The 55126-nt window shown below is 63.5% G+C and carries 43 protein-coding genes (1 of these 43 running past the window's edge); 26 read left to right on the top strand and 17 right to left on the bottom strand.

What is annotated here, in order from left to right; all coding sequences use genetic code 11:
* Positions 1-262: 262 nt before the first annotated feature.
* The gene (locus tag NKJ37_RS05320; RefSeq protein ID WP_023811728.1) at positions 263-877 is read left to right on the top strand and encodes a LysE family translocator; all 615 of its coding nucleotides are present in this window, start codon (positions 263-265) and stop codon (positions 875-877) included.
* Between the two features lie 4 nt (positions 878-881).
* Here NKJ37_RS05320 and NKJ37_RS05315 read toward each other — a convergent pair whose 3' ends face one another.
* Positions 882-1205, bottom strand: coding sequence for a YciI family protein (locus NKJ37_RS05315; RefSeq protein WP_352773063.1), 324 nt, complete (start codon positions 1203-1205; stop codon positions 882-884).
* 136 nt (positions 1206-1341) lie between these two features.
* On the bottom strand, positions 1342-1905 hold the full coding sequence (locus NKJ37_RS05310; RefSeq protein ID WP_023811730.1) for a peroxidase-related enzyme: 564 nt from the start codon (positions 1903-1905) through the stop codon (positions 1342-1344).
* Between the two features lie 136 nt (positions 1906-2041).
* On the opposite strand from NKJ37_RS05310, the gene NKJ37_RS05305 reads away from it, so the two are divergent.
* Entirely contained in the window at positions 2042-6832 is a 4791-nt protein-coding gene (locus tag NKJ37_RS05305; protein WP_352773060.1) for an NAD-glutamate dehydrogenase, read from the top strand.
* 83 nt (positions 6833-6915) lie between these two features.
* Here the strand turns inward: NKJ37_RS05305 and NKJ37_RS05300 are convergent, their stop codons facing one another.
* Positions 6916-9060: a TonB-dependent siderophore receptor gene (locus NKJ37_RS05300; RefSeq protein WP_352773057.1), complete on the bottom strand. Its 2145-nt coding sequence runs from the start codon at positions 9058-9060 to the stop codon at positions 6916-6918.
* 354 nt (positions 9061-9414) lie between these two features.
* Here NKJ37_RS05300 and NKJ37_RS05295 point away from each other — a divergent pair, with 354 nt between their 5' ends.
* The gene (locus NKJ37_RS05295) at positions 9415-10791 is read left to right on the top strand and encodes an MFS transporter (RefSeq protein WP_023811732.1); all 1377 of its coding nucleotides are present in this window, start codon (positions 9415-9417) and stop codon (positions 10789-10791) included.
* Positions 10792-11046: 255 nt separating this feature from the next.
* Here NKJ37_RS05295 and purH read toward each other — a convergent pair whose 3' ends face one another.
* The 4 genes from purH to htpX form a co-directional block, all read right to left on the bottom strand.
* Positions 11047-12663, bottom strand: a complete 1617-nt coding sequence (gene purH / locus NKJ37_RS05290; protein ID WP_352773048.1) for a bifunctional phosphoribosylaminoimidazolecarboxamide formyltransferase/IMP cyclohydrolase — start codon at positions 12661-12663, stop codon at positions 11047-11049.
* Between the two features lie 351 nt (positions 12664-13014).
* On the bottom strand, positions 13015-14739 hold the full coding sequence (locus tag NKJ37_RS05285) for a heparinase II/III family protein (protein WP_352611343.1): 1725 nt from the start codon (positions 14737-14739) through the stop codon (positions 13015-13017).
* Positions 14740-14885: 146 nt separating this feature from the next.
* Positions 14886-16274 carry an RsmB/NOP family class I SAM-dependent RNA methyltransferase gene (locus tag NKJ37_RS05280; protein ID WP_352611344.1) on the bottom strand — a complete coding sequence of 463 codons (1389 nt, stop codon included), beginning with the start codon at positions 16272-16274 and terminating at the stop codon, positions 14886-14888.
* Entirely contained in the window at positions 16271-17290 is a 1020-nt protein-coding gene (gene htpX / locus NKJ37_RS05275; protein ID WP_352611345.1) for a zinc metalloprotease HtpX, read from the bottom strand. Before htpX ends, NKJ37_RS05280 begins: the two co-directional genes overlap by 4 nt.
* 137 nt (positions 17291-17427) lie before the next feature.
* Between htpX and NKJ37_RS05270 the strand changes: the two genes are divergently transcribed.
* Entirely contained in the window at positions 17428-17649 is a 222-nt protein-coding gene (locus tag NKJ37_RS05270; protein WP_352555469.1) for a DUF1674 domain-containing protein, read from the top strand.
* A gap of 8 nt (positions 17650-17657) precedes the next feature.
* Here the strand turns inward: NKJ37_RS05270 and NKJ37_RS05265 are convergent, their stop codons facing one another.
* Entirely contained in the window at positions 17658-18323 is a 666-nt protein-coding gene (locus NKJ37_RS05265; RefSeq protein ID WP_352555467.1) for an HAD-IA family hydrolase, read from the bottom strand.
* Positions 18324-18491: 168 nt separating this feature from the next.
* Here NKJ37_RS05265 and NKJ37_RS05260 point away from each other — a divergent pair, with 168 nt between their 5' ends.
* The 3 genes from NKJ37_RS05260 (at position 18492) to NKJ37_RS05250 (ending at position 22838) form a co-directional block, all read left to right on the top strand.
* Complete coding sequence (locus tag NKJ37_RS05260; RefSeq protein WP_023811738.1) at positions 18492-19361, top strand: transglutaminase-like domain-containing protein; 870 nt, start codon at positions 18492-18494, stop codon at positions 19359-19361.
* A 347-nt stretch (positions 19362-19708) separates the two neighbouring features.
* Positions 19709-21184: a TadE/TadG family type IV pilus assembly protein gene (locus tag NKJ37_RS05255; RefSeq protein WP_352773045.1), complete on the top strand. Its 1476-nt coding sequence runs from the start codon at positions 19709-19711 to the stop codon at positions 21182-21184.
* A 385-nt stretch (positions 21185-21569) separates the two neighbouring features.
* Positions 21570-22838, top strand: coding sequence for a class I SAM-dependent methyltransferase (locus tag NKJ37_RS05250; protein ID WP_352441020.1), 1269 nt, complete (start codon positions 21570-21572; stop codon positions 22836-22838).
* 1 nt (position 22839) lies between these two features.
* Here the strand turns inward: NKJ37_RS05250 and NKJ37_RS05245 are convergent, their stop codons facing one another.
* A complete protein-coding gene (locus tag NKJ37_RS05245; protein WP_352555461.1) occupies positions 22840-23583 on the bottom strand; it encodes an MOSC domain-containing protein in 744 nt (247 codons plus the stop codon).
* Positions 23584-23585: 2 nt separating this feature from the next.
* The gene (acs, locus tag NKJ37_RS05240; protein ID WP_352773042.1) at positions 23586-25541 is read right to left on the bottom strand and encodes an acetate--CoA ligase; all 1956 of its coding nucleotides are present in this window, start codon (positions 25539-25541) and stop codon (positions 23586-23588) included.
* 314 nt (positions 25542-25855) lie between these two features.
* Here acs and NKJ37_RS05235 point away from each other — a divergent pair, with 314 nt between their 5' ends.
* Positions 25856-26128, top strand: a complete 273-nt coding sequence (locus tag NKJ37_RS05235; protein ID WP_109664371.1) for an usg protein — start codon at positions 25856-25858, stop codon at positions 26126-26128.
* Positions 26129-26186: 58 nt separating this feature from the next.
* Here the strand turns inward: NKJ37_RS05235 and NKJ37_RS05230 are convergent, their stop codons facing one another.
* Together NKJ37_RS05230 and NKJ37_RS05225 are read right to left on the bottom strand one after the other, a co-directional pair.
* On the bottom strand, positions 26187-27221 hold the full coding sequence (locus tag NKJ37_RS05230) for an aldo/keto reductase (protein ID WP_352773039.1): 1035 nt from the start codon (positions 27219-27221) through the stop codon (positions 26187-26189).
* Positions 27222-27273: 52 nt separating this feature from the next.
* Entirely contained in the window at positions 27274-28455 is a 1182-nt protein-coding gene (locus NKJ37_RS05225; protein WP_352773036.1) for an MFS transporter, read from the bottom strand.
* A gap of 119 nt (positions 28456-28574) precedes the next feature.
* Between NKJ37_RS05225 and NKJ37_RS05220 the strand changes: the two genes are divergently transcribed.
* Positions 28575-29483 (top strand): LysR family transcriptional regulator, encoded by a 909-nt coding sequence (locus NKJ37_RS05220; protein ID WP_352773033.1) that lies wholly within the window; start codon positions 28575-28577, stop codon positions 29481-29483.
* 45 nt (positions 29484-29528) lie between these two features.
* On the opposite strand, the gene NKJ37_RS05215 is transcribed toward NKJ37_RS05220, so the two are convergent.
* The 3 genes from NKJ37_RS05215 to NKJ37_RS05205 all read right to left on the bottom strand — a co-directional run bounded on the left by NKJ37_RS05215 (position 29529) and on the right by NKJ37_RS05205 (position 32107).
* Complete coding sequence (locus NKJ37_RS05215) at positions 29529-30578, bottom strand: aldo/keto reductase (RefSeq protein ID WP_352773030.1); 1050 nt, start codon at positions 30576-30578, stop codon at positions 29529-29531.
* A gap of 177 nt (positions 30579-30755) precedes the next feature.
* Entirely contained in the window at positions 30756-31010 is a 255-nt protein-coding gene (locus NKJ37_RS05210) for a type II toxin-antitoxin system Phd/YefM family antitoxin (protein WP_127380713.1), read from the bottom strand.
* A 434-nt stretch (positions 31011-31444) separates the two neighbouring features.
* A complete protein-coding gene (locus NKJ37_RS05205; protein WP_352773028.1) occupies positions 31445-32107 on the bottom strand; it encodes a YggS family pyridoxal phosphate-dependent enzyme in 663 nt (220 codons plus the stop codon).
* 155 nt (positions 32108-32262) lie between these two features.
* On the opposite strand from NKJ37_RS05205, the gene leuS reads away from it, so the two are divergent.
* The 3 genes from leuS to NKJ37_RS05190 all read left to right on the top strand — a co-directional run bounded on the left by leuS (position 32263) and on the right by NKJ37_RS05190 (position 38417).
* Positions 32263-34887, top strand: coding sequence for a leucine--tRNA ligase (leuS, locus tag NKJ37_RS05200; protein ID WP_352773025.1), 2625 nt, complete (start codon positions 32263-32265; stop codon positions 34885-34887).
* A complete protein-coding gene (gene lptE / locus NKJ37_RS05195; RefSeq protein WP_023811749.1) occupies positions 34874-35452 on the top strand; it encodes an LPS assembly lipoprotein LptE in 579 nt (192 codons plus the stop codon). Before leuS ends, lptE begins: the two co-directional genes overlap by 14 nt.
* A gap of 289 nt (positions 35453-35741) precedes the next feature.
* On the top strand, positions 35742-38417 hold the full coding sequence (locus NKJ37_RS05190; RefSeq protein ID WP_352773022.1) for a DNA translocase FtsK: 2676 nt from the start codon (positions 35742-35744) through the stop codon (positions 38415-38417).
* Between the two features lie 105 nt (positions 38418-38522).
* Here the strand turns inward: NKJ37_RS05190 and fsa are convergent, their stop codons facing one another.
* A complete protein-coding gene (fsa, locus tag NKJ37_RS05185; RefSeq protein WP_352773020.1) occupies positions 38523-39179 on the bottom strand; it encodes a fructose-6-phosphate aldolase in 657 nt (218 codons plus the stop codon).
* Positions 39180-39269: 90 nt separating this feature from the next.
* Here fsa and NKJ37_RS05180 point away from each other — a divergent pair, with 90 nt between their 5' ends.
* The 8 genes from NKJ37_RS05180 to NKJ37_RS05145 all read left to right on the top strand — a co-directional run bounded on the left by NKJ37_RS05180 (position 39270) and on the right by NKJ37_RS05145 (position 48144).
* Positions 39270-41453, top strand: coding sequence for a primosomal protein N' (locus tag NKJ37_RS05180; RefSeq protein WP_352773017.1), 2184 nt, complete (start codon positions 39270-39272; stop codon positions 41451-41453).
* Between the two features lie 53 nt (positions 41454-41506).
* The gene (locus NKJ37_RS05175; protein ID WP_352773016.1) at positions 41507-42202 is read left to right on the top strand and encodes an aspartate/glutamate racemase family protein; all 696 of its coding nucleotides are present in this window, start codon (positions 41507-41509) and stop codon (positions 42200-42202) included.
* 95 nt (positions 42203-42297) lie between these two features.
* A complete protein-coding gene (locus NKJ37_RS05170; protein WP_013529034.1) occupies positions 42298-42693 on the top strand; it encodes an AGROH133_08824 family phage infection protein in 396 nt (131 codons plus the stop codon).
* A 246-nt stretch (positions 42694-42939) separates the two neighbouring features.
* Positions 42940-43500 carry a F0F1 ATP synthase subunit delta gene (locus NKJ37_RS05165; protein WP_023762496.1) on the top strand — a complete coding sequence of 187 codons (561 nt, stop codon included), beginning with the start codon at positions 42940-42942 and terminating at the stop codon, positions 43498-43500.
* Complete coding sequence (atpA, locus tag NKJ37_RS05160) at positions 43500-45029, top strand: F0F1 ATP synthase subunit alpha (protein ID WP_023811756.1); 1530 nt, start codon at positions 43500-43502, stop codon at positions 45027-45029. The genes NKJ37_RS05165 and atpA overlap by 1 nt, the downstream gene beginning before the upstream one ends.
* A 31-nt stretch (positions 45030-45060) precedes the next feature.
* Positions 45061-45945: a F0F1 ATP synthase subunit gamma gene (locus tag NKJ37_RS05155; protein WP_023811757.1), complete on the top strand. Its 885-nt coding sequence runs from the start codon at positions 45061-45063 to the stop codon at positions 45943-45945.
* Positions 45946-46015: 70 nt separating this feature from the next.
* Positions 46016-47623 carry a F0F1 ATP synthase subunit beta gene (gene atpD / locus NKJ37_RS05150; protein ID WP_023811758.1) on the top strand — a complete coding sequence of 536 codons (1608 nt, stop codon included), beginning with the start codon at positions 46016-46018 and terminating at the stop codon, positions 47621-47623.
* Positions 47624-47736: 113 nt separating this feature from the next.
* Positions 47737-48144 (top strand): F0F1 ATP synthase subunit epsilon, encoded by a 408-nt coding sequence (locus tag NKJ37_RS05145; RefSeq protein ID WP_013529039.1) that lies wholly within the window; start codon positions 47737-47739, stop codon positions 48142-48144.
* A 118-nt stretch (positions 48145-48262) separates the two neighbouring features.
* Here NKJ37_RS05145 and NKJ37_RS05140 read toward each other — a convergent pair whose 3' ends face one another.
* Positions 48263-49798 (bottom strand): mannitol dehydrogenase family protein, encoded by a 1536-nt coding sequence (locus NKJ37_RS05140; protein ID WP_352773012.1) that lies wholly within the window; start codon positions 49796-49798, stop codon positions 48263-48265.
* 143 nt (positions 49799-49941) lie between these two features.
* On the opposite strand from NKJ37_RS05140, the gene uxaC reads away from it, so the two are divergent.
* The 6 genes from uxaC to kduI form a co-directional block, all read left to right on the top strand.
* Positions 49942-51354: a glucuronate isomerase gene (gene uxaC / locus NKJ37_RS05135; RefSeq protein WP_352773009.1), complete on the top strand. Its 1413-nt coding sequence runs from the start codon at positions 49942-49944 to the stop codon at positions 51352-51354.
* A gap of 36 nt (positions 51355-51390) precedes the next feature.
* On the top strand, positions 51391-52368 hold the full coding sequence (locus NKJ37_RS05130) for a TRAP transporter substrate-binding protein (protein WP_023811762.1): 978 nt from the start codon (positions 51391-51393) through the stop codon (positions 52366-52368).
* A 101-nt stretch (positions 52369-52469) separates the two neighbouring features.
* Complete coding sequence (locus NKJ37_RS05125) at positions 52470-53000, top strand: TRAP transporter small permease (RefSeq protein WP_031213442.1); 531 nt, start codon at positions 52470-52472, stop codon at positions 52998-53000.
* A 4-nt stretch (positions 53001-53004) separates the two neighbouring features.
* The gene (locus NKJ37_RS05120) at positions 53005-54285 is read left to right on the top strand and encodes a TRAP transporter large permease (RefSeq protein WP_352611358.1); all 1281 of its coding nucleotides are present in this window, start codon (positions 53005-53007) and stop codon (positions 54283-54285) included.
* 7 nt (positions 54286-54292) lie between these two features.
* Entirely contained in the window at positions 54293-55069 is a 777-nt protein-coding gene (locus NKJ37_RS05115) for a FadR/GntR family transcriptional regulator (RefSeq protein ID WP_128304058.1), read from the top strand.
* A gap of 23 nt (positions 55070-55092) precedes the next feature.
* Positions 55093-55126 carry the 5' portion of a 5-dehydro-4-deoxy-D-glucuronate isomerase gene (gene kduI / locus NKJ37_RS05110; RefSeq protein WP_352773006.1) on the top strand. Its footprint extends 818 nt past the window's final position, so only the first 34 of its 852 coding nucleotides appear in the window; it begins with the start codon at positions 55093-55095; its stop codon lies beyond the right edge, outside the window.

The raw sequence follows: 55126 nt of genomic DNA, 5'->3' as shown, positions 1-55126 counted from the left end.
ATCTCTCTCGTGTAGATACAAGGTGGCGCCGCGAAGCCGAGACGGAGAGGGGGCAGGCTCGGCGTTCCAAGCATTCGGAGCAAACTCACCAGCGCCGCAGGCCCCCTCTCCGACCGCTTCGCGGCCACCTCTCCCCCGCTTTGCGGGGGCGAGGAACCCAAGCCTTGGTATGTCAGCGCAAGGCCCGTATCGGGTTGCCTTTGCCAGAGCCGCAGCTGTCGAGTATTTGTGGTTGATCGAGCCCCAACCAGGGACCCTGGCCATGCACCTCACCTCGCTGCTCATCTTCGCCGCCGCTTTGTTCGTTGCCGCCGGCTCGCCCGGGCCATCGATCGCGGCGCTTGTCGCGCGCGTCATCTCGAAGGGCTTTCGCGACGTGTTCCCGTTCCTGCTCGCCATGTGGATCGGCGAGGGCATCTGGCTGTCGCTGGCGGTGTTCGGGCTGGCTGTCGTGGCGCAGACCTTCCATTTCGCCTTCGTCGTGGTGAAGTGGGCCGGCGTTGCCTATCTCGCTTATCTCGCCTGGAAGATGTGGACCGCCCCTGTCGACGCGAAAGAGGGCGAGATGCCGCGCGAGGATTCTCCGGCAAAGCTGTTCTTTGCCGGCATGGCGGTGACGCTCGGCAATCCCAAGATCATGATGTTCTACCTGGCGCTGCTGCCGACCATCATCGACCTCGCTTCGGTCAGCATCGTCGGCTGGGTCGAACTGACGGCGACCATGGCCGTGGTGCTGGTCGCCATCGATCTCGCCTGGGTGCTCGCCGCTTCGCAGGCGCGCAAGCTTTTGAAGAGCAAGCGGGCCATGAAGATCGCCAACCGTGTCAGCGCGACGACGATGGCCGGCGCGGCGGCCGCGATCGCGGCGCGGTCCTAACCCGTCACATCATTTCAAGGATCGGCGCGATTTCGACGCTGAAACCCGGATCCATCAGGATCGGGCAATCCTTGGCCTTGGCGACGGCTTCGTCGATGTCTTTCGCTTCGACGATCGTGTAGCCCGCGGTCGGATTGCTGCCGCCATTGTTCTCGACCTTGCCGCCGGGCAGCACCATCTTCGACATGCCGACCGGATTGCCGCCGTCGACCACGGCCGAGCCGAGCTTGCCGTACCAGCCGTTCCAGGCGTCCATTGCGGCTTTCCGCTCGGCCTCGTCGGTCGGCATCTTGCCCGAGCCATGATAGACGTAGAGATACTTCGCCATGTTCTCCTCCCTTGGTGAGCGGCATCGAACCGGCATGGGGTCATGCCGCCTGCCGATCATCGGACCAAACCGGCAAACAAGCAACGAGAATGCGAAACTGCTAATATAACGCTCGACCTGGCCCAGCTGCCGCGCCTCACCGCGCCATGGCGTGGTATTCGTCGTTCGGCCGCATATCGATTGCCGCAGCCACCCGGTTCGACATGTTGAAGAAGGCTGATGTCGAGGCGATGTCCCAGATGTCACGGTCGGTGAAGCCGGCCTTGCGAAGGGTGGCCCGATCGGCCTCGACGATCTTAGCCGGTTCTTCCGTCAGCTTGACGGCGAATTCGAGCATTGCGGTCTGCTTGGGCGAAAGATCGGCGGCGCGGAAATTCATCACCATCATTTCGCCGAGCGCCGGGTCGCCGGACAGCTGACGTACCGCCGCGCCATGCGCGGTCAGGCAATAGTAGCAATGATTGATCGAGGAGACGACGACCGCGATCATCTCGCGCTCCAGCTTCGAGAGGCCGGAATCACCCAGCATCAAATCGTTGTACATGTCGGTGAAAGCGCGCAGCTTCTTGTCGTCGAAGGCGTAGGCCTTGAGCACGTTGGGGACGAGGCCGAGCTTCTCCTCGCATTTGGCGAAATAGGCTTTTGTCGCGTCGCTCAGCTCTGCCTGGCCAAGGTCAAGCGCGGTGATTTTGCCGGTCATGGGTCATTTCTCCTCGTTGCGCGGCATCTTGTCGCCAAATTCCGATAATTCTTGGCAAGCCGTCAAACCTTTGTCGCCAAACAGCGGTCATCTGCTACCATAGTCGTAAAAGCATTCGACGGGAGGGACGTGCGTCATGGCCAGCGTGAAATCCGCGAGCAAGCCGAAGAAAAAAGCCACGGCAGCGACAAAAGCGGAGGAAAGGCCAGCCAGGCTTGCCGACTATCTGCTCGCCCGCGCGCCGGCTGAAGACATCGCCACCTATGAGGTGGCCGACCTCGAACGCGCTGCCGATCTCGCCGGCCAGGCAGTCGCCACTCACAGGAAAGGCGAGTGCGTCGTCGCCGTCGATGCCGATTCGGGTGTTGTGCGAGACGGCCGCCCGATGACGGTTGTCACAGTCGTCAACGACAACATGCCGTTCCTGTTCGATTCCATCCTCGGCGAGATCACCGAGACATCGGGCGAACCGACCCTGGTCACTCATCCGGTTATCGTCGTGCGCCACGGCAAGGGCGGCGTGGAAGAAATCCTCGGCGACGGCAATTTCGCCAAGGACGATGGCAGCCACGACAGGCTGAGCGTCATCCATGTCCACATCCCACGGCTGACATCCGAGCAGGCGAGCGGATTGAGCGAGCGGCTGCGCAAGATCCTTGGCCAGGTTCATGCCGCCGTTCACGACTGGAGGCCGATGCTGGCCCGCCTCGATCAGGCGATCTCGGAATTCCGCTATACGGCCGTGCCGCTCGACAAGAAGAGCGTTGCCGAGGCCCTCGCCTTCCTGGAATGGCTGCGCGACGACAATTTCACCTTCCTTGGCATGCGCGAGTTCAAATACACCGGCGGCGAGGAAAGCGGCACGCTTGAGCGCGCCGAAAAGCCCGGCCTCGGCATCCTGTCCGACCCCGACGTGCTGGTGCTCAGGCGCGGCACCGAAGCGGTGACGACGACGCCGGAGATCCGCGCCTTCCTGCATGGGCCGGAGCCGCTGATCGTCACCAAGGCCAATGCCAAGTCGTCCGTGCACCGCCGCATCTATCTCGATTACATCGGCATCAAAACCTACACCGCCAAGGGTACGCTCGCGGGCGAGTTGCGCATCGTCGGCCTGTTCACCTCGACCGCCTACACGCGCTCGGTGATGAAGATCCCGTATCTCAGGTCAAAAGCCGAAACCATCATCGCCAAGTCCGGCTTCGACAGGCACGATCACTCCGGCAAGGCGCTGATCAACGTTTTGGAGAGCTATCCGCGCGACGAACTGTTCCAGGTGCCCGTGCCGGTCCTGAGGAAGCATGCCGCTGCCATTCTCGGCCTGGTCGAGCGGCCGCGGGTGCGGGCGCTGGTGCGCGCCGACCAGTTCGACCGCTTCGTTTCGATCCTCGTCTTTGTGCCGCGCGACCGCTACGACAGCGTGGTGCGCGAGAAGATCGGCTTCTATCTGAAGACCATGTTCGAAGGCCGGCTGTCGGCCTATTACCCGGCCTTCCCCGAAGGCGGGCTGGCGCGTGTGCACTTCATCATCGGCCGCTCCGGCGGCAAGACGCCGAAGGTCGAGCAAGCGACGATCGAGGCGGCGATCCGCGACATCGTGCGTACCTGGGAGGACGCCCTTTCCGATGCGGCCGAGGCCAGTGGCGGCGACCAGGCTTTGAAGGCGATTGCCGCGCGGCTGCCGGAAAGCTACCGCGATTCGTTCAGCGCGGCGGTGGCGCTGGCCGATGCCAGGCGTATCGCCAGGATCAGCGCCGGCAATCCGATTGCCATCGACTATTATCGCCACGCCGAGCAGAAGCCGCACCAGGCGGCGCTGAAGATCTATCACCACGGCAGTCCTGTGGCGCTGTCGCGCCGGGTGCCGGTGCTGGAAAACATCGGCTTCCGCGTCATCAGCGAGCGCACTTTCGAGGTTGGCGATGACCAGTCCAGCTTAGTCTTTATTCACGACATGGAGCTTGAGAACAGCTACGGCAAGCCGATCGACCTGACCGATGGCGGCGCGCTGTTCGAGGACGCATTCCTCTCCGTCTGGCGCGGCGACGTCGACAATGACGGCTATAATGGCCTCGCCCAGACCGCCGGCCTGTGGTCTGGCGAGATCACCATCCTGCGCGCCTATGGCCGCTATCTGCAGCAGGTCGGTATTCCGCAAAGCCAGGATTTCATCGCCGCCGCGCTCAATCGCTATCCCGACATCGCGCGTGGCCTGCATGCGCTGTTCATCGCCCGGCTTGGCCCGACAGCCGAGACCGAAGGCGTGGTGGCGGCAAAGCACCTCAAGGCCAAGATCAAGGATGCGCTGGAAGACGTTCCCAACATCGACGACGACACCATCATCCGGCGCTATCTCAATCTGATCGAAGCCTCGCTGCGCACCAATCATTTCGTTGCCGATACGAAAGAGAAAGGCCAGTCGCTGGCGATCAAACTCGATTCGCACGCGGTCGAGGGCTTGCCGGCGCCGCGACCGTGGCGGGAGATCTTCGTCTATGGTTCCGAGGTCGAAGGCCTGCATCTGCGCTTCGGCCCGGTGGCGCGCGGTGGCCTGCGCTGGTCCGACCGCGCCCAGGACTACCGCACCGAGGTGCTCGGCCTGGTCAAGGCACAGCAGGTCAAGAATGCCGTCATCGTGCCGGTCGGCGCCAAGGGCGGCTTCTATCCGAAGAAGCTGCCGATGAGCGCCGGTCGCGACGCGATCTTCGAGGCCGGCACCTCGGCCTACAAGAATTTCGTCTCCAGCCTGCTGTCGATCACCGACAATATCGGTCTCGACGGTGTCATCCCGCCGGCCGGCGTCATCAGACGCGACCCGGACGATCCGTATTTCGTCGTTGCCGCCGACAAGGGCACGGCGACTTTCTCCGACACCGCCAACGCGATCTCGGAGAAGCACGGCTTCTGGCTCGACGACGCCTTCGCCAGCGGCGGCTCGGCCGGCTACGACCACAAGAAGATGGGCATCACCGCCAAGGGCGCCTGGGAAGCGGTCAAGCGGCATTTCCGCGAGATCAACCGCGATATCCAGACCTCGTCCTTCACCGTCGTCGGTGTCGGCGACATGTCGGGCGACGTGTTCGGCAACGGCATGCTTTTGTCGCCGAAAACCCGGCTGATCGCCGCCTTCGACCATCGCGACATCTTCATCGACCCCGATCCCGATATGGCAGCCTCGATGGCCGAGCGCGAGCGCATGTTCGCGCTGCCGCGTTCGAGCTGGCAGGACTATGACAAGACGAAACTGTCGGAAGGCGGCATCATCGTCTCGCGCAACCAGAAGTCGATCACCTTGCCGTCGGCGGCGGCGGCGGCGATCGGCCTGGCCAAGATCACCGCCACGCCGGTCGAGATCATGACCGCCATCCTCAAGGCGCCGGTCGATCTTCTGTGGTTCGGCGGCATCGGCACCTATTTGCGGGCATCGACCGAGACCAATGCCGAGGTCGGCGACCGCGCCAACGATGCCATTCGCATCACCGCGCTCGACGTGCGCGCCAAGGTGATCGGCGAGGGCGCCAATCTCGGCGTCACGCAGCGGGCGCGCATCGAGTTCGGCCTAAATGGCGGCCGCTGCAATTCCGACGCCATCGACAATTCGGGCGGCGTCAACTGTTCCGACGTCGAGGTCAACATCAAGATCGCGCTGGCGTCCGCCATGCGCAAGGGGTCGTTGACGCGCCCGGCACGCAACAAGCTGCTGGCCGAGATGACCGACGAGGTCGGTTCGCTGGTGCTGTCCAACAACTACCAGCAGACGCTGGCGCTTTCGATTGCCCGCAAGCGCGGCCTCGCCGATATCGCGCATCAGAGCCGTTTCATGACGGCGCTGGAGGCGCGCGGCCTGCTTGACCGCATTGTGGAGACGCTGCCGTCGCCGGCATCGCTTGCCGAGCGCGAGGCGCGCGGCGAACCGCTGACCAGGGCCGAACTTGGCGTGCTGCTCGCCTATGCCAAGATCGTGCTGTTTTCCGACATCGTCGCCAGCGACGTGCCTGATGACGCGCATTTCGATCGCGACCTGATGGGCTACTTCCCGGACCGGATGGCGAAGAAATACGCCACTGAGATCCATGGCCACCGGCTGCGCCGCGAGATCATCACGCGCGTCGTCGCCAACGATCTGGTCAATCGCGGCGGCCCATCCTTCGTCAACCGGCTGCAGGAAGCCACGGGGCGCACCGCCGCCGATGTCGTGCGCACTTTCGCCGTGGTGCGCGACGGTTTTGCGCTGCCGGGGCTCTATCGCGAGATCGACGCGCTCGACAACCAGATCGACGGCCAGGTGCAGCTCGATCTCTATCAGATGGTTAGCCGGCTGATCTACGTGACCAGCGGCTGGTATCTCAAGAACGATGCCGGCACGGCACCCCTCGGCCAGCGCATCGCCGAGCTGCAGGAAGCACGCAAGGCGCTGGAACCCAAGCTTGTTTCGCTGCTGCCGGCTTTCTCGCGCGAGCGCATCGAGGAGAAGCGGCACGGGCTGTTCAAGAGCGGCGCGCCGGAAGGGCTGGCCGGGCAACTGGCGCTCAGCGAGGTGGCGGAACTTGTCCCCGACATCGCGCTGACGGCGCGCACCGCCGGCGCCGATATCGTCGCCGCGGCCAAGGCGTTCTTCGCCGTCAGCGATGCCTTCCGCATCCCGCGTGTCGAGGACGCCGCACGCTCGATCACGCCTTCGGACTACTATGATCAACTGGCGCTGTCGCGCGCCACCGACACGATCGGCGCGGCACGGCGCGGCATCGCGGTGGCGGCACTCACCGGCCACGCCAAGACGGCCGATCCGGTGGTTGCCTGGCTGGACGCCGGCGGCGAGCGGGTGGCGCGCATCCGCGAGCGGCTGCAGGCACTGACCGAGGGCGGCGACATCACCGTGTCGCGGCTGTCGGTGGCGTCGGGGCTGATGAGCGATCTGACGGGGATGTGAACCGTCGACGATCACCACACGCATCACCGGATGCGTGTGGCTCTTTTCGAATGCCATCCGCTTCGAAACTAGCGTTCAAAAAATCACCAGGAATGTTTGAGCGTGCCGACGATTTTCAGCCGGTCGCCGTAAAATTCGGTTCCGTAATAGCTGGTTGTCAAATACTTCCGGTCAAACAGGTTCGTTGCGTTCAGGGCCAATGTCACGTCCTTGGTCATCTTGTAGCTGATCGCCGCATCCACCAGTGCGTAGCCGCCAATCGAAGTCGTGTTCGCGTCATCCCCGTAAGTTTGCCCGATATAGCGCACGCCTCCGCCGATGGTCAGGTCGCCACGCCGTCCTTCCTCGGGAAGCGTATAATCAACCCAGGCCGAAGCCAGGTGGCGAGGGACACGTTGCGGCCGATTGCCGGCATTTCCGCCAATACCGTCTTCCAGGATCTCGGCATCCCAGTAGGAATAGGCAAGTGTCAGGTTCAGGTTTTCCGCAATGGCGGCCTTGCCCTCGAGTTCGATGCCGCGGACGCCGACCTTGCCGATCTGCTGCTGGACAACAGGCGTGACATAGGTCGGAACATTGGTTTGGGTAAGGTCGAAGACCGCGGCCGTGAACAGGCCGTCGAAGCCGTCGGGCTTGTACTTGATGCCTGCCTCATACTGCTTGCCCTCTTGAGGCTTCAGCGAACCCGAGACCGCATATCCGTTGGCACTTGGCGCCACGAGCGGCTGGAAGCTTTCCGAATAGTTGGCGTAGACCGCGAGGTTCGGGGTGAATTTGTAGGTCAGGCCGGCGCGCTTGGTGAAGGCGGATGCCGTGTCATCGTCCTGCGTTCCCGAGTCGAGATAGTCCGCCGTCGTATGCACGCGGTCCCAGCGCCCGCCCAGGGTGACGATCCAGCGGTCGTCAAACGTCAATTGCTCCTGGGCATAGACACCGACCGCCTGTTGCTTGACCCGCCAGTTCACGTAGGGGCCGAGATTGATGCAGGACAGACCGCAATAGGTCGGATTGTCGATGTCGATGGGACCGGCGGTGCCGAAGAGGATGTTTTCGCGGGTGTTGTCGTTGGCGTAGTCGACGCCGACAAGCGTCTTGCTGTCGATCCCGTCCCAGCCCGTATCGTATTGCAACTGATTGTCGAAGGCATAGCGGTTGGACACGCCATGGACGGAAAATGCCGTGCGATCCGCCGTGGGGTCAAGCGACGCGCCGTAGACCTCGGCGTAGTCGAGGCTCAAATGCGTGTAGCGGGCATTGGAGCGGAGGGTGAGGTTCTCGTTAAACTCGTGCTCGAACTGGTAGCCGATATCGACCTGCTCCGTGTTGAAGCGGTTGAAATCCGGCTCGCCCAGGAATGTGCCGACGTCGATATTGCCGCCAGCCGGGGTGCCGCGTGCGCCTGTCCCATCTCGCTTGTAATAGTCAGTCAGGATGGTGAGCGACGTTCCTTCCTCGGGCTTGATGGTCAACGCGGGCGCGATGTAAAGCCGATCGTCGTTGGAATAATCCCATCCTTGATCGCCATCCTTGGCCAGCCCGGTGAGCCGATAGGTCCACACGCCATCGGGGTCGATCGGTCCGCCAAAATCAACGCCAACCTCCTTGGTACCGTCGCCATAGGACGTGTAAATCTCCCCCTGCTTCTGGTCCAGCGGCCGCTTGGTGATGGCATTGACCAGTCCGCCAGGGCCGTTGAGACCAAAAAGCGTCGATGTCGATCCCTTCAGGACCTCCACGCGCTGAAGTCCGTAAGGCTCGAGACGGCTGGCCGTGAACCAAGCGGGGATGCGCGCCGTGAGACCATCGCGATAAGTACCGAGCGATGTCTGGTCGAAACCGCGGATACGAATATAGTCGTATCGGTCATCATTGCCGAACTCGTCGGTGAGGACGCTGGATGTGTAGGCCACGGCCTGCTGGAGGCTTTCGACATGGCGTGCCTCCAGTTCCTTCTGGGTTACAACTGAAACCGAGGCGGGGACGTCGACGATGGGCGTATCGGTCTTCGTGCCGGTCGCCGTATCCTCGGCGACGATCGTTTGATCGGGCCCGACAACGCGGTCCGACTTGCCGGTGACGACGATCGTTTCCAGTTGAGTTGCATCGTCCGGCGAAACGTCCTGGGCCCGGCCGGCTCCCATCGCTCCAAAAGATGCCGCTATCAAGGCACTGCTCGCAATCAATCGCCTTGCCTGAGTGCGCAACAACGCCTGTCGACCAATCGTCATCTCTTATTCCCTGTCAGACCAATATCGAGCCGTTCGACCGGTGACTTTCCGGCCCTGCGCGAGCGCAATTAGTCAAACCGGACAAAAAGAGTCAACTTAATAATCAAGAAATTCGCGCCGGCGGCAATCGCTGCGAAGCAGGGGGTGGAGGACGGTGCCGGACCTTCGGGCCGACTTCCCCCTCGAGAAAAAATAAGGGCTTGGCCCGCGCCGCGGACGAAAGCCAATTGCTGGGTTTTCGAACAATGAACCCCCGGCAGGGGCAAGGGACGGCGCCAAGCTTCGTTCATTGCATGAGCGCATGAAACATGCAGACATGGCGCCCGACACGGAACCGGTGCCGGGGGGATCATCATGACGGTAGAGACAGTGCAGCGTGCGTCCGGGCGCGGCATCTGGGGATGGATGTTGTTCGACTGGGCGGCGCAGCCGTTCTTCACCGTCGTCACCACCTTCATCTTCGGGCCTTATTTCGTGTCGCGGATGGCGAGCGACCCGGAAACCGGGCAGGCGGCCTGGGGCTATGGCATCGCCGCGGCAGGTCTTGTCATCGCCGTGCTGTCGCCCATCCTCGGCTCGATCGCCGACCAGACCGGACCGCGCAAGCCTTGGATCGCATTCTTTGCCGCGGTCAAGGTCACCTGCCTTTGCATGCTTTGGTTCGCGGCCCCCGGTTCGAACCTTTTCCTGGTCGTGCTGTTCTTTTCGCTGGCGTCGGTGGCGGCGGAGTTTTCGACCGTGTTCAACGATTCGATGATGCCGCGCCTGGTGCCGAAGAGCGAGATCGGCAGGATCTCCAACATGGCCTGGGGGCTTGGCTATCTCGGCGGCATGATCGCGCTGATCTTCGTCGTCGCTTGCCTGGCCGGTTCGCCGGAGACCGGCAAGACGATCATCGGCATCGACCCGCTGTTCGGGCTCGACCCGAAGCTCGGCGAGGACGCGCGCGCAACCGGGCCTTTGTCAGCCGGCTGGTACTTCCTGTTCATCCTGCCGATGTTCTTTTTCACCCCCGACGCCATCAAGGGCCTGCCGATCGGTCCGGCTGTCCGAGAGGGGTTGGCGGAGCTGAAAGTGACATTGGGCGAGGTGCGTAAGCGCAGCGGTATCTTCCGCTTTCTGGTCGCCCGCATGATCTATCAGGACGGCGTCAACGCGCTGCTGGCGTTGGGTGGCACTTTCGCCGCTGCGATGTTCCACTGGTCGATCACCGAAATTGGTATTTTCGGCATCATTCTCAATGTCGTCGCCATCTTCGGCTGTCTGGTTGCAGCCCGTCTCGACACGGCGCTTGGCTCAAAAACCATCGTCATGATCTCGCTGGTCCTGCTCAGCATCGCCACGATCGGCATCGTCTCGACCGGGCCGGGCTATACTTTGTTCGGCCTCTGGATGATGCCTGGACCGGACAGCGGCGGCCTGTTCGGCACGGCAGCGGAAAAGGCCTACATCTTCTTCGGCCTGTTGATCGGTGTGGCTTTCGGGCCGGTGCAGGCGTCGTCGCGGTCCTATATGGCGCGCAGCGTCACGGCGGCAGAATCCGGCCGCTATTTCGGCATTTATGCGCTGGCCGGGCGGGCGACCAGTTTCCTGGCGCCGTTCATGGTCGCGTCGGTCACCCTGGCCAGCGGCTCGGCGCGGCTCGGCATGGCGGTGATCGTGCTGTTCCTGGGCATCGGCATGGCGATCCTGGTCAAGACGCCCTATCCGGCGGACCGGCCGGTGGATTGACTTTACCCTCCCCCTTGTGGGGGTGAGCAGCCGGTTCGCGAAGCGAATTCATCGTGCCAGTGGCACGATGAAAGGCCGGTGAACGCCGGGACGCTGCGAAGCAGCGGGGACCCGGCCCGGCGACTGGTCATTCAGAATTCAGCCCCGAGCCCTTCGCAGGCTTAGGGCGTTCGAAGCTCGAAAAGCCAAGCAATTGGCTTTTCGTTCGCTGCGCGAACCGCTTCTCACCCCCACAAAGGGGGAGGGTAAAAGCAGCTAATGGCGGAAATGCCTGACGCCCGTAAACACCATGGCGATGCCGTGCTCGTCGGCGGCGGCGATGACGTCCCTGTCGTTCATCGAGCCACCCGGCTGGATGACGGCGGTGGCGCCGGCGGCGATTGCCGACAGTAAGCCATCGGCGAAGGGGAAGAAGGCGTCGGAGGCGACCACCGAGCCCTTGGTCAGCGGTTCGGCGAGGCCGGCGGCCTCGGCGGCGTCGAGTGCCTTGCGGGCGGCGATGCGTGAGGAATCGACCCGGCTCATCTGGCCGGCGCCGATGCCGACGGTGGCGCCGTCCCTGACGTAGACGATGGCGTTCGACTTGACATGCTTGGCGATGCGGAAAGCGAATTTGAGGTCGGCCATTTCGGCCGCTGTCGGCGCGCGCTTCGTCACCACCTTCAGCTCGAGGTCGTCGACCACGGCATTGTCCCGGCCCTGGATGAGCAAGCCCCCGGCGACGGATTTGACCGTTGTGCCAGGCGTGCGCGGATCCGGCAGGCCGCCGGTGACCAGCAGGCGCAGGTTCTTCTTTGCCGCAACGATTGCCGCGGCCTCGCCGGTCGCGCCGGGTGCGATGATCACTTCGGTGAAGGTCTTGACGATCTCTTCCGCCGCCTCGGCGTCGAGGGTGCGGTTGACGGCGATGATGCCGCCGAAGGCCGAGACCGGGTCGCAGGCCAGCGCCTTGGCGTAGGCGGCTTTCAGCGAGGCGCCTTCGGCAACGCCGCACGGATTGGCGTGCTTGATGATGGCGACGGCGGCGGAAAGATCGGGGTCGAACTCGCCGACCAATTCGAAGGCGGCGTCGGTGTCGTTAATGTTGTTGTAGGATAGCTGCTTGCCCTGCAGCTGGCGTGCCGTGGCGACGCCCGGGCGCTTGTCGCCGTTGACATAGAAGCCGGCGCTCTGATGCGGGTTCTCGCCATAGCGCATCACCTCGACCAGCCTGCCGCCAAAGGCGCGCCATGTCGGATGTTCGATCTCGAGCGCCTCGGCGAACCAGCCGGAGATCGCCGCGTCATAGCTGGCGGTGCGGGCAAAGGCCTTGGCCGCCAGCTTCTTGCGGAAATCCAGCGACAGCGAGCCGATGTTCATCTCCAGCGCATTCAGCACCGAAGCGTAATCGCCGGGATCGGTGACGATGGCGACATAGGCGTGGTTCTTGGCCGAGGCGCGGATCATCGCCGGGCCGCCAATGTCGATGTTTTCGACGATCGACGCGTAGTCGGCGCCGGAGCGGCGGACCTCCTCGAACGGATAGAGATTGGAGACGACGAGATCGATCGGCTCGATGCCGTATTTGCGCATTGCCGCGGAATGCTCCGGATCGTCGCGCACGCCAAGCAGCGCGCCATGCACGCCGGGATGCAAGGTCTTGACGCGGCCGTCCATGATCTCGGGGAAACCGGTGAGCTCGGAGACGTCGCGCACCGCCAGGCCCGCCTCGGTGATCGCCTTTGCCGTGCCGCCGGTCGAGACCAGTTCGACACCGGCCGCTGTCAGCGCTTTGGCGAAATCGATAAGGCCCGTCTTGTCGAAAACGGAGAGCAGGGCGCGACGCACGGGAACAAGGTCTGGGGCGGGAATGTTCTTGGCGGCGACGGCCATGGGCTGGCGGCCTTTCACGACTGGTGTGGTGGATGCCCGCGCCCGTAGCACATGCCGCCCGGAAATCAAACCGGCGGTCAGGTTGGGGCAAGGCAACGAATCCGTGTTAACGGGTTTCTTCGGAGACTTCGCAGGCGCGTTGGCTGACGGAGCACCAACGAAAAAACCCGCCTATGCGGCGGGCCACTGGCGCAAATCAGCACCATAGGCAAAAATGTACCATAGCTGAGGGCACGGAGTCAAGAAAAAATTCCTATCGTGGGAAAGCTGCCGGCACTAAAGCTGCCGATGCCCCAAACTGGTTGTCGTCAGGCCTTTTGTTAACCTGAGTTCGAAGCCCTGTCAGGAGGGTCAGTTGTTTTCCGGGTAGCCGGCGATGCTGGTGCGGGTCAGCTGCCAGTGGACTTCGGCGATTTCCGAAGCCTTGAAGGCAAGCACGATCTGGCGGCTGCGGCGCGGGCCGCCAAGGCCGGCGAAATAGATCGATTCCTCGACCTCCGGCACCACTTCGGCTGCTGTGAACACCCAGGTGTCGGCCTGATCGGCGGCCAGCACCAGGCGGTCATGCTCGTCCTGCAAAAGGTTGACGTCGGGATGAACGTGAAAGCGGACGGTGACGAAGTCGCGCCCATTGTTGCGGATCGCCGTATTGCCGGGGCGCTGGAAGCGGTCGCGGCCAGCCAGCACATTGCCGTTCGACGACAGTTTCAGCTCGCGCTCATGCAGGAAGCCGAAGCGCGGGACATAGCCGTCATGGCGGGCGATGAAGCCCTGAACGCCCTTCTGGTCGGTGCGCTTGCACTGCACATGCTGCGGGCCGCCGATCAGCGGCGAACCGAGCAGGTCGTTGACGCGCAACGAATGGCTGAAGCGCGCCGACGAGGTGTCGTTGATGGTGGCGGTCGAGTGCGCGGCGGTGGCGCGCGCCAGCGGCCGGAATTCAGCCGCGCCATAGGTGTCAATGCCGGCATTGACGATGTAGTGCTGGCGGCCGGACGACAGTTCGAAGGCGAGGCAGCTGGCGTGTGCGGCGTTGGACACATCGATCGGCGGCGGCGGGCCGGTGTCGGCGATGACCGTGGTGCCGCCCATCGACAGGCGCTCATAGCCGGAATGCGGCGCATGCAGCAGCGGCGCGCCAGCGGTGTCGTCGTGGCGCAGAATGGTGGCGATGCGGTCGTGGATGGTGGCGCCCATGCCGTTGAAGCGGGCGAGGCTGCCATCCTGATGGCGGAAGAAGCGCAGCGCCGGCAGCATGCGGTCGATGGCGCCGATCAGCGCCTGCGGCGGCGTTTCCGCCTGGTTGGCATAAGTCTGGCGCAGCGGCAGAAGGTCGGCGAGGATTTCCAGGACGACCATCGGATTGCGCGAAATGTGCCCGCCATCTGCGAGGATCTGGCGGTCGAGTTCCTCGGCAAGATTGCGGGTCGCGCCCCGCAGGGCCGATGCCGGCGCCGGCAGGGACAAGGCAGCGAAGGCGAGCGCGATGCGGGCCCGCAGCCTGTCCTTGCCGTCGGGCATTTCGCGCGCCATCGACCTGAGGTAGCGGATTTGGATGGCAACCGATTTCAGGAAGGCGCGGTAGAAAGGGAACTCGGCGCCCTGCAATACGACCGAGGAGTGCTGCAACCAGGCGATGATGCGCTTGGCCGTCGTGCCCGGCTCCCAGGCGATGCCGGAAATATGGCTGCCATGCATGGTGATCCAGTCGGAGACCAGGGCGCGGGCATTGGCGGCGGCAAGCTCGGTGCCGGCGGCGCGCATATGGCGCAGCCAGCGAAAGCCGTGCAGCGTCTTCTGCCAGCCGTGATTGGGCACGTTGATCTGGAAAGGCGACTTGCCGCCGGTCTCGACGAGATGCCCCGACAGGGGATAACGGCCGTAATAGATCTCGAGTGCGATCTGCGGGTCGGCGAGGCGCAGGTCCGGCGGTGCGATCAGCACACGTTCCGGCGTGCGGCCGGAATAGCGCCAGCGATAGACAGGCCCGGCGCGCAGGCGCCGGCGCGTTTTGCGCCAGAACTCCTTCGCGACAAGCGTCCATAGACGCGTCGTGCTGCTGGCAGCAAGTGCCAAAACCCCTCCTGATCGTCCTCTACCCCGGCGCCGAGTCTACATGATTGCACGATTCGTGCGAAGGCGAATTCCACGAGCCCACGCCGGTTCACCTGGTTTTGCCCCCGATCCTGCCTAAAAAGTCAGTAGATCCGGCAGTTCAATCCCTAGCCGGCTCGCCGCATGCGAGCGGCGAAGAAGCCGTCGAGGCCCGAGCGCTCCGGCGCGCCGAGGTCCAGGTCGGCGGGCGTGGTGCGCAACGTGCCCTGCGGCGTCAGGAACGGATCGATGCCGGCGATCTCGCCTTGCCGCAACGGATCGTTGGTGATTTCAGGCGTGCCGGCCAGAAAGGCGCGATAGAGATCCTCGCCCTCGAGCGGGTCGAGCGAACAGTTGGAAAAGACGATCGTGCCGCCGGGCTTCACCAGGGTGACGGCGCGGGCGAGCAGCCTGCGTTGCAGGTCGGCCAGTTTTTCGACATCGGCCGAAGTCTTGGTCCATGGCACGTCGGGATGCCGCCGCACCGTGCCGGTCGACGAGCAGGGCGCGTCGAGGAGGATCGCGTCGAAGAGTTCTTCCGGCTCATATTTGAGCAGGTCGGCCTGGACGATTTCGGCCGACAGGCCGAGACGGTCGAGATTCTGCGTCAGCCGCACGAGCCGGTTTTTTGACGTGTCGACGGCGGTGACCTTCGCGCCGGCAACGATCAGCTGCGCGGTCTTGCCGCCGGGCGCGGCGCAGAGATCGGCAACCCGCAATCCCGTGACATCGCCGAACAGCCGGGCGGGCAGGCTGGCCGCGGCGTCCTGGACCCACCAGGCGCCCTCGGCAAAGCCAGGCAATTCAGTGACAGCACCGACAAGATTCTCGACTCGCACCGTGCCTGTCTGCAGGACGATGCCGCCGAGCTTTTCGGCCCAGAGACCGGGATCGGCCTTGACCGAGAAGTCGACCGGCGCCTCAACGCGATGTGCTTCGAGGATCTGTCTGGCCTTCTCGTTGCCGTAGGTGGTCTTCAGCCTGTCGGAAAACCATTTGGGCGCCTCGTCGGTGGCGGCAAGGGCGGCAGGCAATTCCGTTTCCTTGGCCCGTGCCAACGTGCGCAGAACGCCATTGACGAGGCCGGAGAAGCGCACCGTGCGCGGATCGGACTTGGCATGGGTCACCGCAATGTCGACGGCGGCGCTGTCGGGAATATCGAGGAACAGGATCTGTGCTGCGGCCACATGCAATATGTGCGACAAAGCGGTGGCATTGGGCGGCAGCGGTTTTTCCAGGCGCCTCGCCAGCAGCCCTGATATGGTCATGCGATAGCGTAGCGCGGTGACCAGGATGGCGCGGACCAGGCCGCGATCGCGCAAGTCGAGCGCCTTGTATTGCGGGTGGCCGTTCTCGTGATCGGTCAGCCCATCAAGCGGCGTCCTGGCGTCGATGACGGCGGCAAGCAGGCGCGCCGCCGCCTTGCGGGCGGCGAGGCCGGCAACGAAGTCGCCGCCGTCCCTGTGTTCCTGATCACTTGAAACAGTGCGTCGTGGTCCTCTGTCCGCCACGCTCACGACCACCGGCCCTTGGGCCCGGTCGGATTGCGACCCCACGGGTTGGACTTCGGCTGGGCGGGCTCCGCCGACTGCTCGGGCCGCGCTGCCTGATCCCATGGGCCGGATGGCCGTAGTTCGTCCGCCTGGCGTGGCGTTGGGGCCTGGCGCTGGGCGGCCTGGGTTTGGCTGCCGGCCATGTCGCGCGCCATCGCTTGCAAGGCTGCGATGCGGTTCTCAGTGGCGGGGTGGGTGGAGAACAGGCTGTCCATGCGCTCGCCGTGAAGAGGATTGATGATGAAGAGATGCCCGGTCGCGGGATTTCGCTCGGCATCGGGGTTGCGGATGCGTTCGGCGCCGCGGGCGATCTTGTCAAGCGCCGATGCCAGCCAGAGCGGGTGTCCACAGATTTCGGCGCCACGCCGGTCGGCCTCGTATTCGCGGGTCCGGCTGACCGCCATCTGCACGACCATCGCTGCAAACGGAGCCACGATCATCGCAACCAGCACGCCGACAAAGCCGAACGGGTTGTTGTCGCGGTTGCCGCTGAAAAAGAAGGCAAAATTGCCGAGCATTGAAATGGCGCCGGCAAAGGTGGCGACGATCGTCATGGTGAGCGTGTCGCGATGCTGCACATGGGCGAGCTCGTGCGCCATGACCGCCGCGACCTCTTCAGGCGTCAGCGCCTGCAACAGGCCGGTGGAGGCAGCCACCGCCGCATTCTGCGGATTGCGGCCGGTGGCAAAGGCGTTCGGCTGCGGGTTGTCGATCAGATAGGTCTTCGGCATCGGCAGGCCGGCCTGTTTGGCCATTGCCTGGACGATGGCGTAATATTCGGGCGCGTTCCTTTCATCGACCTCGACGGCACGGTTCATCGACAGCACCATCTTGTCGGCATTCCAGTAGCTGAACAGGTTGGTGCCGGCGGCGATCAGCAGCGCGATCATCATGCCGCCGGTTCCGCCGATCAAAAAGCCGACGCCCATGAACAGCGCGGTCATCGCGGCAAGAAGCATGGCGGTGCGGATGGTGTTCATCGTCTGCTCCTGTCCGGGGGATAGCGAAAAGGGGTCGATCGTCGTGGGTTCATGGCTATATGATGGGAAACGCCAGTTCCTGTTTCAATTGACTGGACTCAATCTGCTGACTGGACTCAATCTGCCGAGATTATCGCATGACCGACGAAATCAGTAAAACAGGCTCCGCTCCTGCCGAAGCGGCATCGCAAAGAGAGCTAGCGCCGGCCGCACGCCGTGCGTTGGCCGAGGCCGCCGCGCGGCGGGAACACTACCGCGAAAAGGAGGCCGCGCTGCCGAAGGAGATCGGCGGCCGCGGCGGCAAGGAGCCAGGGCGCTACGGCGACTGGGAAGTAAAGGGCCTGACCAGCGACTTCTAGATGCCTCCCTACGCAGCGTTGCGCTGCGGCTCGAGCGCGATCCAGCCACGCTCGTCGACCGTGATGCCGACCATGTCGTAGCCTGCGATCGCGGCATGTTGCGTTGGCAAGGGGTGCTTGTGCGTGGCGCTGATGACCATGACCGCCGCGCCCGCCGCTTCGGCTGCCGCGATGCCAGCTGGAGCATCCTCGAAGACGAGGCAATCGCGCGCGTCGAAGCCGAGCCGTTCCGCGCCAAGCCGGAAGCAATCGGGCGCCGGCTTGCCGCGGGAGACATCTTCCGCCGCGACGATGACGCCCGGGACGGGGATGCCGGCGGCCTTCATGCGCAACAGCGCCAGCTCGCGCGGGGCGGAGGTGACGATTGCCCAGCGTTCGGGCGGCAGCGAATTGAGAAATGCCACGGCGCCGGCGATCTGGAGAATGCCATCGAGATCGGCCGCCTCGGCCTTCAGCAGCAGATCAGCCTCGTATGCCGGGTCGACGCCCGGCAGTGCCAGGCCGGTGATGGTCTCGATCGCGCGCACGCCATGGATCGTCGGCAGGAAGGCGGCGACGTCGAGGCCTTGGCGACGTGCCCAATCGCTCCACACCCGTTCCGCCGAGGCGATGGAATTGATGAGCGTGCCGTCCATGTCGAAGAGGAAGGCCGCGAATTTTCTGCCTGAATACATGATTTTCCTTGAGTTCGGGGAGCGCTGGTGGGGTTGCCGAACCTAACGTCTCGACCGCGGCAGGGGAAGACACGGGGTGGGCTTTTCGATCGGCCCAGGGAACCACGGTATCCTCCGGGCGTTTGGGAAGGACTGCTTCTCACAACAACGATCGAAGGGGGACCAACGATGCTGATCCGGCTCGGCTACGAAATCGCCATCGAATGCGTAGCCGCCACGCCGGTGATTTCAGTGCTCGAGATCCATCGGGACAGGCAGGCCGACATCAAGCGGCAGACGCGGGTGCTGACCTCGCCCGCGGTGCCGACAAGGCTGTACCATGACCTGCATGGCAATGCCTGCCGGCGCTTCACAGCACCCGCCGGTGGTTTTCGCATCCTGTATGACGCGGTCGTCGAGGACAGCGGCGAGACGGACGAGGTCAACACGCTGGCCAGGGAAGTGCCGGTGGCGGACCTGCCCGACGAAGTTCTCGGTTATCTCCTGGGCAGCCGCTATTGCGAGACGGATCATCTGAGCAGCCTGGCCTGGGAGCTCTTCGGCGACATCCCGTCCGGCTGGGCGCGCGTGCAGGCGATCGTCGATTATGTCCACAACCGGCTGTCGTTCGGCTATGGCTATGCGCGCTCGACCCGCACCGCGGCGCAGGCGCATGAGGAGCGCGTCGGGGTCTGCCGTGACTTCGCCCATCTGGCGATCACGCTTTGCCGCTGCATGAACATTCCGGCACGCTACGTGAACGGCTATCTCGGCGATATCGGCGTGCCAGCCGATCCGGCGCCGATGGACTTCTCGGCGTGGCTGGAAGTGTTCCTCGACGGCAAATGGTACACGTTCGATCCTCGCCACAACACGCCGAGAACCGGCCGTATCGTCATCGCCCGCGGCCGCGACGCCACCGACGTGCCGCTGCTGCACAGTTTCGGCCCCCACCGGCTCAGCCTGTTCAAGGTGTGGACCTACGAACAGGAAGGCAATCTGTTCAACCCGCCCTACCACGGCATCGACAGGACCGTCAGCGCACAGATGCTGGCGTAGTCGCGAGGCCTACCGTTGCAACTGCTCCAGGGTGGTCAGGAGGTTTTCTCCGGGCCGCAACTTTCGGGACACATGGTCCGCTTCGGCACAGTGAGCTTGTGCCGCAACAGGACGCCGTCGACGGCGTCGCGGTGCCTCGGGCCAGATCATGGTAAGCGGCTGGTAAACGCCAGCGCCATGGTGCGTTCCCGTTTACCAGCCGTTCACCTTTGTTGGTTCCAAAGTTTAACAAAAACAGCGACTTGCCACTGGAAAGCCAGCTCTCCGCCCAGCTAGGGCGTCATCCGGCGGGAATCCTGCATTGCCCTTTCCGCGGCGACGAGGCCGAGGCGAGTGGAGGCTGTAGGATGCGAAATTACGGGGGTCTTGTTCACGCGGTTGGCGGGTTCGCCAGGGATCGCGGTGGAAATTTCGCAGTCCTGTTCGGCCTTAGCGCCTCGGTCTTGGCGCTGGCCGTGGGCTTTTCGGTCAACGTATCGCAGCTCTACAATGCGAAAACGAGCCTTCAGGGCGTGGTCGACGCCGCGGTCACGTCGACGGCACGCGACCTGACGACCGGTGTCATCAAGGAAGCCGATGCCAACAAATCGGTGCAGGCCTTTCTCGACGCCAACAGCCAGGCAGGCATTCTGCAGGCCGACCAGATCGTACTCGACAAGCTGATCGTCAACAGGACTGCCAAGACGGTCCAGGCCGACGCCCATGTCGATGTCGGGCTGTATTTCCCGATTTTTGGCACGGGCGACATGAAACGCGTCGCCGCCTCCACGACGGCGCTCTATTCGGACAAGACCATCGAAGTGGCGATGATGCTCGATGTGACCGGGTCGATGAGGAAGCGCGGCAAGGTCGACAAAATCGGCGATCTGAGAGCTGCTGCAAAAAACGCCGTCCGGACGATGCTGCAGAACCAGGATCCGAAGAACCCCCGCATCCGCGTCGCGATTGTGCCTTACGCATCAGGTGTGAACGCCGGCAAGCTGGCGGAAAACGTCTATGCCGAGAAGCAAGGGAGCTCTGAACTGCCACCCGTCGCCGGCAGTCCGCTTCTCGTCGCCAAGACGGGCAAAAATCTGCTGCCCTCCTTCAGCGAGTACATCTCCATCGTCGGCGCGGCGATGCCACATCCCGACAACTGCGCCACGGAGCGCAAGGACAAGAACGGCAACGCGGATATGAGCGCCGACGGCCCAGACACGGTTCGCACCGACAAGGAAGGCAAGAAATATTATGCCCTGGTCAATCGGGACGATCATCTCGGCGGGGACATGAACAGGTGCCCTGATGCGGAAGTGATCCCGCTGACCGCCGATTCCGATGCATTGCTTGAATCGATCGAGGACTTCCAGGCCGATGGCTACACGGCCGGCGCGATCGCCATTCAGTGGACCTACTATATGCTGTCGCCGCAATGGCGCACTGCGATCAGAAATGCCGGTCTCGGCAAAGGCGCCTCGGACGCCGATCCGAAGAAGATCGCCAAGGTCGCGATCCTGATGACCGATGGCCAATTCAATACCGCCTTCGCCGGTGCTGGGGACAGCTACAACAGCCAGGGCAACCTTGCGCGCGGCAACGCCGGAACGCTGTGCGGCAACATGAAAAATGACGGCATCGAGATTTTCACCATCGGCTTCGATCTGAACAACAAGGACATGTCGGCAACCGAGCGGGACCAGGCAAAGGCGGTGCTGAAGGACTGTTCATCGAAGGACGCCTCCGCCGCCAAGAGGCATTTCTTCGACGTGTCCACCGGAGCCGAATTGGACGACGCCTTTCAGGAAATCATCCGCAACACCGAAAAGGTCGCATTGACCCAGTAGTCTAGTCCGCAAACGGAAAAGGCCGCCGCTTCTTTCGAAGCCGGCGGCCTTCCGTGTTTCCGTCCGTGGCGCGGCCCTATGGCGATGACCTATGAGGTCACCCGCCGCGCATTTCGCGCCTTAACGGGAAGACTGCTTCCCGAAAGTGCAATCCGCTGAGGCCACGTTCTGGAAAACGAAATCACTCGACATCGGATCACCTCCTTTCGATTTGTTGAACACATACTCATGATGGGGTGCGTTGCAGCAAAAGACAAGGCGCAGGTTTGAAAAAGTGGGAAGGTGCTTTTGGCACGACACTGGGTTGCGGGCTGTCGGCCGGGCAGGCAAGATCATGGCATAGAGCCGAGCCGGCAATCCGGGTCGGCCCCTGTGGGAGGGATGCATGGAGGCAGCCGAGAGAGCGGCGCGGATCGTGCGGACGGTTGTCGAGACGCTGAAACCGGGCTTTGCCGTCAGGCTGTGGACCGGGGAGCGGATCGGCCCCGCCACGGGTCCAGTGCTCACCATCAACGACCAGGACATCGTCTGGCAGGTGGTGAAGCGACCATCCCTGTCGACGCTGATCGAAATGTGGATTTCCAAGACGATCGATATCGAAGACGGGACGTTTTTCGACTTCTACGCCCTGCCGTCGCAAGGCAAGCTCAGAACCAAGCTCAAATCGCTGCCGAAAATGGCGATCCTGCGCGACCTGCCTTCCGTGCTTTTGGCACGCAGGCAGATGACGGCGCGGACCGATCTGTCGGGGCGCAATCCCTATGTCAGCGGTTCGAGCCAGGAGGCGATCCAGCATCACTATGACATTTCGAACGCCTTCTACCGGCTCTTCCTTGACGAGCGCATGGTCTACAGTTGCGGCTACTTCAAGGATTTCGCCAACAGCATCGATCAAGCGCAGATCGACAAGCTCGACCATATCTGCCGCAAGCTCCGGCTGAAGCCTGGCGAACGACTGCTCGACATCGGCTGTGGCTGGGGAGCGATGCTCATCCATGCCGCGAAGAATTATGGCGTCATCGGCCACGGTGTCTCGCTGTCGCAGGCCCAGACCAATCTTGCCCGTGAACGCATCCGCGCCGAGGGTCTGGAGGACCGCATCACCATCGAGATCAAATCCTATGCCGAACTCACCGGCTCGTTCGACAAGATCTCGTCGATCGGCATGTTCGAGCATCTCGGGCTCGCCAACCACGCGACCTATTTCTCAACTGTCCACCGCCTGCTGAAGCCCGGCGGCATCTATCTGCATCACGCCATCACCAGGCGCAGCAAGGGCGACATGAAGAAGACCCTGCGCAAGGGGCCGGAGTTCAAGGCGCTGATCAAATACATTTTCCCCGGCGGCGAACTCGACACGATCGGCATGACAACAGGCAATCTCGAGGCGCACGGCTTCCTGGTCTACGACGTCGAGAATCTGCGCGAGCATTACGCCCGCACCTGTCGCCTGTGGGCCGAGCGCCTGCACGCGCGTTTCGACGAGGCTATCGCCGAGGTGGGCGAGGCCAGGGCGCGGCTATGGCTGCTCTACCTGACCGGCTGTTCGATCACCTTCGAACGTGCCTCGGCACAGATTTTCCAGACCGTCGTCACCAAGCGCGCGCGCGGCCCAAGCGGCCTGCCGCCGACGCGGGCAGATCTGTATCGATAGCTTACACGAAGCGCATCGCGTCGCCGACTTCGACGCGCGCCGGCCGGTCGATCGTGCAGTAGACGCCGAGATTGTGGGCGTTGTGGCGGACCAGGTTGCGCAGGATCGCCGGATCATGGTCGAAGCCATCCTGGGCGACGATGGTGAAACCGCAGCGGCGGCAGGGTTCGGAGACAGTCAGCAGGAGATCGCCGATGGCAAGCTTGCGGCCGATCCATTCCGTTTCCGGAAACGACCCTTCGATTGCCGTCATGTCGACGACGATGTTGGGGCGGAAGCGGCGTGGGTCGGCGACCCCTTCCGGATGCAACGCTTTGAGCCGTGCCAGCGAGGCGGTGGTCAACAGATGGATGGGCGCCTTGCGGTAGCGCTCCGCGGTCAGCGGGCCGGAATAGTCAGGTCCGGCATTCTCGCGGCGAAACGGTCGGATCGAGGCCTCGAAGCCGAGATAGGCCGACACCGCGCGGTCGCTCTCGATACTTGGCGCAGCCAGCCAGTTGTCCCCGGGAACGGCAATCTCGAGTTCCAGGGTCGGCGACAGCCGGGTGCGGATGCGCGGCACCTTGTGCCATTTCGGGTCGCGGTCCGGTCGCGCGATCTCATTGTCGGACGCGTCGACGAGGCCGAACATGCGGTCGCCCTCGATGCTCTCGATATCGACCGAGATTGTTTCCCGACGCTCGCCGGCAAGCGAACTCGCCGGATAGCGCCAGAGTTCACTGACAGTGCCGAGCGCGGCCTGCATCATCAGCTCTTCTTGTTTTGCCGGTTGGCGACCAAATCATCGACGACGGCCGGATCCGCGAGCGTTGAGGTATCGCCGAGCGCTGAAAAATCGTCCTCGGCAATCTTGCGCAGGATGCGGCGCATGATCTTGCCGGAACGCGTCTTCGGCAGGCCGGGCGCGAACTGGAGCTTGTCGGGCGAAGCGATGGCGCCGATCTCCTTGCGGACATGGGCAACCAGCTCCTTGCGCAGTTCCTCGCTAGGCTGCTCGCCGGCCATCAGCGTGACGTAGCAGTAGATGCCCTGGCCCTTGATGTCGTGCGGATAGCCGACGACGGCGGCTTCCGAAACCTTGTCGTGGCTGACCAGTGCGGATTCGACCTCGGCCGTGCCCATGCGATGGCCGGAGACGTTGATGACGTCGTCGACGCGGCCGGTGATCCAGTAATAGCCGTCGGCGTCGCGGCGACAGCCGTCACCGGTGAAGTACTTGCCCTTGTAGGTCGAAAAATAGGTCTGCACGAAGCGGTCGTGGTCGCCATAGACGGTGCGCATCTGGCCGGGCCAAGAATCGGTGATGCACAGATTGCCGTCGGCCGCACCTTCCAGCACCTTGCCCTCGCTGTCGACCAGCTGCGGCTTGACGCCGAAGAAGGGCCGTGTCGCCGAACCCGCCTTGAGGTCGGTGGCGCCCGGCAGCGGCGTGATCAGGATGCCGCCGGTCTCGGTCTGCCACCATGTGTCGACGATCGGAACCTTGCCGTTGCCGACGATGTTGAAATACCACTCCCAGGCTTCCGGATTGATAGGCTCGCCGACCGAACCTAGCACGCGCAGCGACTTGCGCGACGTCTTCTTTACGTGCGCATCGCCGGCGCCCATCAGCGCGCGCAATGCCGTCGGCGCGGTGTAGAAGATATTGACCTTGTGCTTGTCGATGACTTCCCAGAAGCGCGACTGCGACGGATAGTTCGGCACGCCTTCGAACATCAGCGTGGTGGCGCCGTTGGCGAGCGGGCCATAGACGATGTAGCTGTGGCCGGTGACCCAGCCAACATCGGCGGTGCACCAGTAGATGTCGCCGTCATGGTAGTCGAAGACATATTGGTGCGTCATCGAGACGTAGACGAGATAGCCGGCGGTGGTGTGCAGCACGCCCTTCGGCTTGCCGGTCGAGCCCGATGTGTAAAGGATGAACAGCGGGTCCTCGGCCTTCATCTTCTCGGGCTTGCATTCGGCTTTCACCGTCGCGATCTCGTCGTGGTACCAGACGTCGCGGCCGGGAACCCAGCCGGTCTTGCCGCCGGTGCGGCGCACGACCACCACCTTTTCGACTTTCGTTCCGGCTTTCGCGGCGATCTCGATCGCCTTGTCGGTGTTTTCCTTCAAAGGGATCGGCTTGCCGCCGCGCAGGCCTTCATCTGATGTGATGACGAAGGTCGACTTGCAGTCGTCGATGCGGCCGGCCAGCGCATCCGGCGAGAAACCGCCGAAGACGATCGAATGGACGGCGCCGATGCGCGTGCAGGCCAGCATCGCATAGGCCGCTTCCGGAATCATCGGCATGTAGATGGTGACGCGGTCGCCTTTCTTGACGCCGTGCTTCTTCATCACATTGGCGAGCCGGCAGACATGCTCGTAGAGCTCGTTGTAGGTGACCTTCTTGTCGTCGTAGGGATTGTCGCCTTCCCAGATGATGGCGGTCTGGTCGCCGCGCTTCTTCAGGTGCCGGTCGATGCAGTTGTAGGAGACATTGGTCAGTCCGTCCTCGAACCATTTGATCGAGACCTTGCCGTCGAAGGAGGTGTTCTTGACCTTGCTGTAGGGCTTGAACCAGTCGATGCGCTTGCCGTGCTTGCCCCAGAATTTGTCCGGGTTCTTGACGCTGTCGGCATACCATTTCAGGTAGGTGTCATTGTCGATCAGCGCGTTTTTCTTCCACGCCGGCTGGACGCGATGGACATGAACCTCGGACATTCCTGACTTTCCTCCCGAACCAATCGCCGGCTTGAAATGTCGGCGGGATCGCAGCGGCACGGCCGCGAATTCGGCGGCATTATTACCAGTTCCGCCGTTACGGCAACATTAGACGTTGGATTCGCGCGGCGGGATGCCGCAGGTGTTTTTCCCGCCGCTGTCAGCACTCGATCAGCGTCGCTGCTAACTGCATGTTTTCGCGCGGAAAACCCGTTTTCGATCAGGAAAAATCAATAGACAGTTAAGCAACGGCGCGCACACTCTGACGTTGGGAGGAAAGGAGACTCAACCAGGACCGCCCAAGGGGGACTGCCATGCGCGACCATTCCGAAATGGACCTGATGCTCAAAGGCTATGGCCTGACCACGGCCAAGATTCTCTATCACTTTCCCGATCATCCGCATCTGTTGCAGAGCTTCATCTGGCAGGACTACGATCTGGCGCCACAATTTCCGGTACTGATCAAGTTCATCGAGTTCTGGAAGGCCAAGCTGGACGGGCCGCTGCATTCGATCAGCTACACCCACCAGAAGCTGATCGCGCCGAATGAATGGCGCAAGGTGGATGGTGAGTTCGTGCTGCACTGAACGCGGTACAACCGATCTCCCCCGCAAGGGGGGAGATTGGCAGCTTCAACGCCAGTGCTCACACCACCGGCGGATTGAGCCGGGCAAAGCCTTCCTGCCGCCGATACGGGAAGTACGGGTAGGGCGCGGTGACTTCGCTTGCCGCGTCGAGTTTCCTGATCTGCTCCGGCGTCAAATTCCAGCCGACGGCGCCGAGGTTCTGGCGCAGCTGTTCTTCGTTGCGGGCGCCGATGATGACGGAGGAAACAGTCGGACGCTGCAGCAGCCAGTTGATGGCGATCTGCGGCACGGTCTTGCCGGTTTCCAGCGCCACCGCATCGAGCGCATCCATCACCCGATAGAGATGCTCGTCCTCGACCGGCGGTCCGAAGCTTGCCGTGTCGTGCAGCCGGCTCTTTTCCGGCAAGGACTGGCCACGGCGGATCTTGCCGGTCAGGCGGCCCCAGCCAAGCGGGCTCCACACCAGCGCGCCGACGCCCTGGTCGAGGCCGAGCGGCATCAGCTCCCATTCATAGTCGCGCCCGACCAGCGAATAGTAGACCTGATGCGCGACATAGCGTGGATAGCCTTGGCTGTCGGCTTGCGCCAACGACTTCATCACCTGCCAGCCGGAGAAATTGGAGACGCCGACATAGCGCAGCTTGCCGGCGCGCACGAGTTCGTCCAGCGTCGACAAGACCTCCTCGATCGGTGTGCCGGCATCGAAGGCGTGCAGCTGCAGCAGGTCGATGTAATCGGTGCCGAGGCGCCTCAGCGCATCATCCACGGATCTGATCAGCCGCGACCGAGACGAGCCATAGTCGGCCGGCCCGTCGCCCATCGGCAGCGCGGTCTTGGTCGAGATCAGCACGGCGTCACGGCGGCCTCTTATGGCTTCGCCCAGCACCTCTTCCGAAGCGCCGTTCGAATAGACGTCGGCGGTGTCGAACAGGTTGACGCCGGCCTCCAGGCAAATGTCGATCAGCCGCCGCGCTTCCCTGGCGTCGCTGTTGCCCCAGGCGCCGAACAGCGGGCCGGAGCCGCCGAAGGTGCCGGCGCCGAATGAGAGTGCGGGCACTTTCAGGCCCGATGCACCGAGACGTCGGTAGTCCATCTTTTTACTCCTGTGGAACGAAGGGTGTGGAAAGCGGGTTTGCAGAGGACGGTCACGACCGGATGGAGGCAGGCTCGCCAAGCGTGACGGTGCGATCGAGACGCAGCGCCAGGCCCGCCACGCCGAGCGCCGCGAGCGGCAGCAGGGCGGCGACCCAGGTGAGGGAACCCAGGCCAAGGCCATGGGCAATGACCGCGCCGCCAAGCCAGGCGCCTGCGGCGTTGCCGAGATTGAAGGCGGCGATGTTGAAGGACGAGGCGAGGCTCTGACCGGCACCTTGCGCCTTGTCCAGCACCCACATCTGCAGGGGCGCCACGGTGGCGAAGGCGGCGGCACCGAGCAGGCCGACATAGATGACGGCCATGACCTGGCTGTGGATGGCAAAGGTCATGGTTGAAAGCACCAGGGCCAGCACCACGAGACTGCCCAGCACGGCCGGCACCAGCCAGCGGTCGGCGACCTTGCCGCCAAGCAAATTGCCGGCGATGAGGCCGCCACCGAAGACGAGCAGGATCGGCGATACCGCTGCTTCCCCAAAGCCGCTGATCTCGGTCAGCAGCGGCGCGATATAGGTGAAGACGGCGAAGACACCGGCATAGCCGAGCACGGTGGTGGCAAGACCGAGCAGGACGGGGGTGCGGCGTAAAACGGCGAGATCGGCGCGCAGATCGCTCTTTTCGGGAGCCGTCTGGCTGCGCGGCACCAGAACCAGGATGACGGCGAAGGCCGCCAGACCGACCAATGTCACCGCCCAGAAGGTCGCCCGCCAGCCGAAGGCCTGGCCGAGCCAGGTGCCGAAGGGCACGCCGAGGATGTTGGCGATGGTCAGGCCGGTGAACATCAGCGCGATCGCCGAAGCCTTCTTGTTGGGTGCGACCAGTCCGGTGGCGACGACAGAGCCGACGCCGAAGAATGTACCGTGGGCAAAAGCGGTGATGATGCGGGCGCCCATCAGCGTCCAGTAGTCGGGCGCCAGTGCACAGGCGAAATTGCCAAGCGTGAAGATCGCCATCAGCACCAGAAGCACGGTCTTGCGTGGCCAGTTACCGGTGACGATGGTCAGCAGGGGCGCGCCGATGACGACGCCAAGCGCATAACCAGAAATGAGCTGGCCGGCGGCCGAGATCGAAACGCCGAGATCCTTGCTGACATCGAGCAGCAGACCCATGATGACGAATTCGGTGACGCCGATGCCGAAGGCACCGGCGGCGAGGGCGTAGAGAGCAAGAGGCATGGCGGTTTCCACTTCGATGACGAAGAGCGCCGTCCCGCGCCCCGACCCCTGAGATCGTGCTCCCCTGCATTGTGAACCAGACTTGCCTTGGGCACATTTTCTGTGAAATAGATTCACAAATGGCCAGGCCTGACATCAACCGCTCCGGCGAGATCGAAGTTTTCGTGCGCGTCGTCGAGGAAGGCAGCTTTTCCTCCGCGGCACGCGCGTTGCGCATGACACCGTCGGCGGTGAGCAAGCTGATCGCGCGGCTGGAGGCCCGGCTTGGCGCGCGGCTGGTCAGTCGTTCGACGCGAAAGCTTCAACTGACGCCGGAAGGCACAGCATTCTACGAGAGCGGCCTGCGCATCCTCGCCGACATGGCGGCGGCCGAGCAGGAGGCGGCGGCGGGTGCGGCACCGCGCGGAAGGCTGCGCGTCAACAGCTACGTGCCCTTCGGGGTACACCGGCTGATCCCGCTTCTGCCACGCTTCCTCGAACGCTACCCCGAGATTTCGGTCGATCTGGTGCTGACCGACAGCGTCATCGACCTGATGGCGGAACGCGCCGATGTCGCCATCCGTGCCGGGCCGCTGAGTGAGTCACGGCTGGTGGCGCGCAAGCTCGGGCAAAGCCCGGTGGTCGTCGTTGCAGCACCTTCCTATCTGGAGAAGCACGGCATGCCACCGACGCCAGCCGATCTCGACAGGCACAACCGCATGGGCTTCGGGTTCGTCAGGCATCTCGATGGCTGGCCGTTCCTCGACGCGGACGGCCGCGCCATCATGGTTCCCATCACCGGCAACACGCTGGTCAGCGATGGCGAGGCGATGCGGCTGATGGCGCTGGCGGGCGCGGGCATCGCCCGGCTGGCGCGCTGGCATGTGGCGGCCGATATCGCCGCCGGTCGGCTGGTGTCGCTGCTGGAGGCATTCAATCCCGGCGACGAGGAGCCCACCCACGCCGTCTATGTCGGCCAGGGCCGGCATCTGCCGGCGCGGGTGCGTGCCTTTCTCGATTTTCTGGGTGAGAGCGTCCGGCTGAGCTGACATCCCGGGAGCCACGGGCTCCCGGGATGTCAGCGTGGGCTATATTTATGCTTTCGGCGTGAACGGCGCCGGGCGGCGGCCCGCTGCCTGGCGCTCCAGCATCCAGCCGGGATATTCGGACGGCAGGGCGCTGACCTCGTCGAGACGAAGCAGATCGTCGCTGTCGAGCTTCACTTCAGTGGCGGCAAGGTTCTGCTCCAGCTGCTCCATGCGGCTGGCGCCGATGATGACGCTCATCACGAAGGGCTTGGCCAGGACATAGCCGAGCGCCACCGTGGCGACGCTGACATCATGCTTTTTGGCGATTTCGCGCATGACGGCAACGGCCGCCCAGGCACGGTCCTCATTGACCGGCGGGAAGTTGAAGGACGCGCGGCGGCCTTCGCCATTGCCGGGCGCGCCGGGGCCATATTTGCCGGACAGCAGGCCACCGGCCATCGGCGACCACACCATCAGGCCGAGCTTCTCCTCATTGAGCAAGGGTACGATTTCGCGCTCGAGGTCGCGGCCGGCGATCGAATAGTAGGATTGCACGGTCTCGAAGCGGGCGAAACCCTTGCGCTCGGCGATGCCGAGCGCCTTGGCGATGCGCCATGCCGCCCAGTTGGAGACGCCGACATAGCGGACCTTGCCGCTGGCAACGAGATCGTCGAGCGCCCGCAGCGTTTCATCGATCGGCGTCACGGTGTCGGTGCCGTGCAGCTGGTAAAGATCGATATGGTCGAGTTGCAGCCGCTTCAGGCTGGCGTCGACCGAGTCCATGATGTGGCCGCGTGAAGAGCCGCGCTGGTTCGGACCGTCGCCCATGGCGCCGTGGGCTTTGGTGGCGATGACCACATTCTGCCTGTTCACGCCGAGATCCCTGAGCGACTGGCCGAGCAGCCGTTCGGATTCGCCAAAGGAGTAGACGTCGGCCGTATCGAAGAAATTGACGCCGGCGGCGAGCGAATGGGCAACGATCTCGTTGACGCCCCTCTGGTCGAGACTGGCGATCAGGCCCCATTGGGCATTTTCACCGGCAGCACCGAAGGTCATGGTGCCGAGGCAGATTTCGGAGACGAACATCCCCGTATTTCCAAACTGATTGTAACGCATGGTGGCGGCTCCAGAGAGTTTGTGATGACGCAAAGCAAATAGGAACGGTACGTTTCGTTTCCAATTGCTGGCTCAACGAGCCCGCCGAGTTGGCCTATAATCCCTCACCGCATCTAATGCCGCCATCAGAAAAGCGCCCGCTGCATTCACCGAACGAGGTTCGCATGAGTATGCGGATTATAAGTCTATAACTCGGATCTTCGTCTTCGGGCGGCGATTGACCTCCTCGACGAAGTCGTCATCCCACACGGGACCTGAGAGAAGATATTCCGCAAGCGAAGGTGTTGCGCCGACCAGTCGGTCGTAGTCCTCGGGGGAGAGTACGACAGCAGTTGGCTTTCCGCGCACCGTGATGGTTTGTGGCCCTTGTTCCCGCGCCTGCCGTACGAGTTTCGACAGATTGTTCTTCGCGTCCTTAAGATGCCAGTTCAAGGGCACTACTCGCTAGATGGCTTCGCTAGTCATATACCAGATGCCGTTGAAGCATGGCAGGGTTTCCGCTCCAACAGATGTGTTCGCTAGTTCCTCGACATGGGTTGGAAGCTATTGGCAGCGAGAATCTATAGCCTCTTTCGGCGGCAGATCGCAAACCTCGGGGATTGGCCTAAACATCTCTCTCGTCGTCATCCACGGGCGGAGCAAGGAGCGCAGCGACGCAGCGCAGACCCGAGGATCCATGCCGCGACATCTGCCGAAGAATGCAGCGGAACAGAATTCTGCACCGCTGCATTTTCCTTGTCGTCACGGCATGGATCCTAGGGTCTGCGCTTCGCGTCGCTCCGCCCTAGGATGACGAAGGTGTGGTGGCCTGCAGCCAATCGAATATGTTGGAATTTAGCGACTAGAGACCGGTCTGTGCATCGGAACTATCGGCTGCCGAAGATCGCCGAACCGACGCGGACGCTGGTGGCGCCGAAGGCGATCGCCGTCTCGTAGTCGCCAGACATGCCCATCGAGAGTTTGGCGACGTCGGCTTCCTTGCCGAGCTTTTCCAACAGCGCGAAGTGCGGGCCGGGGTTCTCATCGGCCGGCGGGATGCACATCAGGCCCTCGATGGCGAGGCCATGCTCGTCGCGGCAGCGGGCGACAAAGGCCACGGCGTCGCGGGGCTCGATGCCTGCCTTCTGCGGCTCGGAGCCGGTGTTGACCTGGACGTAGAGCTTCGGTGCGCGGCCCTGCCTGGCGATCTCCTTGGCCAGTTCGGCGGCGATCTTCTCGCGATCGATCGTCTCGATGACGTCGAACAGCGCCACAGCCTCCTTGGCCTTGTTGGATTGCAGCGGGCCGATCAGATGCAGTTCGATGTCGGGAAATGCGTCCTTCAGATCAGGCCATTTGCCTTGCGCCTCCTGCACGCGGTTCTCGCCGAAGACGCGCTGGCCGGCCTCGATGACCGGGCCGATGTCGGCAGCGTCGAAGGTCTTTGAGACCGCGACCAGCGTCACGACGCCGGCTTCGCGGCCGGCCTCGCGCTCGGCGGCGGCGATCTTCGCCTTGACCGTGAAAAATTGCTGAACGGCGTCACCCATATGCAAATCCTGCTGTTTTGACCGGCGTTTTTGTCAGACGCGATACCCATATGGTTGACGGGTTTGCCAAACCATGGTGAACACCCGGACCACATTCCCTGAACTGCCGAGCCATCGCCCGCAGTTCGCGCCTGCTTTTAAGTGAAAAACGTCCCATGGCAACCGAACGATACAATCCGCGCGCGTCAGAGCCCAAATGGCAGAAGGCCTGGGACGCCAAGAAGCTGTTCGAAGCGCACAATGACGATCCGCGCCCGAAATACTATGTGCTGGAGATGTTTCCCTATCCGTCGGGGCGCATCCATATAGGCCACACCCGCAACTACACGATGGGCGACGTGGTGGCGCGCTACAAGCGGGCCAAGGGCTTCAACGTACTGCACCCGATGGGCTGGGACGCCTTCGGCATGCCGGCCGAAAACGCGGCGATGCAAAACAAGGTCCACCCCAAGGAATGGACCTACCAGAACATCGCCACCATGCGCGAGCAGCTCAAGGTCATGGGCCTGTCGCTGGACTGGGCGCGCGAATTCGCCACCTGCGACGTCGACTACTACCACCGCCAGCAGATGCTGTTCCTCGATTTTGTCGAGAAGGGGCTGGTGACGCGCAAATCCTCCAAGGTCAACTGGGACCCGGAGGACATGACCGTGCTCGCCAACGAGCAGGTCATCGACGGGCGCGGCTGGCGCTCGGGCGCGCTGGTCGAACAGCGCGAACTGACGCAGTGGTTCTTCAAGATCACCGACTTCGCGCAGGATCTGCTGGATTCGCTCGACGGCCTCGACGAATGGCCGGAAAAGGTGAAGCTGATGCAGCAGAACTGGATCGGCCGCTCGGAAGGCCTGCTGATCCGCTGGCCTCTGGCCGACGCCTCTGATGGCGAGCATGAGCTGGAAGTCTATACGACAAGGCCCGACACCATCTTCGGCGCTTCCTTCATGGCTGTCGCCGCCGATCATCCGTTGGCCAAGAAGGCCGCTGCGCACAATCCGGCGCTGGCGAAGTTCATCGAGGATATCGGCCATATGGGCACCTCGGTGGCGGCGCTGGAGACAGCTGAGAAGAAGGGTTTTGACACCGGCATCCGCGTCGTCCATCCGTTTGACGACAACTGGACGCTGCCTGTCTATGTCGCCAATTTCGTGCTGATGGAATACGGCACCGGCGCCATTTTCGGCTGTCCGTCCGGCGACCAGCGCGACCTCGACTTCGCCAACAAATACGGCCTGCCGGTGATTCCGGTGGTGATGCCGGAAGGCGAGAATCCGGCGACGTTCCAGATCATCGATGAAGCCTATGTCGATGACGGCGTGATGATCAATTCGCGCTTTCTCGACGGCATGAAGCCGGATCAGGCTTTCGACGAGGTCGCCAAACTGCTGGAGCAGAAGACGATCGGCAACCGGCCGATGGCCGAGCGCAAGGTGAATTTCCGCCTGCGTGACTGGGGCATTTCGCGCCAGCGCTACTGGGGATGCCCGATCCCGATGATTCATTGCGAGGGTTGCGGCGTGGTGCCGGTGCCGAAGGCGGACCTGCCGGTGAAGCTGCCCGACGATGTCGATTTCGATCGCCCGGGCAATCCGCTCGACCGGCATCCGACATGGCGCCATGTGAAATGTCCGCAATGCGGCAGGGATGCGCGGCGCGAAACCGACACGATGGACACGTTCGTCGATTCGTCGTGGTACTTCGCCCGCTTCACCGCGCCGTGGGCGCATGAACCGACCGATCCCAAGGCGGCCAACGAATGGCTGCCGGTCGACCAGTATATTGGCGGGATCGAGCACGCGATCCTGCATCTGCTCTATTCGCGCTTCTTCACCCGCGCCATGCGCGAGGCCGGCCATGTCGATCTGGCCGAGCCGTTCAAGGGCCTGTTCACGCAAGGCATGGTGGTGCACGAAACCTATCGCGTCGGCTCGGCATCGAATGGCCGCTGGCTGGCGCCCACCGAAGTTCGGCTGGAGGATGTCGACGGCAAGCGCAGCGCCATCGACATCGCCACCGGCGAGGCCGTCACCATCGGTCCGCTGGAAAAGATGTCGAAATCGAAGAAGAACACGGTGAGCCCGGAAGACATCACCGATGGCTACGGCGCCGATACGGCGCGCTGGTTCATGCTGTCGGATTCTCCTCCCGAGCGCGATGTCGAGTGGACCGACGATGGCGCTGCCGGTGCGCATCGCTTCATCCAGCGCATCTGGCGCCTGGTGTCGACGGCGGCCGAAACACTGGCCGGCATCAAGCCCGTGGCGGCCAGCAGCGGTGAGGCCGCGGTGGTTTCCAAGGCCGCGCACAAGATCCTGAAGGCGGTCGGAGAGGATATCGAGAAGCTCGCCTTCAACCGCGCCATCGCCCGCATCTACGAACTGGCCAACGCGCTGACCACGCCGCTCAACGAGGTGGCCGAAGGCAAGGCCGATGCAGCGCTGAAAGGCGCCTGCCGGCAGGCGGTGGAGATTCTCGTGCATCTGATAGCGCCGGTCATGCCGCATCTGGCCGAGGAGTGCTGGGCAGCGCTTGGCGGCACCGATCTCGTTGCCGAACGGCTTTGGCCGGTCTTCGATCCGGCGCTGGTCGTCGACAACGAAGTCACCTATCCGGTACAGGTCAACGGCAAGAAGCGGGGGGATTTGACAATTGCCCGCGACGCGGACCAAGGTGCGGTCGAAAAAGCGGTATTGGCTCTCGACTTCGTGCAGAAAGCACTCGAAGGGAAGGCTCCGCGCAAGGTGATCATCGTGCCGCAGAGGATCGTCAATGTCGTTGCCTGATCGGGAAAAGACAGAGTTGAGCCATTTGCTGCGCCGCATAGCGCTTGCCGGCCTGATAGGTTCGCTCGCGCTTGTCTCGGCCTGCACGGTGCGGCCGCTCTATTCGAGCGCGCCACTGTCGGGTTCGCAGGCCAGTGCCAGTGCCGAACTGGCGTTGATCGGCATCAAGCCGGTCAATACGCGTTACGGCCAACAGGTGCGCAACAATCTGATTTTCGGGTTTGGACGAGGCGCCGGCGAGCCGGCCTCGCCGGCATATTCGCTCAATCTCGGCGTGACCGAAGCGGTCGAGTCCGCGGCACTCGTGCAGGTCGGAACGGATGAAGACGAACCGACCGCTGGTTCCGTGACGCTGACTGGCAGCTATACGCTGGCCGATGCGAAGACCGGCGTGGTGATCGCATCCGGCAAACGTTCGATCACCTCGTCCTTCGATAGGCCGCGTCAGGAATTCGCCGCATACCGGGCGCAGATCGACGCCGAGAATCGCGCTGCGCGAGAGTTGGCGGAAGCGCTGCAGCTGTCCATTGCCCAGGACCTTGTCCGGCACGGCAAGACCGGCTAGCGCACCTCATCCCTTCACGGAAACGGTCTGGCCCCAGGCATGATGGGGTGATCGCGGGACCATGACCAGATGCTCGAACAGAAATTGTCCGAAGACCCATCGATCTGCTGCGGCACAGCGAGTAGATCGCGCCACCAGCGCGGATGCGGCGAGACGACGATCGTGCCGTGTCGCTCGCAGACCACCACGAAGATTTTGGTGCCCAGGATGGTCGGCGATCCATCCGGGAAGCAACTGTTAACCACTCGCTCCCTATTGCTCGGCAGACATTTCAAAGTGAGTCTTGAGAATGGAAGCCAAGCGTTTTTCCCGGGTCAATTTATCGACGGCTGCATTGCCTGATGGCCCCGAGGGGAAGCGCTTGGAGAGCATCGGCGACAGGGGTGGTCAGCGAAGTTCTTCCGCGGCAGGCGACTTTGATCCTCCGGCTCGCAAGGCCGGACGGCCGGCAGCCCACCACACGCCGGCCGGCTATTCCGCACCGGTGGTCGATCTCGGCGGCAACAAGCGGCCCTATATGGAGCCTCGGGGTGGCTCGGAGGATACGCCTTCGAAAATCGGCGATATCGAGAGCCCTGCCTGGCAGGAATATTTCTTCCTTGCACCCAACGTGCGTTTTACACGCACGCCGGACTATGAGGCCAGGAAGCATCATCCGCAGCACGAGCGTGTTGTCGAACACGCCGCGACGCGCCCAGCAGAGCAAGCCGTTGCGCAATCGATGATCAACGGGGCGTCCTCCGCGCCTTCGCTACTGGCATTGCCGGCTTCGGTGAAAAGCCCTGCTTCCCAGCCGCTGGCCGGCCACGCCTCGCAAGGGTCATTACCGCCGGCTGCTGCTTTTGTTGCCCCGGAGCGCGCCAGGGAGAAGGCGCCAGCCGTTGCGCCGGTGCCGCCGAGGTCGGTCGCTACGGCACGGGCATCCGCGCGCGCGTCCGTTGCTCCGGGCGCCAAAACGACCACTTCCGAAAGGCTGCGCTGGCCATATCTTTCGGATCATGCGTTCTTCGAGGCTATGGCACCCTATCTGGTCGACGTTTCGTCGCCGGCCCGGCAGACCGGTCCAGCGTCGCCTGCACCGGTCGCCGTAGCGCCAGCGACCACTATGCCGATCGACATTCGCCCAGGGACCGATGCCACCGCATTGTTTCGTGTCATCGACTGCCTTCCGGGCCAGGCCTTGAAGCCGTTGCCGGATGTTTGGCCGGCCAATTCGAACTGGACCGTCGCCCAACCCGGCGTGCCAGCGAGCAATGCGCCGTCGCCGGTCCAGGCTGTCGCAATCCCAGCCGCCCAAAGCGACGCCGTTTCCGTGTCGGCCGCGCCAAGTGTGAACGTCCCTGCCAGGGCCGTTGGCGCCCGCTCCGCGCGCTTGCCTGGGGCTGGAAAGGTCGTGCTGTCAACCGCGGGCGATCCCTATGAGCTTCCCTCGGAAGAGCTGTTGCAGCAGCCACCGGAGGGACAAGGCTTCTACATGTCGCAGGAGCGGCTCGAGCAGAACGCCGATCTGCTGGAAAGCGTGCTCGAGGACTTCGGCGTGCGTGGCGAGATCATTCATGTTCGCCCAGGCCCGGTCGTCACGCTCTATGAGTTCGAGCCGGCGCCGGGCGTCAAATCTTCTCGCGTCATCGGGCTTGCCGACGATATCGCCCGCTCCATGTCGGCGATTTCGGCGCGGGTCGCCGTCGTGCCTGGCCGCAACGTCATCGGCATCGAGCTCCCGAACGAGATGCGCGAAACCGTCTATTTCCGGGAGCTGATCGGATCGGAAGGCTTTCGCAAGACCAGCTGCAAGCTGGCGCTTTGTCTCGGCAAGACGATCGGCGGCGAGCCGGTCATCGCCGAGCTGGCGAAGATGCCGCATTTGCTGGTGGCCGGAACCACCGGCTCCGGCAAGTCGGTCGCCATCAACACCATGATCCTGTTGTTGCTCTACCGGCTGAAGCCGGAAGAATGCCGGCTGATCATGGTCGATCCCAAAATGCTCGAACTCTCCGTCTATGACGGCATCCCGCATCTTCTGACGCCCGTCGTCACGGATCCCAAGAAAGCCGTCACGGCGCTCAAATGGGCCGTGCGCGAAATGGAGGACCGGTATCGCAAGATGGCGCGGCTCGGTGTGCGCAACATCGACGGCTACAACGAGCGCGCCGCCGCTGCCCGTGACAAGGGCGAGACGGTTGTCATGACGGTGCAGGCCGGCTTCGAAAAGGGCACCGGCGAACCGCTTTTCGAACAGCAGGAAATCGACCTTGCGCCGATGCCCTACATTGTCGTCATCGTCGACGAGATGGCCGACCTGATGATGGTCGCCGGCAAGGAGATCGAAGGCGCGATCCAGCGACTGGCGCAGATGGCGCGCGCTGCCGGCATTCACCTGATCATGGCAACGCAGCGCCCCTCGGTCGATGTCATCACGGGCACGATCAAGGCCAACTTCCCGACCCGGATTTCCTTCCAGGTTACATCGAAGATCGACAGCCGCACCATCCTGGGCGAGCAGGGCGCCGAGCAGTTGCTTGGCCAGGGCGACATGCTGCACATGATGGGTGGCGGGCGCATTTCGCGCGTGCATGGGCCGTTTGTTTCCGACGCGGAGGTCGAGCATGTGGTCGCGCATCTCAAGGCGCAGGGCCGCCCTGAATATCTGGAAACCGTGACGGCCGACGAGGACGAGGAAGAAATCGCAGACGACCAGGGTGCGGTCTTCGACAAGGGATCCGTCGCAGCCGAAGACAGCGATGCCATCTACGATGAGGCGGTCAAGGTGGTGGTGCGCGACAAGAAGTGTTCGACGTCCTACATCCAGCGCCGCCTCGGCATCGGCTACAACCGCGCCGCATCCCTGGTCGAACGCATGGAAAAGGAAGGATTGGTCGGCACCCCCAACCATGTCGGCAAGCGCGAGATCATCATGGGACGGCGCCAGCAGGCGACCACACCCGACGACGACAGCGCGGATTGACCGGCGGGCTCCTTTGGCGAGGTGGCTTCGCCTGAAGCGCATCAAAAAGGCCGGTTACCCGGCCTTTTTTAGTCGAAAGTGGTGGGGCTTCAGCCGATCGCCAGCTCAGCCGATCTGCTGGCCGGTCTTTGCCCAGTCGGCTAGGAACTGTTCCAGGCCCTTGTCGGTCAGCGGGTGCTTGACCAGTGCCTTTAGCGTCGCCGGCGGCGCGGTGACAACATCGGCGCCGATGAGCGCCGCCTGCTTGACATGGTTCACGGTGCGCACCGAAGCGACCAGGATCTCGGTCTGGAAATCGTAATTGTCGTAGATCTGCCTGATCTCCTGGATCAGCTCCATGCCGTCGATGCCGATGTCGTCGACGCGGCCGACGAAGGGCGAGATGAACGAGGCACCGGCCTTGGCCGCCAGCAGCGCCTGGTTGGCCGAAAAGCACAGCGTGACGTTGACCAGGCGGTTCATCTCGGTGCGGATCGTCTTGCAGGCCTTGAGCCCGTCCAGCGTCAGCGGCACCTTGATGCAGACATTGTCGGCGATCTTGGCCAGAACCTTGGCCTGCTGCATCATCTCGGAATATTCGGTGGCGGTGACTTCAGCCGAGACCGGACCCTTGACGATATCGCAAATCTCTTTGGTGACGTCGGCGATCTTGCCGCCGGATTTGAGGATCAGCGACGGATTGGTGGTGACGCCGTCGAGCAGCCCCAGGTCGTTCAGCTCACGGATATCCTTGACGTCGGCGGTGTCGACAAAAAATTTCATGGCGGGTCTCCTGAAGATTTTCATGTGCATGTCATGCACATTCGGGGTCGGCCTTTGATCTAGACCAAAGTCAGGGCAAGGTCACGCCTCATGATCGAAGATTCGCCCTTTGTCGCAGCCGCACCGGTGCTGGTGCCGATGCCCGCCGAACGCCCCTACACCTATGCCGTGCCGGCCGGCATGCGCGTGGTGCCGGGCTCGATCGTGCGCGTGCCGCTTGGGCCGCGCCAGGTCGCCGGCATCGTCTGGGATGGCGCGGTCGAGAAGGTCGACGCGAAAAAGCTGCGCCCCATCGAACAGGTTTTCGACTGCCCGCCGATCGACCGCGCGATGCGCCGCTTCGTCGACTGGGTGGCGCAATACACGCTGTCGCCGCCGGGCATGGTGGCGCGCATGCTGCTCAGGGCGCCGGAGGCTTTCGACCCCGAACCGTGGATCGAGGGATTGCAGCGCACGCTTCTCGCACCCGACCGGATGACGAGCGCCAGGCAGCGCGTGCTGGAGACGGCCGAAGGCGGCCTTGCCTGGACGCGCTCCGGCCTCGCTCACGCCGCCGGCGTGTCGTCGACGGTGATCGACGGCCTGAGGGCGCAAGGCGTGTTCGAGACCGTGATGATCCCGCCGCGCCCGGTGGTGGCCGCGCCCGATCCCGCCTACGCCACACCGGAACTGATGCCGGACCAGAGCGCCGCGGCGCAGATGCTGCGCGCCAATGTCGCAGCCGGCGTGTTCAACGTCGCGCTGCTCGACGGCGTCACCGGATCAGGTAAGACGGAGGTTTATTTCGAAGCGGTGGCGGCTGCGCTCGACCAGGGCAGGCAGGTGCTGATCCTGCTGCCGGAAATCGCGCTGACGCATGCCTTTCTCGAGCGCTTCCAGCAGCGCTTCGGCGCCAAGCCGGGTGAATGGCATTCCGACCTGCCGCCGCGGATGCGCGAGCGGGTTTGGCGGCAAGTGGCGGAAGGCGGCGTGCGGGTCGTCGCCGGTGCGCGTTCGGCGCTGTTCCTGCCGTTCAAGGAGCTTGGCCTGATCGTCGTCGACGAGGAGCACGACCCTGCCTACAAGCAGGAGGACCGCGTCTTCTACAATGCGCGCGATATGGCGGTGGTGCGCGCCCATATCGGCAGCTTTCCGGTCGTGCTGGCGTCGGCGACGCCATCGGTTGAAAGCCGGGTCAATGCCAGCCAAGGTAAATACAACAGAGCGGTGCTTTCCGCTCGCTTCGCCGAGGCGGCGCTTCCGCATCTGAAGGCGGTCGACATGCGGCGCGCGCCGCCGGCGCGTGGCGGTTTCCTGTCGCCGGTGCTGCTCGACCAGATGCGCCAGACGCTGGAGAGGCAGGAGCAGTCGCTGCTGTTCCTCAACCGGCGCGGCTATGCGCCGCTGACGCTGTGCCGGGTCTGCGGCCACCGCTTCGGCTGCCCGGTCTGCTCGGCCTGGCTGGTCGAGCATCGTTTTCGCGGCCAGTTGGTCTGCCATCATTGCGGGCACAATGAGCGCCGCCCCGAAGCCTGCCCGGAATGCGGCACGCTCGATCATCTGGTCGCCTGCGGGCCAGGTGTCGAGCGGATCGCCGAAGAGGTCGTTGCGCATTTTCCCGACGCGCGCACCATCGTTTTGTCGTCGGACCTGATGGGCGGCGTGCGGCGGCTGCGGCTGGAGCTGGAGGCGATCGCCGATGGCGGGGCCGACATCGTCATCGGCACGCAGCTCGTCGCCAAGGGCCACAACTTTCCCAACATGACACTGGTCGGCGTCGTCGACGCCGATCTCGGTCTTGCCAACGGCGATCCGCGCGCCGCCGAGCGCACATTCCAGTTGCTCAGCCAGGTCACCGGCCGCGCCGGCCGCACCGGCAAGAAGAGCCTCGGCCTGCTGCAGACTTTTCAGCCCGACCACCCGGTGATGCGGGCGATCGTCTCCGGTGACGCCGAGGCGTTTTACGAGCGCGAGATCGCCGAGCGCGAACGAGCCGCACTGCCGCCCTTCGGCCGGCTCGCCGGCGTCATCGTCAGTGCGGTGACACGGGCGGAAGCCGAGGGCCATGCACGCGGCCTGCGCCGCGCCGCGCCCGAGGCGACAGATTTGTTCGTGCTGGGACCGGCGGAGGCGCCGCTGTCCCTGCTCGGCGGCCGCCACCGCTTCCGCCTGCTGATCCAGGGCGAACGGCGCGCCGACATACAAGGTTTTATCAGGGCCATGCTGGCTAGCGGACCGAAGCAACGCGGTTCGGTTCGGGTGCAGGTCGACATCGACCCGCAGAGCTTTTTGTAAGGTCGCGCTTTCAGCGATAGGTTGCTGTAAGCCAGCGAGATGTGGAAACTCATATGAAAACCCTCGGCCTTCTGGGCGGCATGAGCTGGGAATCCACCGCCATCTACTATCGCCTGCTCAACGAGATCGTGCGCGAGCGGCTGGGTGGGCTGCATTCAGCGAAACTGCTTCTGTGGTCGTTCGACTTCGCCGAGATCGCCGAGCGGCAGCATCATGGCGACTGGGACGGCGCCGGCGTGCTTCTTGTCGAAGCAGCGCGCAAGCTCGAGGCCGGCGGCGCGGAAGGTCTGCTTTTGTGCACCAACACCATGCACAAACTGGCCGACCAGGTGCAGGCGTCGGTGTCGATCCCGCTGATCCACATCGCCGACGCCACCGCGGTGGCGGTCAAGCGCGCCGGCATGCAGCGTCCGGCGCTGCTGGCGACGCGCTTCACCATGGAGCAGGATTTCTACAAGGGCCGGCTCGCCGACAGATACGGCCTGCGGCCCGTGGTGCCCGATGCCGCCGGGCGCGACATGGTCCATCGCGTCATCTACGAGGAATTGTGCCAGGGCATCGTCACCGAAATCTCGAAGGCGGCCTACATCGCCGAGACCGAACGCCTGCGCCGCGAAGAGGCAGCCGACAGCGTCATCATGGGCTGCACCGAGATCACCATGCTTATCGGCCAGCAGGATTTCAACATCCCGGTCTTCGACACGACGCGCATCCATGCCGAGGCGGCAGTGGAATTCGTGCTTGGCTGATGCGCTTCTCCTAAAGTGCCTGATGCCATCTGGCGCAGCGTTTTTCCTCCGTTAGAATGCCCGGAATTTCAAAACAGGCACTTCGAGGGGACAAGATGGATTTTGCGCTTCCATGGCCGACGAGCCAGGGCGAATGGCTGGCCTGGTCGAGCGCCGTCTTCACCGTGCTGCTCGGTCTTTTGTTTTTTCTGGCACCTGGTCTCGCCTTCCGTGCCCTGCGCCTGCAGGTCAAGCCAGAGAAGGCTGCCGCGATCGCCGAGGGGCGCGGCAGGATGTCGGGCTTTTATCTCGGTGTCGGCCTGTGCTGTATCCTTCTGGCGCAGCCGCTGATCTACATGGCGCTCGGCTTTTCCTGGTTGTTCACCGCCTTCGGCCGGCTGCTGTCGATGATGTCGGATGGCGCCAACACGCCTTTCAATTGGGTTTCCATTGTGCTGGAATTGGTGCTGGCGGCGTTACCGCTCGCCTTTGCCTTCGGCTTTCTGCCTTGAATCGTTGGGTATTCCGCGATGGAAGACGGGTGACTTTCGCCGGATGCGACAATAGTGCCTGAAAACCATGCGGAACGACGCATTGCGGTCTTAAAATGCCTGTGCTAGACGGCAATCGACTTTCGGCCGGGGATAGCGGAAGCCGCGCCTCCGTGCTCGAAAAAATGCAGTAAGGTCAAAGATTTAGCCAGAGTTTTTGCTCGCGCCAACAATCTACGGCCTGTCAGACAAGAGAAAAGACGGTCCGTGGCTCAATCGTCATCGCCAATCTCAGGTGTCGCAGAACGCTATGCGGGTTCGCTGTTCGAACTCGCCCTGCAGGCAAATTCCGTGGCCAAGGTCGAAGCCGACCTCAACAGTTTCGAAGCGATGCTCGCGGGCAGCGCTGATCTCACCCGGCTGATCAACAGCCCGGTGTTCTCCAGCGAGGACCAGGCCAAGGCCATCGCGGCGATCGCCGACAAGGCCGGGATTGCCGGCCTCACTGGCAATTTCCTGCGCGTCGTCGCCCGCAACCGCCGGCTGTTCGCCATTCCCGGCATGATCAGGGCATTCCGCCAGATATCCGCCGAACATCGTGGCGAGACCGCTGCTGAAGTGACGTCGGCGCATGAGCTGACGGCTGCCCAGCAGACCGAACTCAAGGCGGCGCTGAAGAGCGTTGCCGGCAAGGACGTGGCCATCTCCGTCACCGTCGATCCGTCGCTGCTCGGCGGGCTGGTGGTCAAGATGGGTTCGCGCCAGATCGATACGTCGCTCAAAACCAAACTCAATTCGCTCAAGCTTGCACTGAAAGAGGTCGGCTGATGGACATCCGCGCCGCGGAAATTTCCGCAATTCTGAAAGACCAGATCAAGAATTTCGGCAAGGAGGCCGAGGTCTCCGAAGTCGGACAGGTGCTGTCCGTCGGTGACGGTATCGCCCGTGTCTATGGCCTCGACAATGTCCAGGCCGGCGAGATGGTCGAATTCCCCGGCGGCATCCGCGGCATGGCGCTCAACCTCGAAGCCGACAATGTCGGCGTCGTCATCTTCGGCGCCGACCGCGACATCAAGGAAGGCGACATCGTCAAGCGCACCGGCGCCATCGTCGACGTTCCCGTCGGCCCCGGCCTGCTCGGCCGCGTCGTCGACGCGCTCGGCAATCCGATCGACGGCAAGGGTCCGATCAAGGCAGTCGAACGCAAGCGCGTCGACGTCAAGGCGCCCGGCATCATCCCGCGCAAGTCGGTGAACGAGCCGATGTCGACCGGCCTCAAGGCCATCGATGCGCTGATCCCGGTTGGCCGCGGCCAGCGCGAGCTGGTCATCGGCGATCGCCAGACCGGCAAGACCGCCATCATCCTCGACACCATGCTCAACCAGAAGTCGGTGCACGACAACGGCCCCGAGAAGGAAAAGCTCTACTGCGTCTACGTCGCCGTCGGCCAGAAGCGCTCGACCGTCGCGCAGTTCGTCAAGGTGCTGGAAGAGCGCGGCGCGCTCGAATACTCGATCATCGTCGCCGCCACCGCTTCCGATCCGGCACCGATGCAGTTCCTGGCGCCGTTCGCCGGCGCCACCATGGGCGAATACTTCCGCGACAATGGCATGCACGCGCTGATCAGCTATGACGATCTGTCGAAGCAGGCCGTCGCCTATCGCCAGATGTCGCTGCTGCTGCGCCGCCCGCCGGGCCGCGAAGCCTATCCGGGCGACGTCTTCTACCTGCACTCGCGCCTGCTCGAGCGCGCCGCCAAGCTCAACGACGATCTGGGCGGTGGGTCGCTGACCGCCCTGCCGATCATCGAGACGCAGGCCAACGACGTGTCGGCCTACATCCCGACCAACGTGATCTCGATCACCGACGGCCAGATATTCCTCGAAACCAACCTGTTCTTCCAGGGCATCCGTCCTGCGGTGAACGTCGGCCTGTCGGTCAGCCGCGTCGGCTCGGCCGCGCAGATCAAGGCGATGAAGCAGGTTGCCGGCTCGATCAAGGGCGAGCTCGCGCAGTACCGCGAAATGGCGGCCTTCGCGCAGTTCGGCTCCGATCTCGACGCCGCCACGCAGCGCCTGCTCAACCGCGGATCGCGCCTGACCGAACTCCTGAAGCAGCCGCAGTTCTCGCCGCTGAAGACGGAAGAGCAGGTCGCGGTGATCTTCGCCGGCGTCAACGGCTATCTCGACAAGCTGCCGGTCAACCAGGTCGGCAAGTTCGAGCATGGCCTGCTCAGCCACATGCGTTCGGCCGGCAAGGACGTCCTCGATGCCATCCGCAAGGAAAAGGCGCTGTCGGACGATCTGCGCGCCAAGCTGAAGGCCGAGATCGACGCTTTCGCCAAGACCTTCGCCTGAGCGAATTGCAAGACGGGATCAGGTTTGAAGCATGCCTTCATTAAAAGACCTTCGTAACCGTATCGCCTCGGTCAAGGCGACGCAGAAGATCACCAAGGCGATGCAGATGGTCGCCGCGGCGAAGCTGCGCCGTGCGCAAGAGGCTGCGGAAGCGGCGCGCCCCTATTCGGAGCGCATGGGTTCCGTGCTGGCCAACATCACCCAGGCCATCGGCGGCGGCGGCGATGCCCCGGCGCTGATGACCGGCACCGGCAAGGACGACGTGCATCTGCTCGTCGTCTGCACCGCCGAGCGCGGCCTGTGCGGCGGCTTCAATTCGCAGATCGCCCGCCTTGCCCGCGACCATATCCGCAAGCTTTTGGCGGACGGCAAGCAGGTCAAGATCATCTGCGTCGGCAAGAAGGGTTTCGACATCCTGCGCCGCGACTATGCGTCGATGATCATCGACCGCGTCGATCTGCGCGAGGTCAAGACACTCGGCTTCGTCAATGCCGATGCGATCGCCAAGAAGGTCATCCACCTCTTCAACGAGGGCGGCTTCGACATCTGCACGCTGTTCTATTCGCAGTTCAAGTCGGTGATCAGCCAGATCCCGACCGCGCAGCAGATCATTCCGGCCGGCGTTGCTTCGGCTCCTGCCGAGGCGACGGATGGCGGCAACGCCGTCTACGAATATGAACCGGAGCCGGGCGAAATCCTCTCCGACCTCATTCCGCGCAACATCTCCGTGCAGGTTTTCCGGGCGCTGCTCGAAAATGTGGCCGGCGAAATGGGCGCCAAGATGAGCGCCATGGACAATGCGACGCGCAACGCCGGCGACATGATCAACAAGCTGTCGATCACCTATAACCGCCAGCGGCAGGCGCAGATCACCAAGGAACTGATCGAAATCATTTCGGGCGCCGAGGCGCTCTAGGCGCGGTTCGCGGGTCATCGACCCGCGATCGGACCGCGTGAGAAACAAAGGACGAAAAAGGGTAAAGACGATGGCGAAAGCAGCGACCCCCCAGAAGGCGACATCCAAGACGGCAGCCCCCAAGGCCGCAGCCGCGAAAACCGCAGCCCCCGTGAAGGCGGCAAAGGCTCCAGCAGCAGCCGCGAAGGCTGCCCCGGCCAAGGCAGCAGCGCCGGCGAAGGCGGCCGCTGCCAAGACATCGGCAGTGGCCAGCAAGGCAACCGGCGTTGCCGGCAAGGTCCGCCAGGTCATCGGCGCCGTTGTCGACGTGCAGTTCGGCGATCACCTGCCGGCGATCCTGAACGCGCTCGAGACGACCAATGTCGGTAACCGACTGGTGCTCGAAGTCGCCCAGCACCTGGGTGAAAACACCGTGCGCTGCATCGCCATGGACTCGACCGAAGGTCTGGTTCGCGGCCAGGAAGTGCGTGACACCGGCGCGCCGATCACCGTGCCGGTCGGCCCGGGCATGCTCGGCCGCATCATCAACGTCATCGGCGAGCCGGTCGACGAAGAAGGCCCGGTCGACGCGACCGAAATGCGCTCCATCCACCAGCCGGCTCCGACCTATGTCGAGCAGTCGACGGAAGCGCAGATCCTGATCACCGGCATTAAGGTGCTCGACCTGCTGGCGCCCTACGCCAAGGGCGGCAAGATCGGCCTGTTCGGCGGCGCCGGCGTCGGCAAGACCGTGCTGATCCAGGAACTGATCAACAACATCGCCAAGGCGCATGGCGGTTACTCGGTGTTCGCTGGCGTCGGCGAGCGCACCCGCGAAGGCAACGATCTCTATCACGAGTTCATCGAATCCGGCGTCAACAAGAAGGGCGGCGGCGAAGGCTCCAAGGCGGCACTCGTCTACGGCCAGATGAACGAGCCGCCGGGCGCGCGCGCCCGCGTCGGCCTGACCGGCCTGACGGTTGCGGAATATTTCCGCGACCAGGGCCAGGACGTGCTGTTCTTCGTCGACAACATCTTCCGCTTCACCCAGGCTGGCTCGGAAGTGTCGGCTCTGCTTGGCCGTATTCCTTCGGCCGTGGGCTATCAGCCGACGCTCGCCACCGACATGGGCGCGCTGCAGGAACGCATCACCACCACCACCAAGGGCTCGATCACGTCCGTGCAGGCCATCTACGTGCCCGCCGACGACTTGACCGATCCGGCGCCGGCGACCTCGTTCGCCCACCTTGACGCGACGACGACGCTCAACCGCGCCATCGCCGAAAAGGGCATCTATCCGGCCGTCGATCCGCTGGATTCGACCTCGCGCATGCTCGACCCGCTGGTCGTCGGCGACGAGCATTATGGCGTCGCGCGCCAGGTGCAGTCGATCCTCCAGCGCTACAAGTCGCTGCAGGACATCATCGCCATCCTGGGCATGGACGAGCTGTCGGAAGAGGACAAGCAAACCGTGGCCCGCGCCCGCAAGATCGAGCGCTTCCTGTCGCAGCCGTTCTTCGTCGCCGAAGTGTTCACCGGCGCGCCGGGCAAGCTGGTCGACCTCGCCGACACCATCAAGGGCTTCAAGGGCCTCTGCAACGGCGACTACGATCACCTTCCGGAAGCTGCCTTCTACATGGTCGGCGGCATCGAGGAAGCGGTCGAGAAGGCACAGCGCCTCGCGGCTGAAGCGGCTTAATTTAGGGAATAGGGAGTAGTCAGTAGTGAGTGGGGAATAGCAGCTGCGTAATGTGGACCGGTTAGGGCCACTTACTACTGCCTAGTTCCTATTCCCTACTCACTAAATTGATCATGGCTGAAGCTTTCAAGTTCGAACTGGTCTCGCCGGAGCGTCTGCTCGTTTCCGAGCAGGTCGAATCCGTCGTCATTCCCGGCGCCGAAGGCGAGATGACCGTCATGGCGCATCACGCTCCGGTCATGACCACGATCAAGCCGGGCGTCGTCACGGTGAAGACCGCGGCGGGCGGCGAAGAGCGCTATGTGGTGTTCGGCGGCTTCGCCGACATCGTTCCGGCCGGCTGCACGCTGCTGGCGGAATCGGCTGTCGCGGTGAAGGATGTCGACCGCGCCGATCTCGCGCGCCGCATCCAGGAAGCCAAGGAAGACGCCACTGATGCCAAGGACGACGAGGCTCGCAGCAAGGCGGAACAGTTCCTTAGCCAGCTCACCACGCTGGAAGGCGCCATCCTGCCGGCGTAAGGCCTGAGCGCAGACTCTGGAATTCATGCCATTGGTAGCGCGCAGGACGGGCGTTCTGTCGCGATCCTTCGCGCCTAGGGGCGCTGTCCCGCCGACATCATAACCGCGAGGCCGTAGCTCAGGCCTGCTCGCTCTGTATGCCGAGCGCGGCGAAGGCCAGAACCGGACCATCGCGCCGCAGGTGGACGAGATGGACAGCCACGAGTTCGATCAACGTCTGCCGCTCGGCATGGTCCCTGGCGAAGCCGGCCAGGTCGAACACCGCGGTCACGGTTTCGTTGGCCGGCAGCTGCTCGCTCAAAAGTGCCGTCAGCGCCGCGTCGAGCGGATCGGTGAAATGTCCCGCCGGCAAGGTTTTTCCTCGCGCGGCGCAAGCGGCGATCCAGGCAGCCACCACCAGGGTTAGATGGACCAATTCAGTACCGGCTTCGAGGCATTCGATGGCGGAGGCGACGATGCGCTGCGGCAGTTTCTGGCTGCCGTCATTGGCGATCTGCGCCGTGCGATGGGCAAGTGCAGTGTTGGCAAAACGCTCCGCGAGTTCCGCAGTATAGGCGCTCGTGTCCAATCCGGCATCCTCGGGCAGGGTCGGGATGGCTTCGGCCCACAATGCATCAACGAACTGCCGGATCGCCGGGTCGGCGAAGGCGCGGTCGACGGTGGCATGACCGCTGAGCAGGCCAAGATAGGCGATGGCCGAATGCGAGCCGTTGAGCAGCCTGAGCTTCATGTCCTCGAACGGGCCGACATCGCGAACCATGGTGACGCCGAATTGTTCCCACGCGGGCCGGCCAGTCGGGAACTTATCTTCGACCACCCACTGACAAAACGGCTCGGTCATCACGGGCCAGGCGTCCTCGACGCCGAGTTCTTCAGCGATCCGCGCCCGATCGGCGTCGGTGGTTGCGGGCACGATGCGATCGACCATGCTGGAGGGAAACGCGACCTGGTGTGCGATGTGGTCGGCGATTCCAGCGTCGCTCTTCACGCCGAGCCTGGCATCGCGCAATGCGGCGAATTCGGTCAGCAGCCGATGCAGCGTGGCGCCGTTGGCCGGCAGATTATCGCAACAGAGCACGGTAAAGGGCGGCGTGCCGGCGGCGCGTCGCAGGGCAAGCGCCTCGGTCAGAAAACCATGCGCTGTCTTCGGCATCCGGGGATTGGCCAGATCATGGGCGATATCGGGATGTGTGGCGTCCAATCCGCCGCCTGCCGCCCTCAGATACGCCTTTTCAGTGATCGTCAGCGTGACGATGCGGGTGCGCGGATCGGTCAGCGTGGCCAGCACCGCGCCCGGATCCTCCGGCGCCACCAGCATCGCGCCGATCGAGCCGATGACCTGAAGCTTTTCGGTTCCACTGCTTCTGATCGCCAGCGTGTAGAGCCCGTCCTGCGGCGTGAGAGCGTCGCGCGTGTCGGTGCTGCGCAGCGAAACGCCTGTTATGCCCCAATCCGCCTCGCCTGCCGCCAGGCAATCGTCGACATAGGCTGCCTGATGGGCGCGGTGGAAGGCGCCGACACCAAGGTGCACGATGCCCGGGACGACGCGGCTGCGATCATACGCAGGTGTCGCGATCGAAGCCGGCAGTGCGCGCACCGTCTTCGTGGAAAGGCGTTCGGTCGTCGTGGTGCGACTGGTCTGGTCGGATGACATGAGTGGCCTCGGCAGGGATCGGCAAAGCGGCGTAACATTCGATTTCCTGCCACACAATGGGGCGAAAAGTCATCATACAACAATTGTATTTTTGTATGTTGACATTATTTCTTGCCGCCCCTACCGATAGTGGCCTTGGGAGGATGACCGTGGCACTGACCCATGCGGATCTGCTGTTTCCCGCCGAGGCGCATTCGCGCTCGGTTGCCCGTGATCTCTATGCCGGGATCAAGGACCTGCCCCTTGTCAGCCCGCATGGCCACACCGATCCGCGCTGGTATGCGCTGAACGAGCCATTCCCGGATCCGGCGCAACTGCTCATCGTCCCGGATCACTACATCTTCCGCATGCTGTTCAGCCAGGGCGTCCGCCTCGAGGATCTCGGCGTCGCGACGCTGGACGGCGCGCCTGTCGAAACCGACGGCCGGACGATCTGGCGGCGCTTTGCCGAGCACTATTATCTGTTTCGGGGCACACCGACCCGGCTGTGGTTCGACCACGTACTTGCCGATCTGTTCGGCATCGACGAACCGCTGACCGCCGCGACCGCCGACCGCCACTACGACACCATCGCGACGCTGCTGCAGTGGGAGAATTTTCGCCCGCGCGCGCTGTTCGAGCGTTTCAACATCGAGGTCATCGCGACCACGGAAGGCGCGCTCGACGATCTCAAATGGCACCAGATGATCCGCGACAGCGACTGGCAGGGCCGTGTGGTCACCGCTTATCGGCCGGATGCTGTCGTCGATCCCGATTTCGAAGGGTTTTCAACCAATCTCGATCGGCTCGGCGAGATCACCGGCTGCGACACCGGCAATTGGGCCGGCTATCTCGATGCGCATCGCCAGCGGCGCGCCTTCTTCAAAAGCTTCGGCGCGACTTCGTCGGATCATGGCCATCCGACGGCCGAGACCGCCAATCTTTCGGATGCGGCGGCGCAAGAGCTGTTCAATCGGGTTCGCCGTGGTTCCGACGATGAGCGCGAGCGAAAACTGTTCCGCGCCCAGATGCTGACCGAGATGGCCAAGATGAGCCTCGACGATGGGCTGGTCCTGCAGATCCATCCCGGCTCCTGGCGCAACCATTCGCCCGCAATCTTCCAAAAATTCGGCCGCGACAAGGGCTTCGATATCCCGACCCGGACCGACTATGTGACGGCGCTGAAGCCGCTGCTCGACTGCGTCGGGCTGGAGCGCGACCTCACCGTCATCCTCTTCACGCTCGACGAGACCAGCTATGCGCGCGAGCTGGCGCCGCTGGCCGGTGTCTACCCGGCGCTGAAGCTCGGGCCGGCCTGGTGGTTCCACGACAGCCCGGAAGGCATGCGGCGCTTCCGCGAGATGACCACCGAGACGGCCGGCTTCTACAACACCGTCGGTTTCAACGACGACACCCGTGCCTTTCCCTCGATCCCGGCGCGTCACGATGTGGCGCGGCGAGTCGACTGCGCGTTCCTGGCGCGTCTCGTCGCCGAGCACAGGCTGCGCGAGGACGAGGCGCATGAGCTGGCGCGGGAACTGACCTATACGCTGGCGAAAAAGGCGTATCGGCTCTGAAGGGGCAACTCGCCCGCAATGCAAAGGGAGGAAACCATGTTGCATTTTTCAAGACTGACGGGAGCTGCGCTGCTCGCCGCCGCACTGATGGCCGGAACGGCAAGTGCCCAGACGGTTCTGCGCTCGTCCGACACCCACCCGGACGGCTATCCGACGGTCGAGGCAGTCAAATATTTCGGCGAGCTTGTAAAGGAGCGTACGGCCGGCCGCTATGCGGTCGAGCTCTATCATTCCGCGCAGCTAGGCGAAGAAAAGGACACGATCGAGCAGGTTCGCACCGGCGTGATCGACCTCAACCGCATCTCGATGGCGCCGTTCAACGGGCTCATTCCCGAAACCACTGTGCCCTCGCTGCCCTACATCTTCCGCTCGGAAGACCATATGCACAAGGTCATGGACGGGGCGGTCGGCGACCAGATCGCGGCGGCGTTCGAACAGGTCGGGCTGGTGCTGCTCGCCTTTTATGACAGTGGCGCGCGCTCCTTCTACAATTCGAAGAAACCGATCAACTCATTAGCCGATCTGGCCGGCATGAAGTTCCGCGTCATCCAGTCCGACATCTTCGTCGACATGGTGGCGGCACTCGGCGCCAACGCGACTCCGATGCCGTATGGCGAGGTGTATTCGGCGATCGAGACCGGGGTCATTGACGGCGCGGAAAACAATTTTCCGAGCTACGACACCGCCAAGCATGCGGAAGTCGCCAAGTTCTATTCGCTCGACGAGCACACTATGGTGCCGGAAGCCTTCGTCATGGCGAAGTCGAGCTGGGACAAGCTGACGCCGGAGGATCAGGCGATCTTCAAGGCGGCCGCCAAGGAGAGCGTCGCCAGGCAGCGCGAGCTGTGGACCGCCAAGGTCAAGGAATCGCGCGCCAAAGTCGAAGCGGCCGGTTCGCAGATCACGACGCCGGACAAGCAGCCCTTCATCGACGCCATGGGTCCGGTCTACGAGAAGCACGTCAAGGACGACAAGCTGAAGGCCATGGTCGAAGCCATCAAGGCCGTGCAGTGATCAAGCGGCGGCGCGGGCATTCCGCGCCGCCATCCCCCTTGCGGAGAGAACCGGTGACCTCCAGCCCAGCACACAGACCGCCCCTGTCCGGCGTCGCCCGCATGATGTCGCGCGTCAGCACAGCGGCGCTATGGGTCGCAGGCATCGGGCTGGTGCTGATGACCGCCTTCGTCGCCTGGCAGGTGTTCGGTCGTTATGTCCTGAACCGCTCGCCAAGCTGGACCGAGCAGGGCTCGGTGATGCTGATGAGCTGGTTCATTTTCCTCGGCGCTGCCGTCGGGGTGCGCGAGAACTATCACCTCGGCTTCGACGTCCTGCTCTACGTGCTGCCCAAAGGCGGCAAGCGTTGGCTGCGGATGATCTCGGACCTCGTCGCGCTCGCCTTCGGCATCGGTATGATCTGGTATGGCAGCCAACTGGTCGCATTGACCTGGGGCGCTACCTTGCCGTCGCTCGGCATATCGGGGGGCTGGGACTACGTCCCGCTGGTCGCGGGAGGCGTGCTCGTCGCGCTCTTCACGCTGGAGCGCATCGTGCTTCGTCTCTCCGGTGCGCCGATCGACGATGTGCTCGATGAACTGCCGCCGGCGGAAGTCGCAACCGAACTCGACACGGCGAACGTGAAGGTCTGACGGCATGGAACTCTGGATCCTCTTCGGCGTCTTCACCCTTCTGATGCTTATCGGCACGCCGATCGCTTTCTGCCTCGGCGTCGCAAGCTTTGCCACCGTCCTCTACATGGGCCTGCCGCCGCTCATCGTGTTCCAGCGCCTGAATTCCGGCATGAGCGTCTTTTCGCTGCTGGCCATTCCCTTCTTCATCTATGCCGGCGACTTGATGGTGCGCGGCGGCATCGCCAGCAAGATCGTTGCCTTCGCCGGCTCGCTCGTTGGCCATTTGCGCGGCGGCCTCGGGCAGGTCAACATTGCGACCGCTACACTGTTCGGCGGCATTTCGGGCTCCGCCGTGGCCGAGGCAGCGGCGGTCGGCGGCTTGATGATCCCGCAGATGAAGGCGCGTGGATATGGAGCGGATTACGCCGTCAACGTCACGTCGATGGCGGCGCTGATCGCGCTGCTCCTGCCGCCGTCGCACAACATGATCATCTACTCGATCTCGGCAGGTGGAAAGATCTCCATCGCCGACCTGTTCACGGCCGGCATCATTCCGGGCCTGCTGTTGGCCCTGTCGCTGATGATCACCGCCTATTTCGTGGCGCGCTCCCGCGGCTATCCGACCGAGCCGTTTCCGGGCTTCACCGCCGTCGCGCATCTCTTCGCTGTCGCGGTGCCCGGCCTGCTGCTGATCGCGATCATCTTCGGTGGCGTACGATCGGGCGTTTTCACGGCGACCGAGAGTTCCTGCGTCGCGGTCATCTATGCGTTGCTCGTTACTGTCTTCGTTTACCGGCAGATGACTTGGGAAGGTTTCGTTCATGCCACCCATGGTGCCGTGCGCACCACGGCCATGGTGCTGCTCATCATCGGCATGGCGGCGGCGTTCTCGTGGTTGATGGCCTTCCTGAAAGTGCCGGCAGCGCTCATAGCCTCCATGAACGCGATCTCGGACGATCCGCTGATCGTGCTTCTCCTGCTCAACGTCTTGATGCTGTTCCTCGGCACCTTCATGGACATGGGCCCGACGATTATCATCTGCACGCCGATCTTCCTGCCCGTGGCGCAAGCCTACGGCGTCGACCCGGTGCATTTTGGCGTTATCATGATCCTCAACTTCGGCATCGGGCTGAATACGCCGCCGGTGGGCGCTGTGCAGTTCGTGGCGTGCGCAGTGGGCAAGATATCCGTCTGGGAAGCGATGCGCTCGATCTGGCCGTTCTATGGGGCCGGGCTCGTGGTACTGGGGCTCGTCACTTACATTCCGGCCATTTCGCTCTGGCTACCGAGCGTCTTCAAATAGGGGCGACATGGCATCGGACACCGCAACCGACCTCAGGGTCGAGAGAAAACCCAAACTGTCGGAGACCGTGGTCGCGACGATCCGCAAGCAGTTGCAGGCGGGTGAGATCCTGCCCGGCCATAAATTACCGACCGAAGGCCAACTGACCGAAACCTTCGGCGTCAGCCGCACCGTCATCCGCGAGGCGCTGGCCAAGCTTGCCGCCGACGGGCTGGTCGAACCGCGCCAGGGCGCCGGCGTCTTCGTCACAGAGCACATCTCGACAATGTTCGGCGCGCTGGCCGCCGACATGGGCAGCAAGGATTCGATCGCACTCAACGTGCTCGAAGTGCGGCTGGCGATCGAGATCGAATCGGCCGGGCTCGCCGCCATCCGTCGCAACGCCGCGCAGGAGGCGGCGATCCAGGAAGCCTTCTTCGAATTCGAGCGGCTGCTGCTTGCCAGCGAGCCGACCGGTCCGGCCGACCTCGCCTTCCATCGCGCCATCGCCAGCGCAACCAGCAACCCCTTCTATGTCGAGATGCTCGACGTGCTCGGCCGGCGCGCCATCCCGTGCGACGTGACTTCGCCCTGGTCGACCGAACTGGCGCAATCCGACAGCTATCAGCGCGGGCTCCAGCGCGAGCATCTGGTGATCCTCAACGCCATTACCTCTGGCGATGCCGAGGCCGCGCGCGAGGCGATGCGCGCGCACCTCACCGCCAGCCAGCAGCGTTACCGCGAGCGGCTGCATGCACGTCAGGCTTTTTATTCCAGTTCGGTCAAGGCCGCCGCCGGCAAATGACCCGTTTCAAGTCAGGACCGACAATGAACCAGAGCCATACCGACTACACCTCGCGAT

The organism is Mesorhizobium sp. M0140, from assembly GCF_040322475.1.
Classification (GTDB): Bacteria; Pseudomonadota; Alphaproteobacteria; order Rhizobiales; family Rhizobiaceae; genus Mesorhizobium.
The sequence above is the reverse complement of the archived record's forward strand: the minus strand, read 5'-3'. Positions and strand labels throughout refer to the sequence as shown.

Excerpts from the sequence above, each read along its gene's own strand:
- NKJ37_RS05265 (WP_352555467.1), bottom strand. The coding sequence starts at position 18,323 with ATGTATTCAGGCAGAAAATTCGCGGCCTTCCTCTTCGACATGGACGGC.
- NKJ37_RS05225 (WP_352773036.1), bottom strand. The coding sequence starts at position 28,455 with ATGCCTCTTGCTCTCTACGCCCTCGCCGCCGGTGCCTTCGGCATCGGC.
- NKJ37_RS05215 (WP_352773030.1), bottom strand. The coding sequence starts at position 30,578 with ATGCGTTACAATCAGTTTGGAAATACGGGGATGTTCGTCTCCGAAATC.
- NKJ37_RS05170 (WP_013529034.1), top strand. The coding sequence starts at position 42,298 with ATGGATTTTGCGCTTCCATGGCCGACGAGCCAGGGCGAATGGCTGGCC.
- NKJ37_RS05235 (WP_109664371.1), top strand. The coding sequence starts at position 25,856 with ATGCGCGACCATTCCGAAATGGACCTGATGCTCAAAGGCTATGGCCTG.
- NKJ37_RS05145 (WP_013529039.1), top strand. The coding sequence starts at position 47,737 with ATGGCTGAAGCTTTCAAGTTCGAACTGGTCTCGCCGGAGCGTCTGCTC.
- NKJ37_RS05245 (WP_352555461.1), bottom strand. The coding sequence starts at position 23,583 with ATGCAGGCCGCGCTCGGCACTGTCAGTGAACTCTGGCGCTATCCGGCG.
- acs (WP_352773042.1), bottom strand. The coding sequence starts at position 25,541 with ATGTCCGAGGTTCATGTCCATCGCGTCCAGCCGGCGTGGAAGAAAAAC.
- NKJ37_RS05270 (WP_352555469.1), top strand. The coding sequence starts at position 17,428 with ATGACCGACGAAATCAGTAAAACAGGCTCCGCTCCTGCCGAAGCGGCA.
- htpX (WP_352611345.1), bottom strand. The coding sequence starts at position 17,290 with ATGAACACCATCCGCACCGCCATGCTTCTTGCCGCGATGACCGCGCTG.
- NKJ37_RS05130 (WP_023811762.1), top strand. The coding sequence starts at position 51,391 with ATGTTGCATTTTTCAAGACTGACGGGAGCTGCGCTGCTCGCCGCCGCA.
- NKJ37_RS05180 (WP_352773017.1), top strand. The coding sequence starts at position 39,270 with ATGATCGAAGATTCGCCCTTTGTCGCAGCCGCACCGGTGCTGGTGCCG.
- NKJ37_RS05315 (WP_352773063.1), bottom strand. The coding sequence starts at position 1,205 with ATGGCGAAGTATCTCTACGTCTATCATGGCTCGGGCAAGATGCCGACC.
- atpD (WP_023811758.1), top strand. The coding sequence starts at position 46,016 with ATGGCGAAAGCAGCGACCCCCCAGAAGGCGACATCCAAGACGGCAGCC.
- NKJ37_RS05120 (WP_352611358.1), top strand. The coding sequence starts at position 53,005 with ATGGAACTCTGGATCCTCTTCGGCGTCTTCACCCTTCTGATGCTTATC.
- NKJ37_RS05295 (WP_023811732.1), top strand. The coding sequence starts at position 9,415 with ATGACGGTAGAGACAGTGCAGCGTGCGTCCGGGCGCGGCATCTGGGGA.
- atpA (WP_023811756.1), top strand. The coding sequence starts at position 43,500 with ATGGACATCCGCGCCGCGGAAATTTCCGCAATTCTGAAAGACCAGATC.
- NKJ37_RS05115 (WP_128304058.1), top strand. The coding sequence starts at position 54,293 with ATGGCATCGGACACCGCAACCGACCTCAGGGTCGAGAGAAAACCCAAA.
- NKJ37_RS05320 (WP_023811728.1), top strand. The coding sequence starts at position 263 with ATGCACCTCACCTCGCTGCTCATCTTCGCCGCCGCTTTGTTCGTTGCC.
- NKJ37_RS05255 (WP_352773045.1), top strand. The coding sequence starts at position 19,709 with ATGCGAAATTACGGGGGTCTTGTTCACGCGGTTGGCGGGTTCGCCAGG.
- NKJ37_RS05260 (WP_023811738.1), top strand. The coding sequence starts at position 18,492 with ATGCTGATCCGGCTCGGCTACGAAATCGCCATCGAATGCGTAGCCGCC.
- uxaC (WP_352773009.1), top strand. The coding sequence starts at position 49,942 with ATGACCGTGGCACTGACCCATGCGGATCTGCTGTTTCCCGCCGAGGCG.
- NKJ37_RS05220 (WP_352773033.1), top strand. The coding sequence starts at position 28,575 with ATGGCCAGGCCTGACATCAACCGCTCCGGCGAGATCGAAGTTTTCGTG.
- lptE (WP_023811749.1), top strand. The coding sequence starts at position 34,874 with ATGTCGTTGCCTGATCGGGAAAAGACAGAGTTGAGCCATTTGCTGCGC.
- NKJ37_RS05155 (WP_023811757.1), top strand. The coding sequence starts at position 45,061 with ATGCCTTCATTAAAAGACCTTCGTAACCGTATCGCCTCGGTCAAGGCG.
- NKJ37_RS05140 (WP_352773012.1), bottom strand. The coding sequence starts at position 49,798 with ATGTCATCCGACCAGACCAGTCGCACCACGACGACCGAACGCCTTTCC.
- NKJ37_RS05190 (WP_352773022.1), top strand. The coding sequence starts at position 35,742 with ATGGAAGCCAAGCGTTTTTCCCGGGTCAATTTATCGACGGCTGCATTG.
- leuS (WP_352773025.1), top strand. The coding sequence starts at position 32,263 with ATGGCAACCGAACGATACAATCCGCGCGCGTCAGAGCCCAAATGGCAG.
- purH (WP_352773048.1), bottom strand. The coding sequence starts at position 12,663 with ATGGCCGTCGCCGCCAAGAACATTCCCGCCCCAGACCTTGTTCCCGTG.
- NKJ37_RS05205 (WP_352773028.1), bottom strand. The coding sequence starts at position 32,107 with ATGGGTGACGCCGTTCAGCAATTTTTCACGGTCAAGGCGAAGATCGCC.
- NKJ37_RS05250 (WP_352441020.1), top strand. The coding sequence starts at position 21,570 with ATGGAGGCAGCCGAGAGAGCGGCGCGGATCGTGCGGACGGTTGTCGAG.
- NKJ37_RS05300 (WP_352773057.1), bottom strand. The coding sequence starts at position 9,060 with ATGACGATTGGTCGACAGGCGTTGTTGCGCACTCAGGCAAGGCGATTG.
- NKJ37_RS05310 (WP_023811730.1), bottom strand. The coding sequence starts at position 1,905 with ATGACCGGCAAAATCACCGCGCTTGACCTTGGCCAGGCAGAGCTGAGC.
- fsa (WP_352773020.1), bottom strand. The coding sequence starts at position 39,179 with ATGAAATTTTTTGTCGACACCGCCGACGTCAAGGATATCCGTGAGCTG.
- NKJ37_RS05230 (WP_352773039.1), bottom strand. The coding sequence starts at position 27,221 with ATGGACTACCGACGTCTCGGTGCATCGGGCCTGAAAGTGCCCGCACTC.
- NKJ37_RS05175 (WP_352773016.1), top strand. The coding sequence starts at position 41,507 with ATGAAAACCCTCGGCCTTCTGGGCGGCATGAGCTGGGAATCCACCGCC.
- NKJ37_RS05305 (WP_352773060.1), top strand. The coding sequence starts at position 2,042 with ATGGCCAGCGTGAAATCCGCGAGCAAGCCGAAGAAAAAAGCCACGGCA.
- NKJ37_RS05125 (WP_031213442.1), top strand. The coding sequence starts at position 52,470 with ATGATGTCGCGCGTCAGCACAGCGGCGCTATGGGTCGCAGGCATCGGG.